Raw genomic sequence first — 50,945 nt, 5'->3', positions numbered from 1 at the left:
CAGCAGATTTACAGTCTGTCCCCATTGGCCACTCGGGAACACGCCCATATTCACTTTTTGTGTCCTTCGCCGGACGACTTGTTTATTCTATCATGCAGAAAGGCTTTTGTCAACTGTTTTTTTACCTTTTTCTTCAAATGCGTTTTCTGTGCAGAGCAAAGGCGGGAAAAGCCCTGCAGCCATGCAGGCACGGCAAAGTCGGAGAAAAAAGCCAGCCGGAAGAAATTGATAGGCAAATTGCAAGAAAAACTCGGGACAATATGTGAAAAGTGCAAGACTTTTTGTCTCTGCATTGAAAAACGCAGTAAGGCGTGATATATTAAAAACGCAACAAAGTGCAACAAAATGGATGGCGCTTTTGTCACTCTGTGGCAAATCAGGCGGGATAAGTAGAAAAAGAAAGGCATAGCGACAAACCATGACGATTCAGGAATGTTATAGACAGATGGGCGCAAATTATGAGGACGTGCTCAAGCGGCTTTACAACGAAGGCATGATCTGCAAATTTACGCTGATGTTTTTGAACGACGACAGCTATCCGAAACTGGAGCAGGCATTGAAGGAAGGAAATGTGAAGGAAGCATTCCGTGCGGCACACACGCTCAAGGGCGTGTGCCAGAACCTGGGCTTTACCAACCTGTATCAGCCCACCTACGATTTGACCGAGGTGCTGCGCACAGGCACACTGGAAGGTACCAAGGAGCTGTTTGACAGCGTGACCTGCCAGTACAAAATCACCATCAATGCGATCCGTGCGCTCCAGTAAGCTCCGCATTTGGCTCGATCTCCAAACGGCATCCTTCCTTATAAAAAGGCAGGATGCCGTTTTTTATTGCATTCTGCGCAGTTTTATGATATAATGCCGGACGAACTGAACAGAAAAACAGCAGGTGCCTTTTGCCGATGCACTGCACGGCGGAAAGGGTAAAAGGGAAGCGGGTGCAGATCCCGCACGATCTCGTCACTGTGATAAGGGAGTCCGCATCAGGGTGCTTTGCACCAGCCACTGGAGCTTTTGCTCTGGGAAGGAGATGACGGGCGGCGATCTTTCAGTCAGGAAACCTGCCTGCTGTTGGTACGGGGGTGCAAACCCCAGATCACGAGGAATTGGTTGTACCAAAAAGCCCTGAAACAACAGAGGTCTTTTTGTCATGCCATCCGCAGGACAGAAGGGCCTCTTTTTTCATCTCTCTTTCCTGTACCCTTTGTTTGGTTCAAACCGCAATTTATCCAGCAGGAAAGGACAAGAACAATGAGAAAGATCGAAACCAAAAAGCTGGCCGCAGCTGTTACGGCTCTGGCTCTGTGCGCCGGCGTGCTCACCGGCTGCGGCGGTGCTGCTTCCAGCACTGCATCCAGCACCGCTGCGTCTTCTGCTTCCAGCGAAGCGAGCAGCGAGGAGGCTGACGAAATGGCAGCAAAGAACGTGGCAGACCTGATCGATGCCATCTATGTGCAGGAGCGCAATGAGGATACCGATGCCCAGTGCGAAGCCGCCAAGGCTGCATGGGATGCCCTGACCGACACCCAGAAGGAACTGGTGGAAGGTGAGAACGCCGACCCCGACTACTTTGGCCGTGACACCGGCGATGCTTCCAAGGACGATGCCCGCAATCAGGACGACATTGGCGACAACGAGCTGCTGGTGGTCTCCTTCGGCACCTCCTTCAACGACAGCCGCGTGAAGGACATCAAGGGCATCGAGGATGCTCTGCAGGCCGCATACCCGGATTGGTCTGTGCGCCGCGCATTCACCGCACAGATCATCATCAACCATGTGCAGGCTCGTGATGGCGAAAAGATCGACAACATGCAGCAGGCCATGGACCGCGCTGTGGAAAACGGCGTGAAGAATCTGGTCGTCCAGCCCACCCACCTGATGCACGGTGCTGAGTACGACGAGATGATGGAAATGATCGACACCTACCGCGACAAGTTTGAATCTGTCGCTGTGGCTGAGCCCCTGCTGGGCGAGGTCGGTTCCGATGCCACCATCATCAATCAGGATAAGGAAGACGTTGCCAAGGCTGTCACCGCTGCTGCCGTGAAGGAAGCCGGCTACGACAGTCTGGATGCCGCTGCTGCGGACAAGGTCGCCTTTGTCTTTATGGGCCACGGCACCTCGCACACCGCAAAGGTGAGCTACAGCCAGATGCAGACCACTATGCAGACTCTGGGCTACGACAATGTGTTCATTGGCACCGTTGAGGGCAAGCCGGAAGAGACTGCCTGCGAGAACGTGATCGAGGCTGTTAAGGCTGCGGGCTACACCAAGGTCATCCTGCGCCCGCTGATGGTGGTTGCCGGCGATCACGCCAACAACGATATGGCCGGTGAGGATGCCGACTCCTGGCTGAGCCAGTTCAAGGCTTCCGGTGCTTTCGACAGCATCGACTGCCAGATCGCTGGTCTGGGTGAGATCGAGGATGTCCAGAACCTGTATGTCGCCCACACCAAGGCGGCGATCGATTCTCTGAACGGTTGATCAAACGAACCCTCTCCGTCTCGCGGCCGCTTTGCGGCATCCGGTGGAGAGGGTTCATTTTTTATCTGAACAATGGTATAATAAAAGCTGATTTTTATAATGTAGAGGTATTTCCTATGAAACGCGTTTTTTCCTGTGTTGTCGCTGCTTCTCTGGCACTGAGTCTGCTGGTGGGCTGCGGCGCTTCTTCCACGGCATCTTCTGCAGCTTCCAGTGCTGCTTCTTCCGAGGCGGCATCCTCTGTGGCTTCTTCTGCTGCTGAGATCGCCGCTTTGCCGGATGGTGTGTATACCGCCGAGTTTGACACCGACAGCAGCATGTTCCACGCCAACGAAGCCTGCGACGGCAAGGGCACCCTGACTGTGGAGAACGGCCAGATGACCTTCCATGTCAGCCTTGCTTCCACCCATATCGTCAACCTGTATCTGGGCAAGGCTTCCGATGCCGCCGACCACGAGGCCGACTGGCTGCAGCCCACCACAGATACCGTTACCTATTCCGACGGCACCTCGGAGGAGGTGTACGGCTTCGATATCCCGGTCACTGCTGTGGATACGGACTTTGACCTTGCCATTCTGGGCACCAAGGGCAAGTGGTACGACCATGTCGTCAGCGTGCGTGATGCCGTGGAAAAGGCTGCGGAAGCCGAGACCCCGGCAGACGGCACCTACACCTGTGAGGTGACGCTGGAAGGCGGCTCCGGCCGTGCCACCGTGGAGAGCCCCGCCGCCCTGACCGTGGCGGGTGGCAAAATGACCGCTACCATCGTGTGGAGCAGCCCGAACTATGATTATATGATCGTGGACGGCGAGAAGTATTTGCCCACCAACACCGAGGGCAATTCCACCTTTGAAATTCCGGTATCGGCGCTGGATACCGCACTGGATGTCACCGCCGACACCGTTGCCATGAGCACCCCCCACGAGATCGAGTATACGCTGACCTTTGATTCTGCAAGTCTGAAGTGACTCCCCCAGTCACCTTCTTTGGCAAAAAGATAAACTTTACCGTACTGCCAAAGCCTTCCTCTATGAGGGAGGTGGCACGGCGCAAGCCGTGACGGAAGGAGTTACCTATGAAGATCACCCGCAACCAATTTCTGAAACTGATCCCCGCTGCGGCGCTGACGCTGACCGGCTGCGGCAGCAAGGCTCAACCTGCCAATACGGAAAGTCTTGTTTTCTCCCATCATTACAAGCTGGACTATGCACAGCAGTTCACAGCGGACTGCTATGAGGGCGGCTATACCATGCTGACCATCGCGGAGTCGGATGCACGGTTCCTTGTTGTGCCGGAAGATGCTGCGGAGGTGGACGGTCTGCCTGCTGATGTGACTGTGCTGCGCCAGCCGGTGGAGAATATTTATCTGGTCTCCACCTCGGTGATGGATCTGCTTTTGCATCTGGACGCACTGGACAGCGTGGCCTTTTCCGGCACCAAGGCCGAGGGCTGGTATCTGCCCGCGGTGCAGCAGGCCATGGAAGAGGGAAAAATCGCGTATGCAGGCAAGTACAGCGCCCCGGATTACGAGCAGATCCTGGCAGCGGGCTGCCGCCTTGCCATTGAGAATACCATGATCCTGCACACGCCGGAGGTAAAGGAGCAGCTGGAACACTTTGGCATCCCGGTGCTGGTGGAGCGTTCCAGCTACGAGAGCGACCCGCTGGCCCGCATGGAGTGGATCAAGCTTTACGGCATCCTGCTGGGCAGGGAAGAACAGGCCGAGCAGGTGTTTTCCGCGCAGGAGACAGCCGTTCAGCCCATCCTCTCGCAGAAACCCACGGGAAAAAGCTGCGCCTTCTTCTCGCTGACCACCAACAACCTTGCCACTGTGCGCAAAGGCAGTGACTATGTGGCCCGCATGATCGAGATGGCGGGCGGCAGCTATGTCTTTGCGGACCTGACGGACAATGGCAACAGCCTTGCTACTATGAACCTGCCGCTTGAGGACTTCTATGCAGGTGCAAAGGATGCCGATGTGCTCATCTACAACAGCGCAATCGAGGGCATGATCGCATCGGTGAGCCAGCTGACCGAGCGTTTCCCACTGTTGAACGAGTTCAAAGCGGTGCAGAACGGTCAGGTGTGGTGCACCACCCAGAGCCTGTTCCAGCAGAGCATGGAGCTGGCAGACCTGATCGTGGATATGAACCGGGTGTTTACCAAGGGCACACCTGCCGCCAGTACCCTGAAATTTCTCACCCATGTGGATTAAAGAAGGGAAATTTTACAGAAAGGAAAGCCTATGACCCGTACCAGACGCCTTGCAGCCGCCTATATTGCCCTTGCGGCAGCCGTGGCTGTGCTTTTTGCACTGAACCTGTTCTGGGGCAGCGTATCCCTTGCACCGGGTGCGGTGCTGACGGCGCTGCTGGGCAAGGGCGGCGATGCGCTTGCGGGGAACATCATCCTGCAGCTGCGCCTGCCCCGCGCGGTCATGGCGGCGCTGTTGGGGGCAGCCCTCAGCGCGGCAGGCTACCTGCTGCAGACTTTTTTTGCAAACCCCATTGCCGGGCCATTTGTTATGGGCGTTTCCAGCGGCGCAAAGCTGGCGGTGGCCCTGACCATGGTGGTGTTTCTGGACCGCGGGATGCTGACCAGCTCGGCCATGATGATCGCGGCTGCCTTTGCGGGTGCCATGGCTTCCATGGCCTTTGTGCTGGCGGTGGCCCGGCGGGTGCAGCGCATGAGCATTCTGGTCATCTGCGGTGTGATGATCGGCTATATCTGCTCCGCCATCACCGATATCGTGGTGGCCTTTGCGCAGGATTCCAACATCGTCAATCTGCACAACTGGTCGCAGGGCAGCTTTTCCGGCGTGACATGGGCCAATGTGCAGGCTGCGGCACTGGTGGTGCTGCCTGCGCTGGCGGCATCCTTTCTGCTTTCCAAGCCCATGGCCGCCTACCAGATGGGCGAAGCATATGCCCGCAGCGTGGGCGTGAATGTCAAGCCTTTCTCGGCAGCGCTGGTGCTGCTATCCAGCCTGCTGGCGGCCTGCGTCACCGCCTTTGCGGGGCCGATCTCCTTTGTAGGCATCGCGGTGCCGCACCTTGTCAAGCAGCTGCTGGGCAGCGCAAAGCCGCTGTATGTGCTGCCGGGGTGCTGCTTGGGCGGTGCGGCTTTCTGCCTGTTCTGCGACCTGCTGGCCCGCAGTCTGTTCGCGCCCACGGAGCTGTCCATCAGCTCGGTCACGGCCGTGTTCGGCGCACCGGTGGTCATCTGGCTGCTGGTGCGGCGCAATTCAGAGCGGGAGGGCGCATGATGAACGAAAAAGCACTTTGCACTGCGCGGGAGCTTGCCATCGGCTACGGCAAGACACCGCTGCTCTCGGATATTTGCCTCGGGGTGCAGCCGGGCCAGATCCTGACTCTCATTGGCCCCAACGGCGCAGGCAAATCCACCTTACTGCGCACACTGGCGGGCCAGCTTGCCCCCATGGGCGGCACAGTGCTGCTGGCGGGGAAGGATCTTACTGCCTATACCGGAACGGAGCGGGCCAAAAAGCTGGCTCTCATGGCTCCCCACAGCCGCCGGATGGAGCTGACCACCTGTTTTGACTTTGTTTCGGCGGGGCGCTATCCCTACACCGGACGGCTGGGCATTTTGTCTGCCGAGGACAGGCAGCAGGTGCACAGAGCTTTGGAGCTGGTGGGCGCGGCACACCTTGCAGACCGGGATTTTAACCGCATCAGCGACGGCCAGCGCCAGCGCATCCTGCTGGCCCGGGCCCTGTGCCAGCAGCCGGAAGTGATCCTGCTGGACGAGCCGACCTCTTTTCTGGATATCAAGGGCAAGATCGAGCTGCTCACCATTTTAAAGGAGCTGGCCCATACCGGTCAGCTGGCGGTGATCCTGAGCCTGCACGAGCTGGAATTGGCCGAAAAAATAGCGGACACGGTGGTGTGCGTTTCGCCCGGCGGTGTTTCCGGCGTGCTGACCCCGGAACAGGCGTTTCAGCCGGAGAACATCCGCACCCTGTACGGCCTGACCGAACAGCAGTACACGGCTCTGTTTGGCACATCGGAGCCGGAAGCCGAAAAGGCACCCGCCGGAAAGCCGCAGTTTGAGCATTACGTCCGCAGCGGGCAGAAGCTGCTGCGCTGCGGCTATACCACCGGCACCTGTGCCGCGCTGGGGGCTGCCGGGGCGGCGCGTCTGCTGCTGACCGGCCGCGAACCGGAAACGGTGGCTCTGCGCACGCCCAAGGGCATTGTGGTGGAGGTGGCTCCCCTCTGGTGCCGCAGCACGGACACAGGTGCCGCATGTGCCATCCGCAAGGACGGCGGCGACGATGTGGATGTGACTACGGGCCTGCCGGTGGTCGCGTCAGTGGTGCTGGAACCGGATGCCCCCGGCGTGCGCATCTTTGGCGGCGAGGGGGTGGGCCGGGTGACGAAGCCCGGCCTTGACCAGCCCGTAGGGGAAGCCGCCATCAACCATGTGCCCCGCCAGATGATCGCCGAGGCGCTGGAACGGGAAGCTGAAAATGCTGCCTACACCGGCGGCTTTGCGGTGACCATCTCTGTGGAAGGCGGTGCCGAGACGGCAAAGCGCACCTTCAACCCGCACATCGGGGTGGAGGGTGGGCTTTCCATTCTGGGCACCAGCGGCATCGTGGAACCCATGAGCCAGCAGGCCATTCTGGATACCATCCAGCTGGAAATAAATCAGGCCGCACTGCGCGCAAAAAATGCCCCCGGCCCCCGGCGGCTGGTGCTGGCCCCCGGCAACTACGGGCTGGATTATCTGGCCAGCGCTCTGCCGCAGTTCGAGCGGTTCCCGGTGGTCAAAACTTCCAACTTCATCGGGGATACGCTGGATATGGCTGCCACGGCCAAATTTGAGGAAGTGCTTCTGGTAGGCCACGTGGGCAAGCTCTGCAAGCTGGCGGCAGGGGTCATGAACACCCACTCCCACACGGCGGATGGCCGCGCTGAAGTGTTTTGCGCCCATGCGGCGCTGTGCGGTGCCGCGCATGAGGTGTGCGCCGCCCTGATGGATGCCGCCACCACCGATGCCTGCCTTGACATTCTGGACGGCGCGCAGCTGCGTGCACCGGTGCTGGAAAGCATCCTTGCCGCCATCCAGATGCATCTGGACCGACGGGCAGGCGGGGCGTTCCGGGTGGGCGCGGTGCTCTTTTCCAACCAGCACGGCCCGCTGGGCGAAACAAAAACGGCAAAGGAGCTGATGCAGGAATGGCAGAACTGAAAGGTACATTTTACGGTGTCAGCGTCGGCCCCGGCGACCCGGAGCTGATGACGCTGCAGGCTGTGCGGCTCATCCGGCAGTGCCCGGTGCTGGCCGCGCCGCAGACTGCTTCCGGCCAGATGCTGGCGCTGGACATCGCCCGCAGTGCGCTGGGAGAAGCGCTGGACGGCAAGACCATCGTCCCGCTGTACTTTGCTATGAGCCGTGATCCGGCTGCGCTGGCGGCTTCGCACGAAAAAGCCGCCGCCGCGGTGCAGCAGTATCTGGATGCCGGGCAGGACGTTGCCATGCTGAACATCGGTGATGTTTCCATCTATGCCACCTTTGGTTACCTGCAGGAGATCTTGCAGGCCGGGGGTTATGCCACCGCCATGGCGGCAGGTGTGCCCAGCTTTTGTACGGCGGCGGCGCGGCTGAATGTGCCGCTGACCGGCGGCATGGATACGCCGCTTATCATTGCGCCCGGCGGCTGGACAGACCGCGTGCTGGAAATGCCCGGCACCAAGGTATTGATGAAAGCCGGCAGGCAATTGCCTGTCTTATTGGATACCCTGCAGCAGGCAGATAAGCTGAAAAAAAGCGCACTTGTGTGCAACTGCGGTCTGCCGGACGAGCGGGTCTACCCGGATCTTTCCCTTGAACGGCCGCAGGAACAGGCCGGTTATTTTGCCACCGTTTTGGTAAAGGAGTAACGTTATGGTACATTTTGTTGGTGCAGGCCCCGGCGCACCGGACCTCATCACCCGGCGGGGCGCGGCCCTGCTTCAGAAAGCCGACTGCATCATCTATGCGGGCAGTCTGGTGAACCCGGCCCTGCTGGGCCTTGCAAAGGCAGACTGCGCCATTTATAACAGCGCTGAAATGACGCTGGAGCAGGTGCTGGATGTGATGCGGCAGATGGAAGCTGCGGGTAAGATCACCGTGCGCCTGCACACCGGCGACCCCAGCCTTTACGGTGCCATCCGGGAGCAGATGGATGTGCTGGACGCCGAGGGCATTCCCTACGATGATACCCCCGGTGTGTCCAGCTTCTGCGGTGCAGCGGCGGCACTGAATGCAGAGTACACGCTGCCCACCGTGAGCCAGACCGTCATCATCACCCGCATGGAGGGCCGCACCCCGGTGCCGGAAAAAGAAAAGCTGGCAAGCCTTGCCGCCCACGGGGCAACGATGGTCATTTTCCTATCCATCGGCCTTGTGGACAAAGTACAGCAGGCGCTTCTGGCAGGCGGTGCCTATACGCCGGATACCCCGGCAGCGGTGGTATATAAGGCCACATGGCCGGAAGAAAAAACGGTGCGCTGCACCGTAGGTACGCTGGCGGAAAGCGTTCATGCAGCGGGTATCACCAAAACGGCGCTCATCGTGGCAGGCGGCTTTCTGGGCCGGAATTATGAGCGCAGCAAGCTCTACGACCCGGCCTTTACCACCGAGTTCCGCAAGGGGACAGACCGGTGACCCGCGCCTATCTGGCCTTTACGGCAAAGGGCCTTGCACTGGCCCAAAAACTGGCGGCGGCATATCCCGGCAGCGTGGCCCGCTGCGGCCATGAAGCCGGGCAGGTGCACCTTGCCGATTGGACGGCCCGCCAGTTTGCCGGGAGCGATGCCCTTGTTTTTGTAGGTGCTGTGGGCATTGCGGTGCGGGCCATTGCGCCCCACTGCCAAAGCAAGGCGCAGGACCCTGCCGTTGTGGTGCTGGACGAGTGCGGCCGCTTTGCCGTGCCCATCCTCTCAGGCCACCTGGGCGGTGCCAACGACCTTGCCCGGGCGCTTGCCGCTGTGTGCGGTGCGGTGCCGGTGATCACCACAGCCACCGACGCAAACGGTGTGTTTGCGGTGGACGAGTGGGCAAAGCACCAGAACTGCACCGTGCTGGAGCCGGAGCGCATCAAGCTTGTCAGCGGTGCACTGCTGGCGGGCAAAACGGTGCAGTTTGCATCCGACTGGCCCATTGCGGGTGCACCGCCTGATGGGATCACGGCGGGAGATGCCCCGGACTTTGCCCTCACCCTCTGCCCGGCGGGGGATGCGCTGCATCTGGTGCCGCGCATCGGCGTGCTGGGCGTGGGCTGCAAACGCGGCACCGGCACCGAAACGCTGGCCGAAGCCTTTGCAGCTTTCTGTGCCCAGAACCGCCTTGCGCCGCAATGCATCACGGCGGCGGCAAGCATCGACTTAAAACAAAACGAGGCGGGCCTGCTGACCTTCTGTAAGAGCCACAGCTGGCCGGTGCAGTTTTTCACAGCGGAACAGCTGCGTGCCGCCCCCGGCAGCTTTACGCCTTCGGCCTTTGTGCAGAGCGTTACCGGCGTGGATAATGTCTGTGAACGGTCGGCAGTGCTGGCCGCAGACGGGACACTCGTTTTTCACAAATATGCCCATACCGGCGTGACCTTTGCGCTGGCCGTGCGGCCCTATGCCCCGGACTGGAGGTGGCAGAATGTTTGACCCGATGGAATTTGAGATCGACGAACCGGAAAAGATAGTCTACGTGGTGGGCATTGGCCCCGGAGATGTTTACTACCTGACACAGGAAGCCCGGAATGTTCTGGAACACGCAGATGCCATCTGCGGCTATAAACTTTATCTTGACCTGATCGAGCAGGAGTTCCCATGTGAGGAATATTATTCCACCGGCATGACCAAGGAGATCGACCGCTGCCGCTGGGCGCTGGAAAAGGCGGATACCGGCAGGCGCGTGGTGATGGTGTGCAGCGGCGACGCAGGCGTTTACGGTATGGCCAGCCCTGTGCTGGAACTGGCGCAGGATTACCCGGACGTTGCCGTAGAAGTGGTGCCCGGCCTTACGGCCGCCCTCAGCGGTGGGGCTGTGCTGGGCGCGCCGCTGGCCCACGATTTCTGCGTGATCTCCCTTTCCGACCGGCTTACCCCGTGGGAGGTCATCGAAAAGCGGCTGGCCTGCGCAGCGCAGGGAGATTTCTGCGCTGCACTCTATAATCCTTCCTCCAAGGGCAGGCCGGACTACCTGCAAAAGGCAGTGCGCATCCTGCGCGCAAACGGCAAGGCGGATGATACCGTCTGCGGCCTTGTGCGCAACATTGGCCGCGAGGGCCAGAGCGCCCGGGTGCTGACGCTGGCCGAGCTGGAAAACACGCCGGTGGATATGTTCACCACCGTGTATATCGGCAACAGCAATACCCGCGCCCTTTCGGGCCGGATGGTCACGCCGCGGGGGTACCGTAAGTGAAGGCGGTCGTGTTCAGCGGCACCACCGAGGGCCGTCGCTTTTCCAAAAAGCTGGCAGAGCTTGGCGTTGTGGTAACGGTGTGCGTGGCAACGCCGCTGGGTGCCGAGGAGCAGGGCGAAATGGCGGGCATCACGGTGCACGCCGGGCGGCTGCAGCCGGATGCCATGGCGGCATTGCTGGCGGGAGCTGATCTCTGCGTGGATGCCACCCACCCTTATGCAGTGGATGCCACCAGGAACATCCGCGCTGCAGCGGTGCAGGCGGGTGTGGAATACCGCCGCCTGCTGCGTGCGCAAAGCCCTTTGCCGCCCGGCTGTGCGGTGTTTGAAACAGCAGCGCAGGCTGCAGAATATCTGGCCGGGACAGAGGGCAATATCCTGCTTGCCACCGGTGCCAAGGAGCTGGCTGTGTTTGCCGGGCTGGAACCGGCGCGGCTTTACCCGCGCGTCCTGCCCACGCCGGAGGGCATTGCCGCCTGTGAAGCGGCCAATGTCCCGCACCGGAACATCATTGCCATGCAGGGGCCGTTCAGTCTGGCGCTGAATAAGGCGTTAATAACACAGTTCCAGATCCGGTACCTCGTCACCAAGGACGGCGGCGCAGCGGGCGGCTTTGCCGAGAAGGTGCAGGCCGCTGCCGATACCGGCGCACAGCTGGTGGTGCTGCGCCGCCCGCCGGAAACTGGCGAGACGGAAACACAAATTTTAGCGTATTGCAAGGAGATTTTGCAATGGTCACACTGATCGGCATGGGCAGCGGAAAATGGGAAGCCCTTTCGGCGCAGGCGCAGCAGGCTGTGCGCAGCGCGGGCCTTGTGTTCGGTGCAAAGCGGCTGCTGGCGGGCCTGCCTGCAGACTGCACGGCCCGGCAGTTCGCGCTCTACCAGCCCGCTGACATTCTGGAAACACTGGCACAAAACCCCGGGCAGGATGCTGCCGTGCTTTACAGCGGCGATACCGGATTTTACTCCGGTGCGTCCGGTCTGCTCACGCCGCTGCGGGCGCTGGGCATCCCCGCGCGGGTGTATCCGGGCGTTTCCAGCATCCAGCTGCTTTCAGCGGCGCTGGGCCGACCGTGGCAGGACTGGAAGCTGGTCTCGGCCCATGGCTGTGCCTGCGACCCGGTGGCCGAGTGCATGATGAACCGTTCGGTGTTCTTCCTCACCGGCGGCACTGAAACGCCCGCCTCTCTGTGCCAGAAGCTGACCGATGCCGGTATGGGCGAAGCCCACGGCGTGGTGGGCGAAAACCTTGGCACCGAGGCGGAAGCCATCCGCTACGGCTCTGCTGCAGAGCTGGCGGGGCAGAGCTTTGCACCACTCAGCGTGCTTCTGGTGGAAAACTTTGATCTGCCGCAGCTGCGTGCGCCGGGCTTCCCGGACGAAAGCTTCATCCGGAGCGAGGTGCCCATGACCAAGCAGGAGGTGCGCGCTGCTGCGCTGGCAAAGCTGGCGGTAATGCCCACCGACACTCTGTGGGATGTGGGCGCAGGCACCGGCAGTGTGAGCGTGGAGCTTGCGCTAGCGGCACCCAAAGGCCGCGTTTACGCCGTGGAGTGTGAACCGGATGCCTGTGAACTGATCCGTAAAAACCGGGCAAAGTTCCATGCTTGCAACCTCATCCTCATCGAGGGCCGCGCACCGGATGTGCTGGCAGACCTGCCTGCGCCGGATGCCGTGTTCATCGGCGGCACCAAAGGCGGCATGGAAGCCGTGCTGGATGAAGTGCTCGGCAAGAATCCGAACGCACGCATCTGCATTTCGGCCATTGCGCTGGAAACGCTGGGCGCTGCCATTGCCGCCCTCACGGCCCGGGGCCTGACCGCAGAGGTAACGCAGATCGCCGTCAGCCGCACAAAACCGGCGGGCCGACTGCACCTGCTCATGGCCAATAACCCCATCTTCCTCATTACGGGTACACGCAAATGATGCAATTCCTCATCGCCGCGCCTTCTTCCGGCAGCGGCAAGACCACTGTTGCCTGCGCAGTGTTGGCGGCGCTGAAAAAGCGCGGGGCCGACCCCTGTGCGTTCAAAAGCGGGCCGGACTACATCGACCCCATGTTCCACCGCTCGGCTCTGCAGGTGGACAGCCACAATCTGGATCTGTTTCTTTCCAACAGGGATATGGTGCGGGCCATTTTTGCCCGCTATGCCGCCGGGCATGGTGCCGCCGTGTGCGAGGGCGCTATGGGCTTTTATGATGGTCAGGGCCTGACCACCCGTGCCAGCGCTTGGGAACTGGCGGATACGCTGGGCCTGCCGGTGCTGCTGGTGGTACAGCCCAAGGGTGCCAGCGTGACGCTGGCCGCACAAATTCAGGGCCTTGTGAGCTTCCGCAAAAACAGCCATGTTTCGGGCATCCTGCTCAATGATTGTTCCGAAAAGCTGTATAAAATGCTCAAGGCCCTGCTGGAAAGGGAGACCGGCCTGCCGGTGCTGGGCTATCTGCCCCATTTGCCGCAGGCAGCGGTAGAAAGCCGACACCTCGGCCTGAAGACTGCAGATGAAATTGCCGACCTGCAGGAAAAGATCACCCTGCTGGCCGATGCACTGGTGCTGGATTGGCAGCGCCTTGCCGTGCTGACCGAAAAGCCTGCGCCGGAAGCTTTGCCGGGAGCAGCTGCACCCACATCCGTCCGCATTGCGGTGGCAAAGGACGAGGCGTTCTGCTTTACCTATGCCGAAACGCTGGACGCACTGCGGGATGCCGGGGCGGAGCTTGTGCTTTTCAGCCCGGTGCAGGATGCGGTTTTGCCGGAAAATATAGGTGGGCTGTATCTGCCCGGCGGCTACCCGGAGCTGTACGCCAAAACGCTGAGTGAAAACAAAACCATGCTGGCTTCCATCCGGCAGGCCGTGCAGGCGGGCCTGCCCACAGCGGCCGAATGCGGCGGCTTTTTGTATCTGGGCCGGAGCCTTGAGGATGTCGACGGTAAGGCGTGGCCCATGGCAGACGTTCTGCCGGGCGATGGCATCCGGGTGGGAAGGCTGGTGCGCTTTGGCTATGCCGAAATGACTGCCAAGGCGGACAGTATGCTCTTCTGCGCCGGAGAAACGCTGCCCATCCACGAATTCCACCACTGGGATTCCACCGCAAACGGCACTGCATTTACTGCCTGCAAAAACGAAAAAATGCAGTGGGAATGCGGCTTTGCAAACGAGAATTTCTATGCGGGGTTCCCGCATTTATACTGGGCGGGCACGCCCCTGCCGGGCCGCTTTGTGCGCGCGGCAGAACGATACAGCAAAACAAAAGGATGACCAAAATGACCGAAACGGAACTGAATGCACTTTTGGCGGGTATCACCCCGGCCAACGAAGCCGCCCGTGCGGCGGCACACGCCCACTGGGCCAGCCTTGCAAAGCCTCTGGGCGGGTTGGGCCGGCTGGAGACCATGCTGGAGGATGCCGCCGCCCTTACCGGCAGTGCGGAGCTTGATCTTTCCCGCCGGGTGGTGGTGGTGCTCTGCGCGGATAACGGCGTGGTGGCGCAGGGCGTGAGCCAGACCGGGCAGGAAGTGACCCGTGCCGTGGCCGAAAACCTTGCCATGCGGCGCACCAGTGTGTGCCAGATGGCCCGCACGGCCCACTGCGATGTTCTGCCCGTGGATATGGGCATGGCAGGCGAACCGGTGCCCGGCGTGCGCAGCTGCCGCATTGCCGCAGGCACGGCGGATTTTACCCAAGGCCCTGCCATGAGCCGGGCCGAGGCCGTGCAGGCCGTTGGGGAGGGCATTGCCCTTGCCCGGGAACTGGCAGAGGATGGCTACAGGCTCATCGCCACCGGTGAAATGGGCATTGGCAATACCACCACCTCCAGCGCGGTGGCGGCAGTGCTGCTGGGCCAGCCCGTGGAGCTTATGACCGGGCGCGGTGCGGGCCTCTCGGACGAAGGGCTTGCCCGCAAGGTGGATGCCATCTGCCGCGGCATCCTTTGCAATGAGCCGGACCCGGAAGACACATTGGATGTGCTTTCCAAGCTTGGCGGCTTTGATATCGCGGGCCTGTGCGGTGTGTTTCTGGGCGGTGCACTGGCCGGCGTGCCAGTGCTGGCAGATGGCTTTATCAGCGGAGTGGCCGCGCTGTGCGCCGTGCGGCTGTGCCCGGCGGCGGCAAAGGCTGTGTTTGCAAGCCACTGCTCGGCAGAGCCTGCCGCGCGCATCGTGCTGGAAGCACTGGGCAAGGCACCCATCATTACGGCGGGGCTGCATCTGGGCGAGGGCACCGGCGCGGTGGCCAGCATCCCGCTGTGGGATATGGCGTTGGCCGTATACGGCGGGTGCTACTCCTTTGCGGAGGGCGGCATTGCGCCGTATACGCCCCAATGTTGACGCTGGTTCTGGGCGGCGCGGCCAGCGGCAAAAGTGAATATGCCGAGAGCCTTGTGCTCAGGACCACCGGCCCCCGCTACTATCTTGCCACCATGCAGGTGTGGGATGCCGAGTGTGCCGCCCGGGTAGAAAAGCACCGCAAAATGCGGGCCGCAAAGCAGTTTGAAACGGTGGAGTGTCCCTTGCATCTGGACAATGTGCGCCTGCCTGCGCGGGGCACTGCCTTGCTGGAAGACCTGGGCAACCTTGCCGCCAACGAGCTGTACGACCCGGCGGGAGCAGGGGAAAACGCGGCCAAAGCCATCCTGCACGGGCTGGAAAGCCTTGCAGCCCAGTGCGAAAACCTCATCGTTGTTTCCAACGAGGTGTTCAGCGGCGGGGCCGACTATGCCGGTGACACAGGCCGCTATCTGCTGGCACTGGCGCAGGTGAACAATGCCTTTGCCGCCCGGGCCGACAATGTGGTGCGGGTGGTATGCGGCATCCCAGTCTATCATAAAGGAGTGGAAAAATGATCGTTTTGCAGACCATTGCGGTGGCCTTTGCCATGTTTTCGGCCATCCCGGTGCCGCAGTTCGACTGGAATGAAAAGAATATGCGCTACGCCATGTGCGCCTTCCCGCTCATTGGTGTCGTTATTGGTGCAGCGTGGTGTGTGTGTGGCGCGCTGCCCCTGCCAGGCTTTGCCAAGGCGGCGGGCTTTGCGCTGATCCCGGTATGGATCACCGGCGGCATCCATCTGGACGGCTATGCCGACACCTGCGATGCCCTTTCCAGCTACGGCGACCGAGAAAAGAAGCTGGAAATATTAAAAGACCCCCATTGCGGTGCCTTTGCGGTCATCCGGCTGTGCAGCTATTTTCTGGCCTATTTTGCCCTGTGCACCTGTGTGAGTTTTACACCCCGCGTGGGTGTGCTGTGGGTTCTGGCACTGGTGCTGGAACGGGCGCTTTCGGGCCTTGCGGTGGCATCGTTCCCCATGGCAAAAAACACCGGTCTTGCACACACCTTTGCCACTGCAGCAGACAAAACTGTGGTGCGCCGGGTGCTGGCGGTGCTGGCCGCAGTGCTGTGCGTGGGTATGGCGGCGCTGGGCGGCTGGGCGCTGGTGCTGGCAGCGCTGGCGGTGCTCTGGCGCTACCATGCCGTGAGCCGGAAACAGTTCGGCGGCATCACCGGCGACCTTGCCGGATGGTTTTTGCAAAAGGCCGAGCTCTGGATGCTGGCGGCGCTGTGTGCCTGCCAGTGGGGAGGGCTGCTATGATCTTTATTACCGGGCCGCTCTACAGCGGCAAGCGCACCTTTGCGCAAACACTTCCCGGCAAGCGTCTTTCGGACGTGCAGGTATTGGCTGCCGATGCCGCCGACCTGCCTGCCTTGGCAGATAAGCTTGCCCATGAATACGATATCCTCATCGCCACCGAGGTAGGCGGCGGTGTTGTGCCGATGGATGTCAAACAGCGCGCAGACCGCGAGGCGGCGGGCAGGCTTGCCTGCCTGCTGGCCGCACGGGCCGAATGCGTTGTGCAGATGTTCTGCGGCATCCCCACGGTTTTGAAAGGAGAATTGTCTCAATGCTGATCTATCTTCTGCGTCATGGCCAGACGGAATACAACGCCCAGAAGCGTTATCAGGGCCAGCGCGACATCCCGCTCTCACCCGAAGGCGCTGCTCAGCTGCGCCGGGCAGATTTTGACCCCGATGTGGTCTATGTTTCCACCTTGCAGCGCACCAGCCAGACGGCGCGCATCCTGTTCCCGGAGGCGAAGCTTGTGCCGGTGGACGGCCTGAAAGAGATGTGCTTTGGCAGCTTTGAGGGCCGCAATTTCATCGAGATGGAAAAGGACCCCGAGTATCAGGCATGGGTGAAGGCCAACTGCGAAAGCCCCTGCCCGGATGGAGAGCGCAAGACGGATTTTTCAGATCGCATCTGCCGCACCGTGGCAGAGCTGATCGATAAAGCTCTTGCCGCAGGCGAAGAACGGCTGGTCATTCTGGCCCACGGCGGCACCCAGATGGCCGCCATGGAGCGGTTTGCCGTCCCCCACAGGGACTATTACGCATGGTGCGGACCCAACGCGGGCGGCTTTGTGCTGGATGCAAAGGACTGGACGGAAAAGCATCTGCTGTATCTCGTGAAGACCGTCCAGTACACAAAGGAGAGCAGGGCATGATCCTTCAGGCAGTTGTCGGCGGTTTTGTGCTGGACGCGCTCTTCGGCGACCCGGCGTGGCTGCCGCACCCGGTGGTGCTTATGGGCAGATGCATCTCCCGGCTGGAAAAGTTCCTGCGCGCCCGCCTGCCCGGCACCCCGCAGGGCGAGCTGCTGGGCGGTGCCGTGACGGCGTTCTGCCTGCCGGTGGGCACCTTTCTGGTCACGAGCCTTGTGTGTCTGGCGGCGGCAAAGCTCAGCCCGTGGCTGGGCCTTGCGGTGCAGATGTTCTGGTGCGGGCAGGCGCTGGCGGCAAGGGGCCTTGCGCAGGAGAGCACAAATGTGTATAACGAGCTGGTTCGGAACGACCTGCCCGCCGCTCGCAAAGCCGTGAGCCGCATCGTGGGCCGCGACACCCAGAACCTGACCGCAGAGGGTGTGACCAAAGCTGCGGTGGAAACGGTGGCCGAAAATGCCAGCGACGGCGTCATTGCGCCGCTGCTGTATATGCTCATCGGCGGGGCACCGCTGGCGCTGACCTACAAGGCTATCAATACCATGGACAGCATGCTGGGCTACAAAAACGAGAAGTATCTTTACTTTGGCCGCGCAGCCGCGAAGCTGGACGATGTGGCCAACTACATCCCCAGCCGCATTGCCGCCCTTTTGTGGGTGGCCGCTGCGGCCTTTACCGGCAACGATGCCAAGGGCGCATGGCGCATCTGGCGGCGGGACCGGCGCAACCACGCCAGCCCCAACAGCGCCCAGACCGAAAGCGCCTGCGCCGGTGCACTGGGCGTGCAGCTGGCCGGCCCGGCCTACTATTTTGGCGAATATTACCCCAAGCCTACCATCGGCGATGCCCTGCGCCCCATTGAACCGCAGGACATCCTGCGCGCCAACCGCATGATGTATGTGGCAAGCGGCTTTGCGCTGGCATGGGGTGCAGCAATACGGGGGTTCCTTGCATGAAACAATTGACCCATGGCGGCGACTGGGCGGGCTATCGCGCCGAGTTTGGCCGCGACCCGCTGGATTTTTCGGCCAATGTCAGTCCGCTGGGGCTGCCGGAAGGGGTGGCAAAGGCCATTACGGCAGCGCTTGCCACGGCCGACCGCTACCCCGACCCGCTGTGCCGGGCCCTGCGTGAAAAACTGGCGGTGGCTGAGGGAGTGCCCGCCGAATGGCTGCTGTGCGGCAACGGCGCGGCAGACCTCATCTTCCGGCTGGCGCTGGCTGCAAAGCCCCGCACTGCACTGGTAACGGCCCCCACTTTTGCCGAGTATGCCACCGCCCTTGAAACGGCAGGCTGCACGGTGGAACGGCATTTTTTGCGGGAAGAAAACGATTTTACGGTGACGAAAGATCTCCTGAACGCGGTGCACCTGGGTACAAATATGGTGTTCCTCTGTCAGCCCAACAACCCCACCGGTCAGCTGGCAGAGCCTGCCCTTGTGGAAGCGCTGCTGCGCAGATGCGAAGCCGTGGGTGCGGTGCTGGCCGTGGACGAATGCTTTCTGGATTTTCTGCCGGAGGGCGAAGGCCTTTCGGCAAAGCATCTGCTGAAAAACAGCAAAAAACTGATTATTTTAAAAGCCTTCACCAAGCTTTACGGCATGGCAGGCGTGCGTCTGGGCTATTGCCTGTGCTCTGATACAGAGCTGCTTGCCCGGATGCGGGCAGCGGGCCAGCCGTGGGCGGTTTCCAGTCTGGCACAGGCGGCGGGCATTGCTGCGCTGGATGAGACGGAATATGTGGCGAAGGTGCGTGCATTGATCGAAGCACAGCGGCCTGTGCTGGCAGACGGCCTGCGGGCGCTGGGCCTGCGGGTGATCGAGGGCCGGGTTAACTATCTGCTGTTCCGCGCGCCGGAAGCGCTGGGCGAAGCGCTGCGCCGCAAGGGTGCGGTACTGCGCAGCTGCGGCAATTATCCGGGCCTTGATGCCAGCTGGTACCGCACCGCCGTGCGCACAGAAAACGAGAACCGGCAGCTGCTTGCACTGCTGGCCGAGACCCTGCCGGAGGTGGCACAATGAGCAAGGCAAAATGCATTATGGTGCAGGGCACCATGAGCGGTGCGGGCAAAAGCCTGCTGTGCGCGGCGCTGTGCCGCATCTTTGCGCAGGATGGCTACCGCGTGGCCCCTTTCAAAAGCCAGAACATGGCCCTGAACAGCTTCGTCACCCGCAACGGTGCAGAGATGGGCCGTGCTCAGGTGGTGCAGGCACAGGCTGCAGGCGTGGAGCCGGATGTGCGCATGAACCCCATCCTGCTCAAGCCCAGCAGCGATGTGGGCAGTCAGGTGATCGTGAACGGCAAGGCCCGGGGCCAGATGCCTGCCGCCGCCTACTTTAAAATGAAGCGCAGCCTTATCCCGGACATTCTGGAAGCCTACAACAGCCTTGCCGCCGAGAACGACATTATCGTGATCGAAGGCGCGGGCAGCCCGGCGGAGATCAACCTGAAAGCCGACGATATCGTCAACATGGGCCTTGCAAAGCTGGTGGATGCGCCGGTGCTTCTGGCGGGCGATATCGACCGGGGCGGCGTATTCGCGCAGCTGTACGGCACTGTGGAGCTGCTGGAAGCCGACGAGCGTGCCCGCATCAGGGGCCTCATCATCAACAAGTTCCGGGGCGATGTGGAGATCCTGCGGCCCGGCCTTGCCATGCTGGAAGAAAAAACGCAGCTGCCCGTGCTGGGCGTAGTGCCGTACCTGCGGGTGGAGATCGAGGACGAGGACTCCCTCTCCGACCGGCTGGATACAAAAGCTGCGGTCAAGCCGCTGGATATCGCCATCCTGCGCCTGCCGCATGTATCCAACTTCACCGATTTTATCCCGCTGGAACAGCACCCGCTGCTGGGCGTGCGGTATGTGCAGCGCACCCGCCAGCTGGGTGCACCGGATCTCGTCATCCTGCCCGGCACCAAGAACACCATGGACGACCTGCGCTGGCTGCGGGAAAGCGGACTGGAAGCGGCGGTGCTCAGGCTTTCGGCAGCCGGTACGCCGGTGCTGGGCGTGTGCGGCGGCTATCAGATGCTGGGCGAACAGCTCTGCGACCCGGCAGGGGAGGAGAGCGGCACCCCCTGCACCCTGCGGGGCCTTGGCCTGCTGCCCACCACGACGGTGTTCGGCACCGAAAAGCACCTGACCCAGACCACAGCCTGTGTGACCACAGAACCCTTTGCAGGCGCAAAGCTGACGGGCTACGAGATCCACGCAGGCCGCACCGAGGTGCGGGGCAGTGCGTTCTGCATCCTTGCAGACGGCACGCCGGAGGGCTGTGTGCAGGACGGTGTATTCGGTACCTATCTGCACGGCCTGTTCGACACCGGCGAACTGACCGAAAAACTGACCGCATTTTTGTGCAAACGGAAGGGCATCGATCCGGCCGGGGCCGAGCTTATCCCCATGGAGCAGTACCGTCAGCAGCAGTTTGATCTGCTTGCCGATGGTGTGCGCGCGGCACTGGATATGCCCGCCATCTATGCCGCCATGGGAATGCAAAAAGGAGACAACACATGACACCGCAGCATCATCTGCCCGCCGACATTGAACGGACGAGCATCTCCATTATCACAAGGGAATTGGACGAGCTGGGCCTGACCCCGCCGCCGGAGATGGCTGCGGTGGTCAAGCGGGTCATCCACACCACCGCGGATTTCGACTATGCCAAAAATCTGCGCTTTACACCCGGCGCGGTGGAAGCCGCAGTCAAGGCCCTGCACGCGGGTGCTTTCATCGTTACCGACACCAATATGGCGCTGGCGGGCATCACAAAGCCGGGCCTGAAAAAACTGAACGGTGAAGCCATCTGCTACATGGCAGACCCCGCTGTGGCCGAAGCCGCAAAGCAGGCGGGCACCACCCGTGCCGTTGCCGCCATGCACCGCGCTGCCCGGGAGCACCCGGGGGCCATTCTGGCCATTGGCAATGCGCCCACGGCCCTTTTGACCATTGCGGAGGAAATGGAAGCCGGTCTGCGGCCTGCGCTGGTCATTGGCGTGCCGGTGGGGTTTGTGAATGTGGTGGAAAGCAAGGAAGTACTGTTTGCCGCCTGCGAGCGATACGGCGTGCCTGCCATCGCCGCCATGGGCCGCAAGGGCGGCAGCAATGTGGCTGCAGCCATCTGCAACGCCCTCATTTACTCTGCCGCCGAAATGCTGGACCCCTCTGCCAGAGGGTGGAACGGATAAGGCGGAAACAGTATAACATCAAAAACCCGGAACCCTTTTTGAGCCGTTTTGGCCGAGAAAAGGTTCCGGGTTTTGTTCATGATTTTTTCAGAGAGCTATTTTGCAACAGCCCCATTTTCACGGAAAAGGTCCGAACCGAGCACGGCATCCACACTGCCGGCATCAGGCTGCGGGGAACGCCTTGTTCCACACTTCGATCACCTTGAACTTCGGGGTCCAGCCTTCGGGCTCGAAGCGGTCGCCCTTGGCACCCATGGTGCCCTGCTCGGTGCACCACTGTGCGGCCTTGGCCATATCAGGGTCGGTCACATCCGCAAAGGCGGGTGCGCACACGCTCAGCACCATGCACAGCGCCACGATGGCCGAAAGCAGCCTTTGGGTCAGGGTCGTCTGCTTCATATGGAATTCCTCCTTTTTGCTTACGGGGGGGTATGCGTCCGCCTTGAAAATACCATATTTCACCTTCTTTTTCAATAAAACCTGCGTGAAACGCCCCAAAACCTGCGTGAAAAACGTTTTGAACCGCTGTGCGCGCCTTTGCCCCCTCTTGCAATTTGTGCGCAAAGGGTGTAAAATACAGTCACAATCAAATACAGGGGAGCTTGTAAAGCAGGCTGAGAGGAAGTACCCAAACTTCGACCCTTTTACCTGATGCGGATAATGCCGCCGTAGGAAGTCAGAATGGATGATTTTTTGCAGGAGGCACCGCGGAAGGTGTCTCCTGTTTTTTGTTGTGTACCTATTACCATTAAGGAGGATACCTTGTACTTTTCTGCGGAAGTGCCGCAGCGGGCTGAGGGGGAGCGCCCTGAGCTTTGTAACCGTCAGCGATGGGAAGCCGTGTTCCGGCGTGAGAGGAGACCAGCAAGTCTCGACCGCTTCTTATAGTTCCTGCGCCGGGTCTGGCACCGGGTGCGGGCTGTTTGCGGAGGCGCTGTATGGTTTTTGCTGCTTCCGCAGGTTTGGAAAGGAGCCTTGCCTTATGAAAAAACTCTCTGTGAAAAAGCTGGCGCTGGCCGGCATGCTGTGCGCTCTGTGCGTGGTGGGCAGCGTATTCAGCTTCCCCATGTTCGGCAGCAAATGTGCACCCATCCAGCACATGGTCAATGTGACCTGCGCGGTGCTGCTTGGCCCGTGGTGGGGCGTGGGCGTGGCCTTTGTGGCCTCGCTGCTGCGCAATCTGCTGGGTCTGGGCAGCCTGATGGCCTTCCCCGGCAGCATGTTCGGCGCACTGCTGTGCGGCCTTGTGTACCATAAGACCAAAAACATCCTTGCCACCATGGTGGGCGAGGTGTTCGGCACCAGCATTCTGGGCGGCCTGTGCGCTTACCCGGTGGCCATCTTCCTCATGGGCAAGAGCGCCGGCGACATCGCGTTCTATGCCTACATCGTGCCGTTCCTCATCTCCACTGCAGTGGGTTCCATCATTGCGGGCGTGCTGGTGTACAGCCTGCAGCGCTCCGGCGCACTGCGCTCCATGCAGAACAGTCTTTCCTGACGGAGGGGCACCCGAATGTTCAAAACAGAATTCGAGAACCTGCGCCGCACCTGCCCGCTCATCCATAACATTACCAACTACGTCACCGTGAACGACTGCGCCAACATGGTGCTGGCCTGCGGTGCTTCGCCCATCATGGCCGACGATGCCGCCGAGGTGGAGGACATCACCACCATCTGCGGCGGTCTGAACATCAACATCGGCACCCTGAACAGCCGCACCATCACCAGCATGCTGCTGGCGGGCAAAAAGGCAAACCAGCTGGGCCATCCTGTGGTGCTGGACCCGGTGGGTGCGGGTGCATCCCGCCTGCGCACCGACACGGCTTTCCGCCTGCTCAGGGACGTAAAGTTCACCGTGATCCGCGGTAACATCTCCGAGATCAAAACGCTGGCCTCCGGCGCGGGAACCACCAAGGGCGTGGATGCCGATGTGGCCGATAAAGTTACTGAGGCCAATCTGGACAGTGCCGTGGCCTTTGCCAAGGCCTTTGCAGCCCAGACGAGTGCCGTTATTGCCATTACCGGTGCCATCGACATCGTGGCCGATGCCGAAAAAGCCTACTGCATCCGCAACGGCAATGCTATGATGAGCAGCATCACCGGCACCGGATGCCAGCTTTCGGCCCTGACGGCGGCGTTCGTCACCGCCAACCCCGGACATCCGCTGGAAGCCGCTGCAGCTGCAGTGTGCGCCATGGGCCTTGCGGGCGAGACCGCCCACAAGCGCCTGACCCCGCTGGACGGCAACTCCACCTACCGCAATTATATCATCGATGCCATTTACAATATGACCCCGGATCAGCTGGAAGAAGGAGCAAACTATGAAGTGCGATAAGCAGAACATGCTTCTGTATGCCGTCACCGACCGCGCATGGGTGGGAAAGCAGACCCTCTATGAACAGGTGGAGAGCGCCCTGAAGGGCGGTGTCACCTGTGTGCAGCTGCGTGAAAAAGAGCTGGACGACGAAGCCTTTCTGAAAGAGGCTGTGGAGATCCATGCTCTGTGCCAGCGCTACGGCGTGCCGTTCTTTGTGAACGACAATGTGGACATTGCCATCCGCTGCCACGCCGAGGGCGTGCATGTGGGGCAGGAGGATATGGCCGCAGCGCAGGTGCGCGCCCGTGTGGGCGACGGTATGATGATCGGCGTTTCCGTCCACAGTGTGGAGGAAGCACTGGAAGCCGTCAAGCACGGCGCAGACTGCCTTGGCGTGGGCGCAGCCTTTGCCACCCATACCAAGACCGATGTGGACGTTCTGCCCCACGAGACCCTGAAGGCCATCTGTGATGCCGTGGACATCCCGGTGGTGGCCATTGGCGGCATCCACAAGGAGAACATCCTGCAGCTCAAGGGCACCGGTGTGGATGGCGTGGCCCTTGTGAGCGCCATCTTTGCAGCAGACGACATCGAGACCGAGTGCAAAGAGTTGAAAGCCCTGTCGGAGCAGATCATCTGACCGATCCCGCGGCAAACCGGGGACACCACCTTGGGCCGCGTTATAAAATTCATGGAGAAAACCAACATGAAAAGCGTATTTTGCGCAGGTGCCGGCATCCAGAACGTTCTGTTTTTTCTGAATGACGGCTGCCTTTCCCTACCCTTGTATGACCAGCACCCTGCTGTTCAGAGATAAACTGTCATTTGGAGGAACAGAGCGTATGCAGACTTATACTACCCAGATGGATGCTGCCCGCAAGGGCATCATCACGCCGCAGATGGAGATCGTGGCAAAGAAGGAATACCGCACCACCGAGGAGATCCGCCAGTGGGTGGCCGAGGGCAAGGTAGCCATCCCGGCCAACAAGCACCACGAGTGTTTGAACCCCGAGGGTGTCGGCTCCATGCTGCGCACCAAGATCAACGTGAACCTTGGTGTCTCCCGCGACTGCAAGGACTACAACGTGGAGATGCAGAAGGTGATGAGCGCCGTCAACATGGGTGCCGAAGCCATTATGGATCTTTCCAGCCACGGCAACACCCAGCCCTTCCGCCAGAAGCTGACCCACGAGTGCCCGGTGATGATCGGCACCGTGCCGGTGTACGATTCGGTCATCCACTACCAGCGCGATCTGGCTGAGCTGACCGCACAGGACTTCATCGATGTGGTGCGCCTGCATGCAGAGGACGGTGTGGACTTTGTCACCCTGCACTGCGGCATCACCCGCAAGACCATCGAGCAGATCCGCAAGCACAAGCGCAAGATGAACATTGTCAGCCGCGGCGGCTCTCTGGTGTTTGCATGGATGAGCATGACCGGCAACGAGAACCCCTTCTACGAGCACTTTGACGAGATCTGCGAGATCTGCGCCGAGCACGATGTGACCATCTCGCTGGGCGATGCCTGCCGTCCCGGCTGTCTGGCTGACGCCACCGATGTGTGCCAGATCGAGGAGCTGGTGCGTCTGGGCGAGTTGACCAAGCGCGCATGGGCACACAACGTGCAGGTGATGGTGGAAGGCCCCGGCCATGTGCCCCTGAATCAGGTGGCTGCCAACATGGAGGTGCAGAAGAGCATCTGCATGGGCGCACCCTTCTATGTGCTGGGACCCCTCGTCACCGATATCGCCCCCGGTTACGACCACATCACCGCTGCCATCGGCGGCGCTGTGGCTGCAGCCAGCGGTGCAGCTTTCCTGTGCTATGTGACCCCCGCCGAGCATCTGGCTCTGCCCAATGTGGACGATGTGAAGCAGGGCATCGTGGCCTCCAAGATCGCTGCCCACGCCGCCGATATCGCCAAGGGCATCCCCCACGCCCGGGACATCGACGATAAGATGGGCGATGCCCGCCGTGTGCTGGACTGGGATGCACAGTTCGCCTGCGCACTGGACCCGGAGACCGCAAAGGCCATCCGCGATGCCCGCCTGCCGGAGGACGACCACAGCGACACCTGCAGCATGTGCGGCAAGTTCTGTGCCGTGCGCAGCATGAACAAGGCGCTGGCCGGTGAGTACATCGACATTCTGTAAAAATCTTCTGTTTTGCGCGCAGCAGCGCGCATCTTCCTCCGCCGCCCGGTATGACCGCCGGGCGGCTTTTGTGTTGTAATTCCAAAAAGATTGTGTTAAAATAACAATAAGGCGCTGATTGCAAAATTGGTGGTCATGCTTTCTATCCCGTATCGCTGGTTTTTCTATTTCTACATAGAACAAGCAGAGGTCCGGGAGGAAACTTTTTTGAAAGTACCCTGCCCGGAGCCTTGAAGGCGAAGGGAGGGGGATATCGAATGAATCTGCTGGAGACTCTCGCATTGCTCACGTTCATTCTCGCGTTGTTGAGCTTGGTCGTGGATGTGATCCGTCTGACCGTTGAGGTCATGGCAAAGTTTTCCCAGATGAAAAGCGATGATAACAAAAAAGATTGACCGCCTCACAGTTCCCCAACTCGAGCGGTCAATCTTTTTGACTAACGGGATGGAAAGCTGACCTTTGCAGTCAGCGCCCCTTCTGTTTGTAGTATAATCGAAGCTATGTGATTTGTCAAGTTATCCTGTTCCATCGATTATTTCTATCGATTTTTTAGAATTTACAATTCTTCTGTACTGTACTATAATGAAGTTATCGTCTTCATTCCATTGATCTACAGGAGGAATCTGCCTTGCTGGTAAATCTTATCGAATCCGTCTATCGCCTTTTGTGGGGCGACCTGTTCACCATCCCGCTGGGCGGCGGCATCGGCATTTCCTTCATGGTGGTGCTGCTGTTCACGGCGGGCATCTGGTTCACCTGCCGCACCCGTCTTTTGCCGGTGCGGCTGTTCCGGGATATGATCGCCGCCGTGTGCGAGAAAAAGCAGGGCAGGGACGGCCTTTCCTCCTTCCAGACGCTGGTCATTTCCACCGCTACCCGCGTGGGCATGGGCAATCTGGTGGGCGTGGTGGCCGCTGTTTCTGCAGGCGGTGCCGGTGCGGTGTTCTGGATGTGGGTCACTGCCATTCTGGGTGCGTCCACCTCCTTTATCGAATCCACCCTTGCCCAGAAATACCGCCAGCCCGACCCGCTGTACGGCGGCTGGCGCGGCGGACCGGCCTACTATCTGCATGTGCTGGCGGAGCGCAGGCGCGGCAAAAAGCTCAAACGCTCTGTGGTAGCGGCACTGTTTGCGGTGTCTGGTCTCATCTGCTGGTGCGGCATCAGTCAGGTAATCTCCAACTCGGTCAGTTCCGCGTTTGAAAATGCGTTCCATATTCCGCCGCTTACTACCACACTGGTGCTCACGGCCATTGCGGCGGTGATCGTGCTGCGCAAGAATGCCACCGTGAAAAGTCTGGACGTGATGGTGCCCATCATGGCGGTGTGCTATTTTGTCATCACCGTGGGCATCGTGCTGTTCAACCTGCCCAAGCTCCCGGCGGTGTTCGGGCGCATCTTTGCGGAAGCGTTCGGTCTGCGGCAGGCCGTGGCTGGCGGCTTTGGTGCTGTGCTGATGAACGGTGTCAAGCGCGGCCTGTTCTCCAACGAAGCGGGCAGCGGTTCGGCACCCTGTGCAGCCGCCGCCGCAGAGTGCGACGATCCGGTCAAGATGGGCTTTGTGCAGGCACTGGGCGTGCTGATCGATACGGTGGTGATCTGCAGCTGCACGGCTTTTTTGATGCTGCTGGTGCCGCAGGAGATCACGGAAGGACTTGCGGGCATGGACCTTTTGCAGACTGCCCTGCAGTACCATCTGGGCGGCTTTGGTGTCGTGTTCATTGCGGCCACGCTGGCGCTGTTCAGCTTTTCCACCTTTCTGGGCGTTTTGTACTATGCCCGCGGCAATGTGGCCTATCTGTGCGGCGACAACTGGTGGAGCCAGACCGTGTATAAGCTGATCGCGCTGGCCATGCTGGTGATCGGCGGTATGCAGGCCTACACGGTGGTGTGGGATCTGGGCGACGTGGGCATTGGCCTGATGACCATTTTCAACATGATAGCTTTGGTGCCCATGGCAAAGGAAGCACTTGCCGCCCTGAACGACTACGAAAAACGCAAAAAACTGCAGTAAATAGCAAAGGCCCGGCTCCCTGTAACATGGGAACCGGGCCTTTCAGGTTATTTTATTGCAGATCAGATTTGTTTAAAAGCAGCCCGCCTGCAAGCCCGGCCAGCGCAGGCAGCACCCAGCCAAAGCCCATGCTGCCCAGCGGCAGAGCGTTGGCGGCGGCAGATACTGCCCCCAGCGGCAGCGCAGCGGCGATGCTCTGCAGGGCGGTCAGGCCCATGCACAGCGGATACACCGCCCGGTGCTTTTCAAGGCCCGGCATAAAGGAAAGCAGGATCAGCACGATGGCTGCGGGATAAATGGCGTTCAGCACCGGAGTGGACAGCCGGATGATGGCAGCAAGGCCGAGGTTCGATACCAGCATACTGGCCACAGCAAAAAAAGCGGCAAGGGCAGGGTAGGGGATGCGGGGCAGAAGCTGATGAAAATACTGCCCCACACAGGCGATCAGGCCCACGCAGGTGTTGAAGCATGCGATCACAAAAATGGCCGCAATGAGCACAAGGCCCGCCCGGCCGAACAGCTGCTGTGCCAGAGCGGTGAGCACCTCGGCACCGGTGGCAAGGCCCGGATACACCGTGCCGGTCTCGGCCCCGGCGTGGCCCAGCATGGCGTAGACCACCAGCATCAGCCCGCCTGCAATAAAACCGGCCCGGATGGTGCCGCCTTCCACGGCACGGCTTTCTGTGACACCCCGGGCGCGGATGTTCAGGGCGATGACCGCGCCAAAGTTCAGCCCGGCCAGCGTGTCCATGGTCTGGTAGCCGTACAGGATGCCCTGCACAGCGGGCAGGGCTGCGTACTCTGCGCTGGGTGTGCCGTAGTGTGCCGCCAGCGGATGGATGAGACACCCGGCAAACAGCACCACGATGAGCACGATCAGGCAGGGGCAGAGGATGCGGCCCAGCCAGTCGGTAAGCTTTTCCGGCCGCAGCGCCACCAGAAAGGCCGCTGCAAAAAACAGCACCGAGTAGGCCAGCTGCAGCCCGATACCGCCGCCTATCAGCGGCACCAGCATCTGGAACGAGGTGCTTGCCGTGCGGGGAATGGCAAGGCAGGGGCCGATGGAAAGATACACCAGAATGGTGAACACCATGGCGAACACCGGATGCACCCGGCCGGCAAGCTTATCCAGACCACCTGCCCGTGCCACAGCCACCACGCCCGCAATGGGCAGGCCGACGGCGCTGACGGCAAGGCCCGCAAAGGCAGGCCAGAGGCTGGTACCGGCCTGTGCGCCCAGATGCGGCGGGAAGATTAGGTTCCCGGCTCCGAAAAACATGGAAAATAGCGTAAAACTGACCAAAAGCAGGCTTTTGCCGGAGAGCTTCTGCATAGGACAGACACCTCATTTCTTTCCTGCATCAAAGATGACAGAGATTTATACAGTTCAGTTTATCGTTTTATTGATTTCATGTCAAGAAAGAAAAACATGAAGAAAAGTAATCACAGGCATGATAAGCTCTTATGCATCATGATGCATGGGTCATTGGCGTTTGGAAAGAGATATGGTATTATAATGTAGAACTGAGCAGGCCATCAGGGCGCTTTCTCCGCGAAATTCGGGACTTCCAGCTCCCGCCCTGTTGCCTTATGGCAACAGGGTCCTATCCTCGGATCATTCGCTGAAGAAACACCCTGCCGTCCTGCATTTATTTGTAATCAGGAGCAGGTAAGTTTATGAAGCAACATAAACAACTTTTTCAGCGGCTGGGCGCTGCAGCCTTCTGGCTGGCGGTGTGGCAGTGCGCCGCCATGGCGGTGGGACAGGAGGTGTTCCTTGTTTCGCCGGTGCAGGCGGTGCGCACTCTTTTGCGGCTTTTGCCGCAGGCAGAGTTCTGGCAGCGGGTGGGTTTCAGCTCCGGGCGCATTCTGCTGGGTTTTGGGCTGGGCGTGGCCGTAAGCATCGTGCTGGCTGTGGCCGCACAGGCGTGGCACACGGCAGATGTGCTGCTTGCTCCGGTGCTGCAGCTGGTCAAAGCCACGCCGGTGGCAAGCTTTATCATTCTGGCGCTGGTGTGGGTGCGGGGGGCATCGCTTTCGGTGCTCATCAGCTTTTTAATGGTGCTGCCCGTGCTGTACGGTGCGGTGCGCACCGGCATCCAGAGCGCAGACCCACAGCTGTTGGAGATGACGAAGGTGTTTCGCCTTCCGCTGGGCCGACGGCTGCGGGCGGTGTGGCTGCCTGCGGTGCTGCCGGCCTTCCGGCAGGGATGCAGCGTGGCCCTTGGCATCTGCTGGAAGAGCGGCGTTGCCGCTGAGGTGATCGGCCTGCCCAATGGCAGCATCGGCGATGCACTCTACCGGGCCAAGATCACCCTTTCCACCGGGGAGCTGTTCGCATGGACGTTTGTGATCATCCTGCTCAGCGCCGGGTTTGAAAAGCTGTTCCTGCTGCTTCTGGACTGCGTGACCCGCGCCGTGACCGGGGAGGTGCCGCAATGCTGACCATCAAGCATCTGACAAAACAGTTCGGGAAGAAAACGCTTTTCCGGGATCTCTGCCTCACGGTGGAAGGCCCGGCGGTGCTGTGGGCACCCAGTGGCTGGGGCAAGACCACATTGCTGCGCATCCTCATGGGGCTGGAAGAACCCACTTCTGGCATAGTACAGGGCGTTGGCCGGGTGGCAGCAGTGTTTCAGGAAGACCGGCTCTGCCCGCAGCTGACAGCTGTGCAGAACGTGACGCTGGTATTGCCTGGCAGTGCAGAACAATACAAGGAGCAAATCATAAAAGATTTTCAACAGTTTGGCATGGATGCTGCCGCACTGGCCCTGCCTGCAACACGGCTTTCCGGCGGACAGAAGCGCCGCACGGCTCTGCTGCGGGCTTTGTGGGCCGCCAGCGATACGCTGCTGTTAGACGAACCCTTTACCGGCATGGACCCGGACACCCTTGCCGCTGCTGCGGCTCTGCTGCGGGAGCGCTGCGGAGAAAAGCCTGTCTTGCTGGCTACCCACGACCGCGAAGCCATCCGCCTTCTGGGCTGGCCGGTGGTTGAGCTGGAAAATGCCTGAGTCTGCATCGATCCTATAGAATGAAAAATCGGAAAGACCAGAACGGCCTTTCCGATTTTTTGCTGCTTGGAATATTTTACTGAAAAATACGCAGGGGATACGGCGAACTGCATCAGTTCAGCAGCTTTGCCGGGTCAAGGTACTGCTCACCCTGCAGTACTTCCAGATGGATATGCGTCTCCTCGGCGCATTCGTTGGGAATGCTGCCTGCACGGCCAAGTATCTGGCCCACACTCACTTCATCGCCGGTCTGCACCGTGGGGTCGGCAGTGCCGCACACCCGCCACAGGTGCCCGGCGTTGTCCTCGATGCACACCACACTGCCCCAGCGGCTATCGGTGTCCACAGCGGTCACCTTACCGGCGGCGGGAGCACACACCTGTGCATCCTGCGCACAGGCGTAGTCCACACCGTTGTGGGTGCGCCAGTCGCCAAGGGTGCTGCTGTACACCAGCTCATCGCCGCTGTAGGCGTTCAAGACCCTGCCCGAGACGGGCTGCGTGGAGGCAGGCGCAGCTGAACTGCTGGCAGGCGAGGATGCGCCCTGCAGTGCGGAGGGTTCGTGCACCAAACCAGAGCCAGACTGCGCCCCAGAAGAGGACGCAGAGGATGCGGGCTTGGGTACATTTGCCGCAGATTCTGCGGCGTCGGTCACGGGCTGCTGCCATACATCGTCCTCCTGTGGGTCAAGGGTGAGCTGCGGCTCCGGTGCAGGTTCTTCCTGCGGGGTCGTCAGGTCGTCGTAGCTCTTTTTCAGTTCATCCCGCACGGTGCGCACTGCCCACACGCCCGCCGCTGCGGCTGCGACGAGACAGGCCAGCAGTGCCAGTGTAAAGCCCCTGCTGCGCAAAAACTTTTTGATCTGCTCCATTGTCGTTACTCCCATCTGCTGCATTGTGTACGCATTGCTTCTGGGCTTAGTGTGGGACAGCAGGGCAGGTTTTATGCATTCTTTTATTTAAATGCCCTCCGCGTTGCTCTGGGCATATTTAGAGGAAATGATATTTTGTAATATAGCAGCCCAGCCAGACCTGCGGGTCTGGCTGGGCTGCACTTTCACAGGAGGGGCCGCAGCCGGAAAATGCATCTTCCCTCTGTGGCCTTCTGTGTTGATACCCAGAGCGAAGCGGAGGATATTCTAAATGATATTACCAAACAAAAAGGCCCTCCCTTTTCGGGAGAGCCTTTGCGGATCAAAAATCAGTTGCGGCGGCGGCTGTTTATGCCCAGCAGGCGCACAACATACAGGAAGATGTTGATGAAGTCCAGATACAACGTCAGTGCGCCGTAGATAGAAGCCTTCTCGGCCAGCTCGCCGTCATAGGCGTAGTAGGAGAACATCTGGCTCAGCTTCTGGGTGTCGTAGGCGGTCAGCAGCATGAACACCACCAGACCGACAGCGCTGTACAGCACCGTGGTAAGGAAGCTCATGCCGAACAGCATGCCCACAAAGCCGGTGATGATGAGCGCGAACAGGCCCATCATCAGCTTGGGACCCCAGCCGGACAGATCCTTGTGGGTAGTAGTGCCGTAGACCGCCATCAAGCCGAAGTACAGCGAGGTGGCAAGGAAGGCCAGCACCAGAGTGCCCAGATCAAATACCAGGAAGTAGTAGCTCAGCACCATGCCGTTGAGCAGTGCATAGGCAAAGAAGGTGGCTCTTGCACCGCCCACCGACATGTTCTGCACGCGGGAGCTGAGCACATACACCAGCACCAGCTCTGCGATGGTGAACACCAGATACAGCGAGTTGACAACGTACAGCAGCGGGGTAGCGGCTGTAACGAACGCCGCGGCAAAGGTGATGAGCAGGCCTACCGCCATCCAGCGATAGGTGCGGTTCATATAGTCAGCCGAGGTCATGGCAGGCTCCGTGTAGCCTCGATCGTAACCATTGTAATTGTAATCCATATGGGACTCCTCCAGTCTCTTTCTGCCGGAACACTTTTTTCTTGCTCCGGTCTACGGAATATAGTATACTGCATAGAAATGAACGTTTCATGAAAAAGGCTGTGATATTGTATGTCTCTTGGGCTTTATTTACACATTCCGTACTGTTTTTCCAAATGCAGATACTGCGATTTCTATTCCCATCCCGGTGAGCGCGGCGTACCGGAAGCTTATGTGGATGCTCTTTTGCGGGAGCTTGACCGCTTTGCGCCGGAAGCACCTCTGCAGCCGGACACCCTTTATTTTGGCGGCGGCACGCCCAGCCTGCTGCGCCCGGAGCAGGCAAAACGGCTGATCGATGCGGCCCGGCCGATGCCGGGGGCCGAGATCACACTGGAAGCAAACCCGGAGACGGTGACGGAAGAAAGCCTTGCAGGCTTCCGGGAGGCGGGTGTGAACCGCATCTCTTTCGGGGTGCAGTCTGCCCGGGATACCCAGCTGCGCACGCTGGGCAGGCCGCATACGGCAAAACAGGCGCGGGCTGCATTTGCCGCCGCCCGGCGCGCAGGGTTTACGAACATCAGCGGCGACATCATGCTGGCACTGCCGCACTACACCGAAGCCGAGTTTGACGAAACGCTGGAACTGATCGAGGGTGGTGGGGCTACCCATATTTCGGCATATCTGCTGAAGATCGAGCCGGATTCGGCCTTTGGTAAACATCCGCCCGAAGGCCTGCCCACCGGCGATGAAGCCGCCGATTTTTACCTTTATGCAGTGGAACAGCTGGAACACCACGGCTACAAACAGTACGAGATCTCCAACTTTGCAAAGCCCGGCTATGAGGGCAGACACAACCTCATCTACTGGGACTGCGGCGACTATCTGGGCCTTGGCCCGGCGGCGCACTCCTGCATGGGCGGCAGACGGTTCTACTACCCGCCGGACACCGCCGCTTTCCTGAACGATGCCGCCGCCCCGGTGATGGACGGCAGCTGCGGCGCAGAGGACTACCTTATTTTACAGCTGCGTCTGCGCAAAGGCCTTTCGCTGGATGCGTACAAAAAACTTTACGGGAAAGAATTTTCCACCGCACAGCTGGCCTTTGTGCAAAACTGCGTCCGGGCGGGCTATGCAAGCTTTGACGGCCGCACCCTTGCCCTGACCCCGGCGGGTCTCATCGTGCAGAACAGCATCCTTGCCCAGCTGTTGTAATTGGCAGAAATACGGCAACACATTGCTTTTGTGTGTCGATTCTGGTATGATATACTCGTATTATTAGGCGATGGGAGAGAAAACGGATGGCGAAAGTATTGATCGTCGGCGCAGGCGCGGCAGGGCTGATGGCGGCGGGTGCCGCCGTGCGGCAGGGGCATCAGGTGACGGTGCTGGAACACATGGACAAGCCCGGCCAGAAGATCCTTGTCACCGGCAAGGGCCGCTGCAATGTGACCAACGACTGCCCGGCAGAGGAATTTCTGCGCCATGTGCGCACGAACCCGCGCTTTCTGTATTCGTCGCTGGGAGCCTTTCCACCGGCAAAGACCATGGAACTGTTCGAGGGCCTTGGCGTGGAGCTGAAGGTGGAGCGCGGACGCCGGGTGTTTCCGGTGTCGGACAAGGCCGAAGAGATCCGGCAGGCTCTTTTGCGCTATGCGCAGGACGCCGACATCGTCCATGACGGCGCAAAAAAGCTGCTGCTGGAAGAGGTAACACCGGAGCCGGAAGCAGCTCCCGCCGCACCGGAAAACCCGCGCCACCCCAAAAAGAAAAAGGCAGGCCCGGCACTGCGGTGCATCGGTGTGCGGGGCACCTCCGGCCGGGAGTACCGGGCGGATGCCGTGCTGGTGGCCACCGGCGGCGTGAGCTACCCCACCACCGGCTCTACCGGCGACGGCTACAAACTGGCCCAGCAGGCCGGGCACACCCTCATCGAGCCGGTGCCCAGTCTGGTCAGTCTTGTGAGCCATGACGCGGACTGCAAAAAGATGATGGGCTTGGCGCTGAAAAACGTCACCCTGACCCTGTTCGAGGACAGCAAGGCCATTTTTGACGAGCAGGGCGAAATGCTGTTCACTCATTTTGGCATCAGCGGCCCGCTGACTTTGAGCGCATCCAGCCATCTGGGCGACATGAAAAAACACAAGTATCATGCGGAGATCGACCTGAAGCCAGCCCTCAGCGAGGAGCAGCTTTACGACCGCATCACCCGGGACTTTGCCCTGCTGGCAAACCACGCGGCGCAGGGCGCACTGGTCAAGCTTTTGCCCTCCAGCATGCAGCCGGTGATGGTGGCACGCTGGGGCATCGACCCGGCTACCAAGGCAAACCAGATCACCCGGGAGCAGAAGAGGGAGCTGGTGCAGCTGATGAAGCACTGGCGGGTGTCCATTGATGCCCGGGGCGATCTGGCCCACGCGGTGATCACCAGCGGCGGCGTGTCCGTGCGGGAGGTGGACCCCAAAACCATGCAGAGCAAAAAGGCGCTGGGCCTTTACTTTGCAGGCGAAGTGCTGGATGTGGATGCCTATACCGGCGGCTACAACCTGCAGATCGCCTTCTGCACTGCACAGGCATTTGCAAATCATCTGTAATTACAGATAAAACAATTTTAAATGCCCTCCGCGCTGCTCTGGGCATATTTATAGGAATAGATTTTTTTGATTTGTATTTTGAAAACGACTGCGGTCGTTTTCAAAATACGTTTTCACAAAAAGAGTTGTTGCCGGGATAGTCTCACAGACCGCTGCGCAACTGTTCCCAAAGGGAACGAGCAGCAATGCAGTTCTCCGTTACGACCCCATCCGGTGAAAATGTGTTTGGAGCGCTCCGCAGAGCGCAAAAATATTAAAATGATTTTCCGCTGAAGATGGCCACAGCGTGAGCAGAGGCCATTTTAAATCGTTCAGTTTAAAAAGGAGAGATACAACATGGTATCTGTTGCGATCGACGGGCCTGCAGGTGCAGGCAAATCTACGCTGGCACGCCGTCTGGCGGCTGAAATGGGCTATATTTATGTGGATACCGGTGCCATGTACCGCGCCATCGGCCTGTATGCCCTGCGCGCAGGCAAGGACCCCAAGGACAACGCAGCGGTCAACGCGCTGCTTCCCCAGATCGAGCTGCGGCTGGCCTCCATTGAGGGCGAGCAGCACATTTATTTAAAGGAAGAGGATGTGAGCACCGCCATCCGCACCGAGGCCGCAGGTATGGCTGCCTCTGCCGTGGGCGCAAACCCGGCTGTGCGCGCCTTTCTGCTGGAGCTGCAGCGGGATATGGCAAAGAAACAGGACGTGCTGATGGACGGCCGCGATATCGGCACGGTGGTGCTGCCGGATGCCACGGTGAAGATCTTCCTTACCGCCACGCCGGAAGCCCGCGCCACACGCAGGTGGAAAGAGTATCAGGCCAAGGGCATCGATACTCCCTATGAAGAGGTGCTGGCCGACGTGAAGCAGCGGGACTATCAGGACACCCACCGTGCCGCTGCACCCCTGAAGCAGGCGGACGATGCCGTGCTGCTGGACACTTCGGAGCTGGATTTTGAACAGAGCCTTGCTGCAATGAAGAAGATCATTGCGGAGAAAGTGAATAAAACGATAAAATGATATTATATTACATCTTAGTGCCCTTTGCGTGGCTTTTGTGGCATATCGGCTTCCGCATCCATGTAGAGGGCCGCGAAAACCTGAAAAAGGTGCAGACAAAGGGCTGCATCCTTGCGCCCACCCATGTCTCCGCCATCGACCCGGTGTTCATCGTGGTCACCCGGTGGGGCAGGCGGATGATCGTGTTCGCCAAGAAGGAACTGTTCGAGATCAACGCCCTGCTCACATGGTTCTTCCGCTGCTGCGGCGCGGTATGCGTGCGCGGCACAAAGGATGAAATGGCTGCCATTGAGCAGACCGTAGAAAAGTGCAGAAACGGCGAAACACTGCTCATCTTCCCGGAGGGCACCCGCGAAAAGGACGGGAAGCTTCTGCCGCCCAAGAGCGGACTGTTTGTCATTGCGGCGGGGGCCGGGGTGGACGTAGTGCCCTGCCGCATCCTGTACGATACGCCGGATGGAAAAATGCACCTGTTCTGCAAAGTACGGGTGATCTACGGCGAACCGATGCCTGCAGAGCAGTTTGCCATGGAGAGCCGCCGCGACACCAAAAAGCTGCGTGCCAATAAGCAGGCCCTGCTGGATGCGTGGGAAAAGATGGGGGCGTAAAAGATGGAGATCCGAGTTGCCAAAACGGCGGGGTTCTGCTTTGGTGTCAAGCGGGCGGTGGACCTGACCTATGGCCTGCTGAACGAAGGCTGCAAGGTGGCCACCCTCGGCCCGCTGATCCATAACCCGCAGGCTGTGGAGGATATGCAGAAAAAGGGTGCCCTTGTGGCGGATGCCATCGCCGATGTGCCCGCCGGGTACGAGGTGGTCATCCGCAGTCACGGCGTGCCGCGCACCGTGTACGACGAGCTGGATGCGCGCGGCATCACCTACCATGATGCCACCTGTCCCTTCGTGCAGAAGATCCAGCGCATTGCCGCCGAGGCCGAAAAGGCGGGAGCAGTGCTGCTGGTGGCAGGCGACAAGACCCATCCGGAGGTGCAGGGGATCGTGGGCCACACCCGCGGAGAGGTGCTCGTTTTTGCCGATCTGGCCGAGTTGAAGGCATGGAAAGGCCCCTCTGACCCGCAAAAACCCCTGTTTGCAGTTGCACAGACCACATTTCAGGTTACAAAATGGCAAGAAAGTTCGGAGTTTCTCAAAAAAGCCTATACAAACGCCCGAATTTTTGATACAATATGTAATGCGACGTGGGCGAGGCAACAGGAAGCGGAAGACCTCAGCCAAAAATGCGACATCATTGTTGTCATTGGCGGTCATCATTCTTCCAATACCCAAAAGCTGGTACAGGTCGCCGCAAAACACACGCGTGCCGTAACGGTCGAGACAGCGAGCGAACTTCGGCCGGAATGGTTTGCAGATGTTAAAGTGGCGGGCGTGACAGCCGGGGCTTCAACGCCATCGTCTATTATTGAGGAGGTACTTAACAGTATGAGCGCAGAAATCAATGACAGCATGAGCTTTGAGGAGATGCTGAATGCATCCGAGGAAAAGCGTGTTCATGCAGGCAGTATTGTGAAAGGAATCGTGACCAGCATCTCTGCCAACGAGATCCAGGTGGATATCGGAGCGAAGCAGACCGGCTTTGTCAAGCTGAGCGAGCTGACCGATGATTCCTCCGCCAAGGTCGAAGACCTGGTGAAGGTTGGCGATGAGCTGGACCTCATCGTCGAGAAGGTTATGGATCAGGATGGCGTCATCCAGCTCTCCCGCAAGAAGCTCGCATCTCGCAAGGGCATGGAAGAGATCGCTAAGGCCGCTGAGTCCGGCGAGGTCGTCGAAGGCGATGTCACCGAGTTCAACAAGGGCGGCGTTGTGGTCAACGTCAAGGGCGTCAAGGTGTTCGTTCCTCGTTCTCAGGCTACTATGCGCCGTGATGAGGACTACACCGCTCTGGTTGGCCAGCACGTTCAGCTGGTTGTCACCGAGTGCTCCGGCCGCAAGATCGTCGGCAGCATCAACAAGGTGACCGCTGAGCAGAACAAGGCAAAGCGTGAAGAGTTCTGGGCAAACGTTGAGGTGGGCAAGACCTACACCGGCGTTGTCAAGAGCCTGACTTCTTACGGTGCATTCGTCGATATCGGCGGTGTGGACGGTCTGTGCCACATCAGCGAGCTGAGCTGGAACCGCATCAAGCATCCCTCCGAGGTCGTCTCCGTTGGTGACACCATCGAAGTGTATGTGAAGGACATCGACACCGAGAACCACAAGGTCTCTCTGGGCTACAAGAAGGCCGAGGACAACCCCTGGGAGCAGCTGAAGAACAACTACCCCATCGGCAGCACCTTCCATGCTCCGGTCGTCTCCCTGACCAAGTTCGGTGCATTCGTCCGCATCCTGCCGGGTGTTGATGGTCTGGTCCACATCAGCGAGATCAGCAATGACCGCGTTGAGAAGGTCTCTGACGTACTGAAGGTCGGCGATATGGTCGATGTGAAGCTGCTGGATGTCGACTTCGACAAGAAGCGCATCAGCCTGTCTATGAAGGCCCTGCTGAACGACGACGCTGAGTAATCAGCCTTTCGTTCGGAAGAAAAGCTTCTGACACAATGCGATCAACAGCCCCGTTGCCGGGAAAACGGCGGCGGGGCTGTTTTTGTTAAGGAGAGAACCCTCTCAGTCACCTGCGGTGACAGCTCCCCCGAAGGGGAGAGCTTTTGGCAAAAGAGGGCAGGCTCGCCGCGCCCGCAATAAAACCTCGCCCTTCGGGAGAGGTGGACGCGAGCAGCGCGAGCGGACGGAGAGGGTTTGACGAACTATGATAAATTTTTTCAAGAAACACTGGGAAGTGCTGAGCTATCTGGTTTTCGGCGTGCTGTGCACCCTGCTGAACATTGTGCTGTATGCGCTGTTCAACAAGCTGTTTGGCTATACAGCCGCCAACAGCTGGGGCAATGTGCTGGATAACATCATCTGCATCCTGTTTGCCTACTGCACCAACCGCGCCTTTGTGTTCCGCAGCAAAACGCAAGGCAAGGCCATGGCGAGGGAATTTGGTGCATTCGTCACCTGTCGTCTGGGTACAATGCTGCTGGACACTGCAATTATGCTGGTGCTGGGCAATCTGCTGGCTGCGCAGGGTGCAGCGCTGATGGACGAGCTGATGCAGGGGGTGCTGAGCGTGGTGGCCCACTGGCTTGGCCCGGATACGGCCATCCAGATGGCAGCCTCCTATGCAGGCACACCGGCGGGGGTCACGGATGGCTCTGCCGCTATTGCCGTCATCGGCGGTGCAGACGGTCCCACGGCGATCTTCGTTACCAGCTGCTACAATGCGCAGGCACTGTGGGGCCTTGCCGTGAAGGTCTTTTCCAATGTACTGGTGATCGTGCTGAACTATGTGTTCAGCAAGCTGATCATTTTTAAGAAAAAGTAAGCAGAACCCTCTCAGTCGCCTGACGGCGACAGCTCTCCCGAAGGGCGAGCTTTTTTGCAGGAGAAGAAAAACTTCTCCTCCGAGCATAAAGCTCCCCCATTCGGGGGAGCTGGCATCGAGCGTATGCGAGATGACTGAGAGGGTTTTACAAATCATCAACACTTTAGGAGGTACGGTTTTATGAAGCGTGGTCTGAAAGGTTTTGCATTTCTGGTTTCCGGTCTGGTGCTGGGCATCATTGGTGCAACGGTCTCAGCAACTGCAATTGCCCTGAGTGCTGTCGGCATGGCAAAGGTGCGCCGTGCCAGCAAGTAAAAAGGAGAAACAAACATGACTCGTGAAGAAATTCTCTCCCATGTCGATCACACCCTGCTGAAGCCGGAGGCCACCTGGCCCCAGATCCAGACCCTGTGTGACGAAGCCATTGCAAACCACACCGCATCCATCTGCATCAACACCTGCTACGTCAAGCAGGCGGTGGAGTATATGGCGGGCCGCATCCCGGTATGCTGCGTGGTAGGCTTCCCTCTGGGTGCCATGGATACCGCCAGCAAGGCGTTTGAAGCCAAGACTGCCATTGAGAATGGTGCCGCCGAGGTGGATATGGTTATCAACATCGGCCGCCTGAAGAACAAGGAGTACGATGCCGTGCGCGAGGACATCCGCGCCGTGAAGCAGGCGGTGGGCGACAAGGTCCTGAAGGTCATCATCGAGACCTGCCTGCTGACCGACGAGGAAAAGGAAAAGATGTGCGATATCGTCTGCGAGGCAGGCGCGGACTACATCAAGACCAGCACCGGCTTCTCCACCGCAGGCGCAAACTTCCACGATGTGGAGCTGATGGTCAAGGGCGTGCATGGCCGCTGCAAGGTCAAGGCTGCCGGCGGCATTTCTACCGTGGAGGACATGGAAACCTTCCTTGCGCTGGGTGCTGACCGTCTGGGCACCTCCCGCGCTGTCAAAATTCTGAACGGCGAGCAGGCAAAGGGCTATTGATCTTTCTGCGAAAAAAGCAATTATAAATAATATTTCCGCAGAACAGAACCAGAGCGCACGCGGAGGCTGTTCTGGATCGTCTGGTTTTCCCAAGGGCCGCTGCACAAATTGCTGTGCAGCGGCCCTTTTTGATGCCAAGCCTTGCAAGCAGAGCGCGGCAGGGTATATAATACAGATAGATACTGTATAAAACAGGGGCTGTCTGCCTTGTGGGATAAGGCGGGCAGGGGAGGAAATGCAATGAATATACCCGAGATCCTTGTGGCCAATGGCACAGGGGCGGTGCTGGTATGCTTTCTGTTTCTGCTGCGGGTGCGCGGCGAGAGTAAAAACAGTGTTGGAAGTGAGCTGTTCTGCCGGATGCTGGTGGTGACTCTGCTGGCACAGGCAACAGAGACGATCAGCTTTCTGCTGGACGGCGTGCCCGGCGCGGCAAGCCGGTTCTGGCTGTACCTCATGAACACCGTCTGCACCGGCGCTGCCGTGAGCGTGGGCTTTGCGTGGTGTTTGTATGTGGACTTCCGGGTCTACCGCAGCACCGGACGCCTGTGCAGAAGGCATCTGTTTCTGGGCGCGCCGCTGCTGGCTGTTCTGGCGCTGCTGGCGGCGAACCTTTTCGGCACAGGATGGATCTTTACCATCTCCGCGGACAACGTTTACCATCGCGGTCCGCTGAACAGTTTGCTTTACCTGCTGCTGTTCGGCTATTATGCCGAGAGCGTGTGGCAGGTGCATAAGGCCAAGCGCGATGGCGTTACGGTGGAGTTTTTCTCGGTGTACTACTTTGTGATCACCTGTGCGGTGGGCACGGTGCTGCAGGGTGCGTTCTACGGTATGGCCTTCGGCTGGCTGTCGGTGGCCATCGCCTTTGTGTTTGTGGACAGTCAGCTCCGCAGTCTGCGCAGCTATATCGACGAGCTGTCCGGCCTGTTTGGCCGCAAGTACATGAACTACTGTCTGGAGCGCATCCACGCCACGCAGGAAAAGGATATTTACGGCATCATGATGGACGTGAACTGCTTCAAGGAGATCAACGACACCTACGGTCATGGTGCGGGCGACCGCGCCATTCAGGAGATCGGTCACATCCTGTCCGGGGCCCTGGTGGCAAACTCGGTAGCTATCCGCATAAGCGGCGATGAGTTCATGGTGCTGATCCGGCACGGCTCGGAGGAGATCCTGAATAAGATCTGTGCCGCCATCGAGCAGCGGGTGCAGCGCTATAACGCCGCCGCCCCGGCGGGCAGCTTTCAGCTGTCTTTCTCCACCGGTGTGGCAAAGTATGAGGGCGGCAGCGTGGAGAAATTTCTGGTGGAACTGGACGAGCGGATGTATGCGGAAAAGCGCGCCTTCCACGCCGCCCGGAACGGCCATGCCGTACCGGAGCAGGGGAACGCTCCATCAATTTCAGAATAATGTCTAAAAAGAGTGATACTCTTCTTGACAATCTGACGAAGCAATGATAGAATACTGAACGTACCAACTGAATACCGACTTATCAAGAGCGGCTGAGGGGACAGGCCCTGTGAAGCCCGACAACCTGCGCGTGAGCGCAAGGTGCCAAATCCTGCGGGAAACCGAGAGATAAGAGTGCAACGCTCAGAGCTTTCGGGCTCTGGGCGCTTTTATTTTTCGCGCAAAAAAGCTTGAACGGAATGTTGGAGCAAGAAATACACACCCTGCTGTAAAAACTTTAGGAGGCAAAACAAATGGCAAGACACCTGTTTACTTCTGAGTCCGTCACCGAAGGACATCCCGACAAGATCTGCGACCAGATCTCGGATGCCATTCTGGACGAAATTCTGACCCACGACCCCGATGCCCGTGTGGCCTGCGAGACCTGTGCATCCACCGGCCTTGTGCACATCATGGGCGAGATCACCACCAACTGCTACGTGGATTTCCAGAAGGTCGTCCGCGAGGTGGTGGCAGATATCGGCTACACCCGCGCAAAGTTCGGCTTTGATGCCGACACCTGTGCCGTCATCTCCAACATCGACGGCCAGAGCCCCGACATCGCACTGGGCACCAACGATCAGGTGGGCGGCGCAGGCGATCAGGGCATGATGTTCGGCTATGCCTGCGATGAGACCCCGGAGCTGATGCCTATGCCCATCAGTCTGGCTCACAAGCTGGCAAAGCGCCTGACCGAGGTGCGCAAGAACGGCGAGATGGACTATCTGCGTCCGGATGGCAAGAGCCAGGTCACTGTGGAATACGATGAGAACAACAAGCCCGTGCGTGTGGATGCTGTGGTCATCTCCAGCCAGCACAGCGAGAGCGTGAGCATGGAACAGCTGCGCGCTGATGTGATGGAAAAGGTCATCAAGGCCACCATCCCTGCCGAGCTGCTGGACGAGAACACCAAGTACTACATCAACCCCACCGGCCGCTTCGTTGTGGGCGGCCCGCAGGGTGACACCGGCCTGACCGGCCGCAAGATCATCGTGGACACCTACGGCGGCTATGCCCGTCACGGCGGCGGTGCCTTCTCCGGCAAGGACCCCAGCAAGGTGGACCGCAGCGCTGCCTATGCGACCCGCTGGGTGGCAAAGAACATCGTGGCTGCAGGTCTTGCCAAGCAGTGCGAAGTGCAGGTGGCCTACGCCATCGGCGTGGCAAAGCCTGTGTCCATCATGGTGGACACCTTCGGCACCGGCACCGTCTCGGATGAGAAGATCGAGCAGGCTGTGGAGAAGGTGTTCGACCTGACCCCCGCCGCCATCATCCGCGAACTCGACCTGCGCAAGCCCATCTACCGCAAGCTGGCCGCATACGGCCACATGGGCCGCGAGGATCTGGGCGTGAAGTGGGAGAACACCGACCGCGTGGATGCCCTGAAGGCTGCGGTCGCTGCCCTGTAAGCGGAACACAAAGCACCTATCGCAATCATATAAAATAAGAAGGCATCTGCAACGATCGCTGCTGAGCTTCTGAAGCTCAGCAAATTTGCTGCAGATGCCTTTGTTTTTGCGGCTCTGCCGGGGAGGGCGAACGAGCGAAAACAGCAGAATCTCCGCTGCCGGCACACTGCATTTTTATCTCCCGGAAGAGCGATCCCGGCAGACTGCTCAGACAAAGAAAAGTCTTACTTTTCCACGGAAATCAGCCGAAATTTGCGAAATGGCAAAGAATCGGCTGTCTTTTTGTCGAAAACACACATTCTCTTTGAGAAAAAAGAAAAACAGCTGTGCAAGGCGCAGAAAATCCTGACATGAAACAAATTGATATGGCAGAATCGACGAAATGTGATAAAATAAAACTAGATATGCGCTCTTGTGTGCATGATACGGATCGTAAACAGCAATAAGGAGTTATGACTATGTCTATTGAAATTTCCCCGAAGTCGTTCTTTGAGCAGCCCAGCGTGGCAGATATGCGGCTGATCTCCTGCCCCGGTGCAGAGGAACTGACCGGCCTGATCGACAAGCATCTGGTCCGCTGGGCCAAGGCTGCCGGAATTGACAAAGAGACCTTCATTATTCCTTGCGACTGCCCCCGCTTCCAGAGTGGCGATGCCAAGGGTCTGGTGAAGGAGTCGGTGCGCGGCGACGATATCTTCATCGTGGTCGATCCCGGCAACTACAGTGTGACCTACAAGCTGTTCAACTACGAGAACCACATGTCTCCGGACGATCACTTCGCCAACCTGAAGCGCCTGATCCAGGCAGTGGCCGGCAAGGCACACCGTGTGTCGGTTATTATGCCCAGCCTGTACGGCGGCCGTCAGCATCGCCGTGTGGTGCGCGAAAGTCTGGACTGCGCTGTGGCCTTGCAGGAGCTGCAGACCATGGGTGTGCGCAACATCATCACCTTTGATGCTCATGACCCCCGCGTGCAGAACGCTGTGCCGCTGATGAGCTTTGATAATGCAATGCCCACCTATCAGGTGCTGAAGAGCCTGCTGAAGAAGGACCCGGACCTCTCCTTTGATAAGAGCAAGTTTACCGTGGTCAGCCCGGACGAGGGCGCCATGAACCGCAACATGTACTTCTCCAGCGTGCTGGGCTGCAATCTGGGCATGTTCTACAAGCGCCGCGACTACACCCGCGTGGTGAATGGCCGCAACCCCATCGTTGCCCACGAGTATCTGGGCGAGAGCGTGGAAGGCAAGACCGTCTTTATCGCAGACGACATCATTGCTTCCGGCGAGAGCATGCTGGAGGTCGCCAGCAACCTGAAGGAGCGCGGCGCTGCCAACATCATCGCCAACGCCACCTTCCCCCTGTTCACCAGCGGTCTGGAGAAGTTCGACAAGGCTGTGGCCGAGGGCAAGCTGACCTATGTTGTGGGCACCAACCTGACCTACCGGATGCCTGAGCTGCTCACCCGCGACTGGTATGTGGATGTGGATGTTTCCAAGTACGCTGCATACTTTGTGGTGGCTCTGAACCACGACATGTCTGTTTCCAGCATCATCGATCCGCTGAAGAAGATCGAGAATCTGCTGGCAAGCCGCAAGTAAGTTTAATACGAAAAAGGCTCTGCATCCTTGCGATGCAGAGCCTTTTTCGCATCACAAATCAAATAAAACGATTATAATTCGTCTCCATGGCTGCGCAGATACCGAACCAGCATGGGCAGCTCGTAGAGCAGCATGACGACCCAGCCCACCGCATAGCTGTAAGGCAGAGCTTCGATCTCCATTTTCCACACCAGCACGAACACCGCAGCAGCCGCCACACGGAACACCATGTTGAAGGTGCTGGACACCAGCGTGACCTTCAGATCGCCAATGCCGCGGAAGAAGCCCTGAATGCCGTTGGTGAAAGCGGGCATCAGGTAGAACAGGGAAACCGTGCGCAGGAAGCGCACGCCCAGATGGACGACCTCCGGGTCGGTGACGAACAGCTTCATGATAAAGGGAGCACCGGCAAAGCATACAACGGCGATCAGCACGCCGTAAGCGGCTTCAATGCGCATACCGCAGTGGAAGCCCTGCTTCACACGGTCGTGCTTGCCGGCACCCCGGTTCTGCGCCATGAGGGTGGTCATGGCGTGGCCGATGTTCTGCTGCGGGGTATAGGCAAAGTCGTCAATGCGGGAAGCAGCGGTAAAGGCAGCCATAGCGTTGACACCCATGGTGTTCACGATGGCCTGCACCGCGATCTTGCCCAGCTGCACGGTGGCTTGCTGCATGGCGCTGGCCCAGCCGTAGCTGACCGTTTTGCGCAGCAGCTTGCCATCAAACACCAGCCAGCGCCTGCCCAGCTGCAGGATGGGCACCTTCCAGCGGATGTACAGTACGCACAGCACGCAGCACAGTGCTTCGCTGACCACGGTGGAAAGGGCGCAGCCGTTGCTGCCCCAGTTCAGCACCTGCACAAAGAACAGGTCGCCGCCGATGTTCAGCACAGAGCTGATCATCAGGAAATACAGGGCACTCTTGCTGTCGCCCAGTGCACGCATGGTGGCGGCAAGGAAGTTATAGAAGAAGGTGAAGATCAGGCCTGCAAACACGATGCGCAGGTAGCTGACCGCAATGGGCAGGATATCGGCGGGCACCTGCATCAGCTGCAGCAGGGGCGTGGCCAGAATGACGCACAGCGCCGAGAATGCCAGCGAGAACACGGTGCCTGCAATGGCGGTGGTGGACACCTGACGCTCCATCAGCTGGGTATTACCGGCACCGAATGCGGTACTGACCAGAATGCCGGCACCCAGACACATGCCGTTGATAAACAGGATGGCCAGAGTCATGAGCGGGTTGGAGGTGCCGACGGCGGCAAGGGCTTCCTCGCCCACGAACTTGCCCACGATGATGCTGTCGGCGGCGTTGTAGGTGAGCTGGAACAGGTTGCCAAGTACCAGCGGAATGGTAAAACGAATCAGGAGCGGTGTAATGGCTCCCTTTGTCATGTCGTTTGTCATGGGAACTCTATGATTTCTCCTTATTCCTTATAATGTATTTACGATCTGCCGTCCGGGCAGGATGGCAAGGGCAGAGCGGCTGGCTCCTACATGGATGAGCTGTGCGGCCGCCTGCAAAACGGCACCGGATGCCACCGAAACCGGGATGGCATCGGTGCGCAGCACCTTTTGCGCGGCCCGCTGCGCATCGGTGGTGTTCACCGCAACCACGTTGTCCACCACATAGGCGTTGAAGTTTTCCGGCACAAAGCCGTAGCCCAGATCACTGATGCCGTGGGGGCCAGTCAGGCCGCCGCCCAGCGCCTGCGATTCGTAAGGCTCCACGGCGGCGATGCGCACATCGTTCGTCCATGCCTTGATGGTCTCGCCCACGCCGGTCACGGTGCCGCCACTGCCCACGCCGATCACGATAGCGTCCACGGCACTTTTGCCCTCCCGCGCGATGCTCTGCACAATGGCAGGGCCGGTAACGCGGCGGTGGTACTCCGGGTTATCATCGTTGGCAAGCCAGTCCATGTAGTACCAGCCGTTGGCGGCGGCGGTCTGTGCCGCCAGACGGCGGGCACCGTTCACACCGCTGCGGGCCGGGCTGTGGCGGATCTGCGCACCCAGCCGCAGCAGGGTCTCCTGCCGCAGGGCGGGGGCATCCTCCGGCATCACCAGAACCACCGGGTGACCGGCGGTCAGGCCCGCCAGCGTGAGCGCGGCGGCAAACGGGCCGGAGGCCGCTTCAATGATGGGCTGACCAGAGATCAGCTTCTTTTTTTCAATGGCAAGGGCCAGCATCCCTTCGGCAAGGCCGTCCCGGGCCGTGCCGGTGGGGCCTGCAAAGTCCAGATAGGCATACAGCCGTCCCTTCAGCCCGCAGGCGGCAGCATAGCCGCGCAGCTCCACGATGGGGCAGGCGCTGAGCGTCTGGTAAAAATTGGGGTAGATCGGCACGAAGACCCTCCTTTCATGGGATACAACAATATTATCCTAACGCAAAAGGACTGCGCGCGTCAAGATGCCTTTTAGCAAAAACAGCGAATTTTTGGCGGATTTTCTGGAAAAATCTCCGAAAGGCTCTTGACAGGATGCGGTGCATCTGCTATACTTCATCCGTAAAGCAAATGAACTTTACATCACTTCTCGAAAGTACAGGCACAAAACCGGGGGATCAGAGGATGGCAAAAGATCTGGAAATGGGCTATCTGCTGGACTTCTACGGTGAGGTGCTCACCGAGAAACAGCGCGAAATGCTGCGCCAGTATTACAACGATGACCTTTCGCTGAGCGAGATCGGCGAGAACTTCGGCATCACCCGTCAGGGTGCGCGGGATGCCATCAAGCATGGCGAGAACGCGCTGAAGGAGCTGGAGGAAAAGGTCGGCTTTGCGGCGCGTTACCGCCGCGTGCAGCAGAAGCTGGAAGAGCTGGAGCAAATGGTGATCGATGCACGGTTCGAGTGCACCGGCCCGCAGGGCCTGACCACCACCGAGTACGAACACCAGCTGACCAAAATGTTAAAGCTCATCCGCTCCATCGACGAAGCAAACGAGAGCTGAAACCTGTGAAAGGAGCACCGTACAATGGCATTTGAATCCCTTACCGACCGCCTTGCCGGTGTGTTCAAAAAGCTGCGCGGTCACGGCAAGCTGACCGAGGCAGATATCAAGGCCGCGATGCGTGAGGTGCGCATGGCCCTGCTGGAAGCCGATGTCAACTATAAGGTTGCCAAGGACTTCTGTGCAAAGGTGTCCGAGCGCGCCATGGGTCAGGAGGTCATGGAAAGCCTGACCCCGGCACAGCAGGTGGTCAAGATCGTCAACGAAGAGCTGGTTGCCCTGATGGGCGGCAGCGAAGCGGCCCGCCTGAACATCAAGAACAAGGGCCAGACGATCATCATGCTCTGCGGCCTGCAGGGCAACGGTAAAACCACCCACGCCGCAAAGCTGGCAAAGTACTTTATCAAACAGGGCCGCCGCCCTATGCTGGTGGCCTGCGATATTTACCGCCCTGCGGCCATCGATCAGCTGCAGGTGGTGGGCAAACAGGCGGGCGCACCGGTGTTCACGCTGCCGGGCGCAAAGCCGCCGGAAATTGCAAAAAAGGCGCTGGCACACGCCAAGGATTACGGCAATGACATCGTGATCCTGGATACCGCCGGTCGTCTGCAGATCGACGATGTGCTCATGCAGGAGCTGGTGGACATCAAGGAAGCCGTTCCTGTGGACGAGACCCTGCTGGTGGTGGATGCCATGGCCGGTCAGGATGCCGTGAACGTTGCCAAGACCTTCAACGAGAAGGTGAGCATCGACGGCATCATCCTTACCAAGACCGACGGCGATACCCGCGGCGGTGCGGCACTTTCAGTGCTGGCCGTCACCGGCAAGCCCATCAAGTTCCAGGGCACCGGCGAAAAGCTGGACGATCTGGATGTGTTCCACCCGGACCGCATGGCAAGCCGCATTCTGGGCATGGGCGATGTGCTGAGCCTGATCGAGCGTGCGCAGGAGACGGCCGACGAAAAGGCTGCCGAAGAGACCGCCAAGCGGATGATGGAGAATAAGTTCGACATGAACGACATGCTGGACCAGTTCGCACAGATCCGCAAGATGGGCGGTGCAGGCGCGATGCTGAGCATGCTGCCTGGCGGCAGCGGCATCGATCCCAGTCAGGTCGATGAAAAGGCGTTCGACCGCATCGAGGCCATGATCTATTCCATGACCAAGGAAGAACGCGAGAAGCCCTCCATCATCAACCCAAAGCGCAAGCGCCGCATCGCGGCCGGCAGCGGTACCACCGTGGCGGATGTGAACAAGCTGCTCAAGCAGTTTGAAATGATGCAGAAGATGATGAAGCAGTTCAAGAAAAGCCCCAAGGGCTTTGCCCGCCGCCTGGGCGGCATGATGGGCAACCCCAATGCCTTCCGCGGACTGAAATAATTTTTGTGATACAACCCCCTTGCGGGTTTGTACAATATAATCAACATGCGCCCGCAAGGGCCGCACAAAACAATTTTTGGAGGATATTTACCATGGCAGTTAAGATTCGTCTGCGCCGCGTTGGCGCCAAGAAGGCTCCCTTCTATCGTGTTGTTGTTGCTGACAGCCGCTTCCCCCGTGACGGCCGTTTCATCGAAGAGATCGGCACCTACGATCCCAACAAGGAGCCTTCCGAGATTAAGATCGACGCTGAGAAGGCAAAGCAGTGGATCGCCAACGGCGCACAGCCCACTGATACCGTTCGCGTCCTGCTGAAGAAGTCCAACGTTCTGTAAGTAGGGAGGGCTGACTCATGCAGGAGCTGTTGCTGGCAGTTGCCCGCGGTCTCGTGGAGGATAAGGAAGCCGTTAAGGTCACGGTGGACGAGCCTCGCGAGGACGGCACCATCGTCTACCACCTGAGCGTGGCAGAGGGAGATATGGGCCGTGTCATCGGCAAGCAGGGCCGGATCGCAAAAGCCATTCGTGTGGTGATGCGCGCGGCTGCTGTGCGGGTCGATGAAAAGGTCCTTGTTGAGATCGACTGAGCACCCTACAGGCCCTTTGCCCTTGCGGCAAGGGGCCTTTTTGATTATAGGAGCAAGATTATGCAGCAATATCTGGAAGCGGGCAAGGTCGTGACCACCCACGGCGTGCGCGGCGAAATGAAGCTGGAGCTTTGGTGCGACGGCGTCAACTTTCTGAAAAAGGTGGGCAGGCTGTACCCCTCGGCACAGGGCGGCAGGGCCTATAAGATCGTGTCCATCCGCGCACAGGGCCAGATGGCTCTGCTGCAGCTGGAAGGCGTGGACGATATGGATGCTGCCCGTGCGCTGCGGGGGCAGGTATTCTACTTTGACCGTAATGATGCCACCCTGCCCGCAGGCCGCTGGTATGTGGCCGACCTGATCGGGTGCGAAGTGCGGGATGCCGACAACGGCAGGGTGTACGGCGTTGTGACCAGCGTGGATCACCCCGGTGCACAGGATATCTACACCGTCAAAGCACCGAACGGCAAGGAATACATGTTCCCGGGCGTGGATGCTTTTCTGAAAGAGCGCAACCCGCCGGAGGGCTATCTCCTCGTCACCCCCATTCCGGGCCTGCTGGACGATGACTTTGACAGCGAACGGGAGGAAGA

At 59.5% G+C, this 50,945-nt stretch carries 53 protein-coding genes and 3 riboswitches (1 of these 56 cut by a window edge); of the genes, 47 read left to right on the top strand and 6 right to left on the bottom strand.

Annotation, left to right across the window (positions count from 1 at the left end; all coding sequences use genetic code 11):
• The 23 genes from DWY76_RS14225 to DWY76_RS08655 all read left to right on the top strand — a co-directional run.
• The coding region (locus tag DWY76_RS14225; RefSeq protein ID WP_207665843.1) for a hypothetical protein at positions 1–266 on the top strand (266 nt) is incomplete at its 5' end.
• Positions 267–418: 152 nt separating this feature from the next.
• Positions 419–766 carry an Hpt domain-containing protein gene (locus DWY76_RS08760; protein WP_005943288.1) on the top strand — a complete coding sequence of 116 codons (348 nt, stop codon included), beginning with the start codon at positions 419–421 and terminating at the stop codon, positions 764–766.
• A gap of 105 nt (positions 767–871) precedes the next feature.
• A riboswitch (cobalamin riboswitch) is annotated at positions 872–1,085 on the top strand.
• 167 nt (positions 1,086–1,252) lie between these two features.
• A complete protein-coding gene (locus tag DWY76_RS08755; RefSeq protein ID WP_120020473.1) occupies positions 1,253–2,485 on the top strand; it encodes a sirohydrochlorin cobaltochelatase in 1,233 nt (410 codons plus the stop codon).
• Positions 2,486–2,601: 116 nt separating this feature from the next.
• On the top strand, positions 2,602–3,453 hold the full coding sequence (locus DWY76_RS08750) for an iron transporter (RefSeq protein WP_120080994.1): 852 nt from the start codon (positions 2,602–2,604) through the stop codon (positions 3,451–3,453).
• 107 nt (positions 3,454–3,560) lie between these two features.
• Positions 3,561–4,700 (top strand): ABC transporter substrate-binding protein, encoded by a 1,140-nt coding sequence (locus tag DWY76_RS08745; RefSeq protein WP_097781484.1) that lies wholly within the window; start codon positions 3,561–3,563, stop codon positions 4,698–4,700.
• Positions 4,701–4,730: 30 nt separating this feature from the next.
• Complete coding sequence (locus DWY76_RS08740; RefSeq protein WP_097781485.1) at positions 4,731–5,750, top strand: iron ABC transporter permease; 1,020 nt, start codon at positions 4,731–4,733, stop codon at positions 5,748–5,750.
• Positions 5,747–7,699, top strand: coding sequence for a cobalt-precorrin-5B (C(1))-methyltransferase CbiD (cbiD, locus tag DWY76_RS08735; RefSeq protein ID WP_120080992.1), 1,953 nt, complete (start codon positions 5,747–5,749; stop codon positions 7,697–7,699). Before DWY76_RS08740 ends, cbiD begins: the two co-directional genes overlap by 4 nt.
• On the top strand, positions 7,687–8,391 hold the full coding sequence (cobI, locus tag DWY76_RS08730) for a precorrin-2 C(20)-methyltransferase (RefSeq protein WP_120080990.1): 705 nt from the start codon (positions 7,687–7,689) through the stop codon (positions 8,389–8,391). The genes cbiD and cobI overlap by 13 nt, the downstream gene beginning before the upstream one ends.
• Positions 8,392–8,395: 4 nt before the next feature.
• On the top strand, positions 8,396–9,157 hold the full coding sequence (gene cobM, locus DWY76_RS08725; RefSeq protein WP_120080988.1) for a precorrin-4 C(11)-methyltransferase: 762 nt from the start codon (positions 8,396–8,398) through the stop codon (positions 9,155–9,157).
• Positions 9,154–10,149: a cobalamin biosynthesis protein gene (locus tag DWY76_RS08720; protein ID WP_120080986.1), complete on the top strand. Its 996-nt coding sequence runs from the start codon at positions 9,154–9,156 to the stop codon at positions 10,147–10,149. Before cobM ends, DWY76_RS08720 begins: the two co-directional genes overlap by 4 nt.
• The gene (gene cobJ, locus DWY76_RS08715; RefSeq protein WP_120080984.1) at positions 10,142–10,909 is read left to right on the top strand and encodes a precorrin-3B C(17)-methyltransferase; all 768 of its coding nucleotides are present in this window, start codon (positions 10,142–10,144) and stop codon (positions 10,907–10,909) included. The genes DWY76_RS08720 and cobJ overlap by 8 nt, the downstream gene beginning before the upstream one ends.
• Positions 10,906–11,652 carry a precorrin-6A reductase gene (cobK, locus tag DWY76_RS08710; RefSeq protein ID WP_120080982.1) on the top strand — a complete coding sequence of 249 codons (747 nt, stop codon included), beginning with the start codon at positions 10,906–10,908 and terminating at the stop codon, positions 11,650–11,652. The genes cobJ and cobK overlap by 4 nt, the downstream gene beginning before the upstream one ends.
• Positions 11,640–12,836, top strand: coding sequence for a precorrin-6y C5,15-methyltransferase (decarboxylating) subunit CbiE (cbiE, locus tag DWY76_RS08705; RefSeq protein ID WP_118528961.1), 1,197 nt, complete (start codon positions 11,640–11,642; stop codon positions 12,834–12,836). Before cobK ends, cbiE begins: the two co-directional genes overlap by 13 nt.
• Entirely contained in the window at positions 12,833–14,170 is a 1,338-nt protein-coding gene (locus DWY76_RS08700) for a cobyrinate a,c-diamide synthase (RefSeq protein WP_120080980.1), read from the top strand. The genes cbiE and DWY76_RS08700 overlap by 4 nt, the downstream gene beginning before the upstream one ends.
• A 5-nt stretch (positions 14,171–14,175) precedes the next feature.
• A complete protein-coding gene (cobT, locus tag DWY76_RS08695; RefSeq protein ID WP_165852597.1) occupies positions 14,176–15,240 on the top strand; it encodes a nicotinate-nucleotide--dimethylbenzimidazole phosphoribosyltransferase in 1,065 nt (354 codons plus the stop codon).
• Positions 15,234–15,755, top strand: coding sequence for a bifunctional adenosylcobinamide kinase/adenosylcobinamide-phosphate guanylyltransferase (locus DWY76_RS08690; RefSeq protein WP_120080976.1), 522 nt, complete (start codon positions 15,234–15,236; stop codon positions 15,753–15,755). Before cobT ends, DWY76_RS08690 begins: the two co-directional genes overlap by 7 nt.
• The gene (locus DWY76_RS08685) at positions 15,752–16,504 is read left to right on the top strand and encodes an adenosylcobinamide-GDP ribazoletransferase (RefSeq protein ID WP_120080974.1); all 753 of its coding nucleotides are present in this window, start codon (positions 15,752–15,754) and stop codon (positions 16,502–16,504) included. The genes DWY76_RS08690 and DWY76_RS08685 overlap by 4 nt, the downstream gene beginning before the upstream one ends.
• Positions 16,501–16,821 carry a bifunctional adenosylcobinamide kinase/adenosylcobinamide-phosphate guanylyltransferase gene (locus DWY76_RS08680; protein WP_005943245.1) on the top strand — a complete coding sequence of 107 codons (321 nt, stop codon included), beginning with the start codon at positions 16,501–16,503 and terminating at the stop codon, positions 16,819–16,821. The genes DWY76_RS08685 and DWY76_RS08680 overlap by 4 nt, the downstream gene beginning before the upstream one ends.
• The gene (locus DWY76_RS08675; protein ID WP_005943240.1) at positions 16,815–17,414 is read left to right on the top strand and encodes a histidine phosphatase family protein; all 600 of its coding nucleotides are present in this window, start codon (positions 16,815–16,817) and stop codon (positions 17,412–17,414) included. The genes DWY76_RS08680 and DWY76_RS08675 overlap by 7 nt, the downstream gene beginning before the upstream one ends.
• A complete protein-coding gene (gene cbiB / locus DWY76_RS08670) occupies positions 17,411–18,364 on the top strand; it encodes an adenosylcobinamide-phosphate synthase CbiB (protein WP_120080972.1) in 954 nt (317 codons plus the stop codon). The genes DWY76_RS08675 and cbiB overlap by 4 nt, the downstream gene beginning before the upstream one ends.
• Complete coding sequence (locus tag DWY76_RS08665) at positions 18,361–19,428, top strand: threonine-phosphate decarboxylase (RefSeq protein WP_120080970.1); 1,068 nt, start codon at positions 18,361–18,363, stop codon at positions 19,426–19,428. Before cbiB ends, DWY76_RS08665 begins: the two co-directional genes overlap by 4 nt.
• Entirely contained in the window at positions 19,425–20,921 is a 1,497-nt protein-coding gene (locus tag DWY76_RS08660; protein WP_120080968.1) for a cobyric acid synthase, read from the top strand. Before DWY76_RS08665 ends, DWY76_RS08660 begins: the two co-directional genes overlap by 4 nt.
• Positions 20,918–21,592 carry a precorrin-8X methylmutase gene (locus tag DWY76_RS08655; RefSeq protein WP_120080966.1) on the top strand — a complete coding sequence of 225 codons (675 nt, stop codon included), beginning with the start codon at positions 20,918–20,920 and terminating at the stop codon, positions 21,590–21,592. The genes DWY76_RS08660 and DWY76_RS08655 overlap by 4 nt, the downstream gene beginning before the upstream one ends.
• A gap of 162 nt (positions 21,593–21,754) precedes the next feature.
• Here DWY76_RS08655 and DWY76_RS08650 read toward each other — a convergent pair whose 3' ends face one another.
• Positions 21,755–21,991, bottom strand: coding sequence for a hypothetical protein (locus tag DWY76_RS08650; RefSeq protein ID WP_120080964.1), 237 nt, complete (start codon positions 21,989–21,991; stop codon positions 21,755–21,757).
• Positions 21,992–22,176: 185 nt separating this feature from the next.
• A riboswitch (TPP riboswitch) is annotated at positions 22,177–22,284 on the top strand.
• 290 nt (positions 22,285–22,574) lie between these two features.
• On the opposite strand from DWY76_RS08650, the gene thiW reads away from it, so the two are divergent.
• From thiW to DWY76_RS08625, 6 genes are all read left to right on the top strand, one after another.
• Positions 22,575–23,090, top strand: a complete 516-nt coding sequence (gene thiW, locus DWY76_RS08645) for an energy coupling factor transporter S component ThiW (RefSeq protein ID WP_118528981.1) — start codon at positions 22,575–22,577, stop codon at positions 23,088–23,090.
• A gap of 15 nt (positions 23,091–23,105) precedes the next feature.
• Entirely contained in the window at positions 23,106–23,927 is an 822-nt protein-coding gene (gene thiM / locus DWY76_RS08640) for a hydroxyethylthiazole kinase (protein ID WP_120080962.1), read from the top strand.
• Positions 23,914–24,549, top strand: a complete 636-nt coding sequence (gene thiE, locus DWY76_RS08635; protein ID WP_120080960.1) for a thiamine phosphate synthase — start codon at positions 23,914–23,916, stop codon at positions 24,547–24,549. Before thiM ends, thiE begins: the two co-directional genes overlap by 14 nt.
• Positions 24,550–24,751: 202 nt before the next feature.
• Positions 24,752–26,062, top strand: a complete 1,311-nt coding sequence (gene thiC / locus DWY76_RS08630; RefSeq protein ID WP_044953845.1) for a phosphomethylpyrimidine synthase ThiC — start codon at positions 24,752–24,754, stop codon at positions 26,060–26,062.
• A 257-nt stretch (positions 26,063–26,319) separates the two neighbouring features.
• On the top strand, positions 26,320–26,457 hold the full coding sequence (locus DWY76_RS14015; RefSeq protein ID WP_165852596.1) for a hypothetical protein: 138 nt from the start codon (positions 26,320–26,322) through the stop codon (positions 26,455–26,457).
• Positions 26,458–26,690: 233 nt separating this feature from the next.
• On the top strand, positions 26,691–28,076 hold the full coding sequence (locus tag DWY76_RS08625; protein WP_005943194.1) for an alanine/glycine:cation symporter family protein: 1,386 nt from the start codon (positions 26,691–26,693) through the stop codon (positions 28,074–28,076).
• Between the two features lie 52 nt (positions 28,077–28,128).
• On the opposite strand, the gene brnQ is transcribed toward DWY76_RS08625, so the two are convergent.
• Positions 28,129–29,409, bottom strand: coding sequence for a branched-chain amino acid transport system II carrier protein (gene brnQ, locus DWY76_RS08620; protein ID WP_120080958.1), 1,281 nt, complete (start codon positions 29,407–29,409; stop codon positions 28,129–28,131).
• Positions 29,410–29,753: 344 nt separating this feature from the next.
• On the opposite strand from brnQ, the gene DWY76_RS08615 reads away from it, so the two are divergent.
• Both DWY76_RS08615 and DWY76_RS08610 read left to right on the top strand, forming a co-directional pair.
• Positions 29,754–30,521 (top strand): ABC transporter permease subunit, encoded by a 768-nt coding sequence (locus DWY76_RS08615; protein ID WP_120080956.1) that lies wholly within the window; start codon positions 29,754–29,756, stop codon positions 30,519–30,521.
• Positions 30,515–31,090, top strand: a complete 576-nt coding sequence (locus DWY76_RS08610; RefSeq protein WP_120080954.1) for an ATP-binding cassette domain-containing protein — start codon at positions 30,515–30,517, stop codon at positions 31,088–31,090. The genes DWY76_RS08615 and DWY76_RS08610 overlap by 7 nt, the downstream gene beginning before the upstream one ends.
• Before the next feature lie 112 nt (positions 31,091–31,202).
• Here DWY76_RS08610 and DWY76_RS08605 read toward each other — a convergent pair whose 3' ends face one another.
• Together DWY76_RS08605 and DWY76_RS08600 are read right to left on the bottom strand one after the other, a co-directional pair.
• A complete protein-coding gene (locus DWY76_RS08605) occupies positions 31,203–31,961 on the bottom strand; it encodes a M23 family metallopeptidase (RefSeq protein ID WP_165852595.1) in 759 nt (252 codons plus the stop codon).
• Positions 31,962–32,290: 329 nt separating this feature from the next.
• Positions 32,291–33,001 (bottom strand): Bax inhibitor-1/YccA family protein, encoded by a 711-nt coding sequence (locus DWY76_RS08600; protein WP_120080950.1) that lies wholly within the window; start codon positions 32,999–33,001, stop codon positions 32,291–32,293.
• A gap of 111 nt (positions 33,002–33,112) precedes the next feature.
• On the opposite strand from DWY76_RS08600, the gene hemW reads away from it, so the two are divergent.
• The 11 genes from hemW to DWY76_RS08550 all read left to right on the top strand — a co-directional run bounded on the left by hemW (position 33,113) and on the right by DWY76_RS08550 (position 45,433).
• Entirely contained in the window at positions 33,113–34,195 is a 1,083-nt protein-coding gene (hemW, locus tag DWY76_RS08595; protein WP_120080948.1) for a radical SAM family heme chaperone HemW, read from the top strand.
• An 86-nt stretch (positions 34,196–34,281) separates the two neighbouring features.
• Positions 34,282–35,574: an NAD(P)/FAD-dependent oxidoreductase gene (locus DWY76_RS08590; protein WP_120080946.1), complete on the top strand. Its 1,293-nt coding sequence runs from the start codon at positions 34,282–34,284 to the stop codon at positions 35,572–35,574.
• 336 nt (positions 35,575–35,910) lie between these two features.
• Positions 35,911–36,588, top strand: a complete 678-nt coding sequence (gene cmk / locus DWY76_RS08585; protein WP_097781510.1) for a (d)CMP kinase — start codon at positions 35,911–35,913, stop codon at positions 36,586–36,588.
• Entirely contained in the window at positions 36,585–37,196 is a 612-nt protein-coding gene (locus DWY76_RS08580) for a lysophospholipid acyltransferase family protein (protein ID WP_005944723.1), read from the top strand. Before cmk ends, DWY76_RS08580 begins: the two co-directional genes overlap by 4 nt.
• Positions 37,197–37,199: 3 nt before the next feature.
• Complete coding sequence (locus DWY76_RS08575) at positions 37,200–39,110, top strand: bifunctional 4-hydroxy-3-methylbut-2-enyl diphosphate reductase/30S ribosomal protein S1 (RefSeq protein WP_120080944.1); 1,911 nt, start codon at positions 37,200–37,202, stop codon at positions 39,108–39,110.
• 244 nt (positions 39,111–39,354) lie between these two features.
• The gene (locus DWY76_RS08570) at positions 39,355–39,972 is read left to right on the top strand and encodes a GtrA family protein (RefSeq protein WP_120080942.1); all 618 of its coding nucleotides are present in this window, start codon (positions 39,355–39,357) and stop codon (positions 39,970–39,972) included.
• Positions 39,973–40,152: 180 nt separating this feature from the next.
• Positions 40,153–40,287 (top strand): hypothetical protein, encoded by a 135-nt coding sequence (locus DWY76_RS14515; protein ID WP_005944717.1) that lies wholly within the window; start codon positions 40,153–40,155, stop codon positions 40,285–40,287.
• A 15-nt stretch (positions 40,288–40,302) separates the two neighbouring features.
• Positions 40,303–40,968, top strand: a complete 666-nt coding sequence (deoC, locus tag DWY76_RS08565) for a deoxyribose-phosphate aldolase (protein ID WP_120080940.1) — start codon at positions 40,303–40,305, stop codon at positions 40,966–40,968.
• A 240-nt stretch (positions 40,969–41,208) separates the two neighbouring features.
• The gene (locus DWY76_RS08560) at positions 41,209–42,384 is read left to right on the top strand and encodes a GGDEF domain-containing protein (protein WP_120080938.1); all 1,176 of its coding nucleotides are present in this window, start codon (positions 41,209–41,211) and stop codon (positions 42,382–42,384) included.
• Positions 42,385–42,460: 76 nt separating this feature from the next.
• A riboswitch (SAM riboswitch) is annotated at positions 42,461–42,559 on the top strand.
• Positions 42,560–42,677: 118 nt separating this feature from the next.
• Positions 42,678–43,832, top strand: a complete 1,155-nt coding sequence (gene metK / locus DWY76_RS08555) for a methionine adenosyltransferase (RefSeq protein ID WP_120020500.1) — start codon at positions 42,678–42,680, stop codon at positions 43,830–43,832.
• A 458-nt stretch (positions 43,833–44,290) separates the two neighbouring features.
• On the top strand, positions 44,291–45,433 hold the full coding sequence (locus DWY76_RS08550; RefSeq protein ID WP_044954082.1) for a ribose-phosphate pyrophosphokinase: 1,143 nt from the start codon (positions 44,291–44,293) through the stop codon (positions 45,431–45,433).
• A 71-nt stretch (positions 45,434–45,504) separates the two neighbouring features.
• Here DWY76_RS08550 and DWY76_RS08545 read toward each other — a convergent pair whose 3' ends face one another.
• Together DWY76_RS08545 and DWY76_RS08540 are read right to left on the bottom strand one after the other, a co-directional pair.
• On the bottom strand, positions 45,505–46,839 hold the full coding sequence (locus tag DWY76_RS08545) for an MATE family efflux transporter (RefSeq protein ID WP_097781516.1): 1,335 nt from the start codon (positions 46,837–46,839) through the stop codon (positions 45,505–45,507).
• Positions 46,840–46,866: 27 nt separating this feature from the next.
• On the bottom strand, positions 46,867–47,781 hold the full coding sequence (locus tag DWY76_RS08540) for a pyridoxal-phosphate dependent enzyme (protein WP_120080936.1): 915 nt from the start codon (positions 47,779–47,781) through the stop codon (positions 46,867–46,869).
• A gap of 224 nt (positions 47,782–48,005) precedes the next feature.
• Between DWY76_RS08540 and DWY76_RS08535 the strand changes: the two genes are divergently transcribed.
• The 5 genes from DWY76_RS08535 to rimM form a co-directional block, all read left to right on the top strand.
• Positions 48,006–48,386, top strand: coding sequence for a sigma factor-like helix-turn-helix DNA-binding protein (locus DWY76_RS08535; protein ID WP_097775061.1), 381 nt, complete (start codon positions 48,006–48,008; stop codon positions 48,384–48,386).
• Positions 48,387–48,410: 24 nt separating this feature from the next.
• A complete protein-coding gene (gene ffh / locus DWY76_RS08530; RefSeq protein ID WP_120080934.1) occupies positions 48,411–49,766 on the top strand; it encodes a signal recognition particle protein in 1,356 nt (451 codons plus the stop codon).
• Between the two features lie 92 nt (positions 49,767–49,858).
• A complete protein-coding gene (rpsP, locus tag DWY76_RS08525; RefSeq protein WP_005944692.1) occupies positions 49,859–50,101 on the top strand; it encodes a 30S ribosomal protein S16 in 243 nt (80 codons plus the stop codon).
• 17 nt (positions 50,102–50,118) lie between these two features.
• The gene (locus DWY76_RS08520) at positions 50,119–50,352 is read left to right on the top strand and encodes a KH domain-containing protein (protein WP_005934928.1); all 234 of its coding nucleotides are present in this window, start codon (positions 50,119–50,121) and stop codon (positions 50,350–50,352) included.
• Positions 50,353–50,412: 60 nt separating this feature from the next.
• On the top strand, positions 50,413–50,945 hold the 5' portion of the coding sequence (gene rimM / locus DWY76_RS08515; RefSeq protein ID WP_120080932.1) for a ribosome maturation factor RimM. Its footprint extends 4 nt past the window's final position; only the first 533 of its 537 coding nucleotides appear in the window; its start codon is at positions 50,413–50,415; its stop codon lies beyond the right edge, outside the window.

The organism is Faecalibacterium sp. AF27-11BH (genome assembly GCF_003603005.1).
Taxonomy (GTDB): domain Bacteria; phylum Bacillota; class Clostridia; order Oscillospirales; family Ruminococcaceae; genus Faecalibacterium; species Faecalibacterium taiwanense.
Note: the sequence above shows the minus strand (reverse complement) of the source record. Positions and strands in the feature narration are given on the sequence as shown.

Excerpts from the sequence above, each read along its gene's own strand:
- DWY76_RS08760 (WP_005943288.1), top strand. The coding sequence starts at position 419 with ATGACGATTCAGGAATGTTATAGACAGATGGGCGCAAATTATGAGGAC.
- DWY76_RS08755 (WP_120020473.1), top strand. The coding sequence starts at position 1,253 with ATGAGAAAGATCGAAACCAAAAAGCTGGCCGCAGCTGTTACGGCTCTG.
- DWY76_RS08750 (WP_120080994.1), top strand. The coding sequence starts at position 2,602 with ATGAAACGCGTTTTTTCCTGTGTTGTCGCTGCTTCTCTGGCACTGAGT.
- DWY76_RS08745 (WP_097781484.1), top strand. The coding sequence starts at position 3,561 with ATGAAGATCACCCGCAACCAATTTCTGAAACTGATCCCCGCTGCGGCG.
- DWY76_RS08740 (WP_097781485.1), top strand. The coding sequence starts at position 4,731 with ATGACCCGTACCAGACGCCTTGCAGCCGCCTATATTGCCCTTGCGGCA.
- cbiD (WP_120080992.1), top strand. The coding sequence starts at position 5,747 with ATGATGAACGAAAAAGCACTTTGCACTGCGCGGGAGCTTGCCATCGGC.
- cobI (WP_120080990.1), top strand. The coding sequence starts at position 7,687 with ATGGCAGAACTGAAAGGTACATTTTACGGTGTCAGCGTCGGCCCCGGC.
- cobM (WP_120080988.1), top strand. The coding sequence starts at position 8,396 with ATGGTACATTTTGTTGGTGCAGGCCCCGGCGCACCGGACCTCATCACC.
- cobJ (WP_120080984.1), top strand. The coding sequence starts at position 10,142 with ATGTTTGACCCGATGGAATTTGAGATCGACGAACCGGAAAAGATAGTC.
- cbiE (WP_118528961.1), top strand. The coding sequence starts at position 11,640 with ATGGTCACACTGATCGGCATGGGCAGCGGAAAATGGGAAGCCCTTTCG.
- DWY76_RS08700 (WP_120080980.1), top strand. The coding sequence starts at position 12,833 with ATGATGCAATTCCTCATCGCCGCGCCTTCTTCCGGCAGCGGCAAGACC.
- cobT (WP_165852597.1), top strand. The coding sequence starts at position 14,176 with ATGACCGAAACGGAACTGAATGCACTTTTGGCGGGTATCACCCCGGCC.
- DWY76_RS08690 (WP_120080976.1), top strand. The coding sequence starts at position 15,234 with ATGTTGACGCTGGTTCTGGGCGGCGCGGCCAGCGGCAAAAGTGAATAT.
- DWY76_RS08685 (WP_120080974.1), top strand. The coding sequence starts at position 15,752 with ATGATCGTTTTGCAGACCATTGCGGTGGCCTTTGCCATGTTTTCGGCC.
- DWY76_RS08680 (WP_005943245.1), top strand. The coding sequence starts at position 16,501 with ATGATCTTTATTACCGGGCCGCTCTACAGCGGCAAGCGCACCTTTGCG.
- DWY76_RS08675 (WP_005943240.1), top strand. The coding sequence starts at position 16,815 with ATGCTGATCTATCTTCTGCGTCATGGCCAGACGGAATACAACGCCCAG.
- cbiB (WP_120080972.1), top strand. The coding sequence starts at position 17,411 with ATGATCCTTCAGGCAGTTGTCGGCGGTTTTGTGCTGGACGCGCTCTTC.
- DWY76_RS08665 (WP_120080970.1), top strand. The coding sequence starts at position 18,361 with ATGAAACAATTGACCCATGGCGGCGACTGGGCGGGCTATCGCGCCGAG.
- DWY76_RS08660 (WP_120080968.1), top strand. The coding sequence starts at position 19,425 with ATGAGCAAGGCAAAATGCATTATGGTGCAGGGCACCATGAGCGGTGCG.
- DWY76_RS08655 (WP_120080966.1), top strand. The coding sequence starts at position 20,918 with ATGACACCGCAGCATCATCTGCCCGCCGACATTGAACGGACGAGCATC.
- DWY76_RS08650 (WP_120080964.1), bottom strand. The coding sequence starts at position 21,991 with ATGAAGCAGACGACCCTGACCCAAAGGCTGCTTTCGGCCATCGTGGCG.
- thiW (WP_118528981.1), top strand. The coding sequence starts at position 22,575 with ATGAAAAAACTCTCTGTGAAAAAGCTGGCGCTGGCCGGCATGCTGTGC.
- thiM (WP_120080962.1), top strand. The coding sequence starts at position 23,106 with ATGTTCAAAACAGAATTCGAGAACCTGCGCCGCACCTGCCCGCTCATC.
- thiE (WP_120080960.1), top strand. The coding sequence starts at position 23,914 with ATGAAGTGCGATAAGCAGAACATGCTTCTGTATGCCGTCACCGACCGC.
- thiC (WP_044953845.1), top strand. The coding sequence starts at position 24,752 with ATGCAGACTTATACTACCCAGATGGATGCTGCCCGCAAGGGCATCATC.
- DWY76_RS14015 (WP_165852596.1), top strand. The coding sequence starts at position 26,320 with ATGAATCTGCTGGAGACTCTCGCATTGCTCACGTTCATTCTCGCGTTG.
- brnQ (WP_120080958.1), bottom strand. The coding sequence starts at position 29,409 with ATGCAGAAGCTCTCCGGCAAAAGCCTGCTTTTGGTCAGTTTTACGCTA.
- DWY76_RS08615 (WP_120080956.1), top strand. The coding sequence starts at position 29,754 with ATGAAGCAACATAAACAACTTTTTCAGCGGCTGGGCGCTGCAGCCTTC.
- DWY76_RS08610 (WP_120080954.1), top strand. The coding sequence starts at position 30,515 with ATGCTGACCATCAAGCATCTGACAAAACAGTTCGGGAAGAAAACGCTT.
- DWY76_RS08605 (WP_165852595.1), bottom strand. The coding sequence starts at position 31,961 with ATGGAGCAGATCAAAAAGTTTTTGCGCAGCAGGGGCTTTACACTGGCA.
- DWY76_RS08600 (WP_120080950.1), bottom strand. The coding sequence starts at position 33,001 with ATGGATTACAATTACAATGGTTACGATCGAGGCTACACGGAGCCTGCC.
- hemW (WP_120080948.1), top strand. The coding sequence starts at position 33,113 with ATGTCTCTTGGGCTTTATTTACACATTCCGTACTGTTTTTCCAAATGC.
- DWY76_RS08590 (WP_120080946.1), top strand. The coding sequence starts at position 34,282 with ATGGCGAAAGTATTGATCGTCGGCGCAGGCGCGGCAGGGCTGATGGCG.
- cmk (WP_097781510.1), top strand. The coding sequence starts at position 35,911 with ATGGTATCTGTTGCGATCGACGGGCCTGCAGGTGCAGGCAAATCTACG.
- DWY76_RS08580 (WP_005944723.1), top strand. The coding sequence starts at position 36,585 with ATGATATTATATTACATCTTAGTGCCCTTTGCGTGGCTTTTGTGGCAT.
- DWY76_RS08575 (WP_120080944.1), top strand. The coding sequence starts at position 37,200 with ATGGAGATCCGAGTTGCCAAAACGGCGGGGTTCTGCTTTGGTGTCAAG.
- DWY76_RS08570 (WP_120080942.1), top strand. The coding sequence starts at position 39,355 with ATGATAAATTTTTTCAAGAAACACTGGGAAGTGCTGAGCTATCTGGTT.
- DWY76_RS14515 (WP_005944717.1), top strand. The coding sequence starts at position 40,153 with ATGAAGCGTGGTCTGAAAGGTTTTGCATTTCTGGTTTCCGGTCTGGTG.
- deoC (WP_120080940.1), top strand. The coding sequence starts at position 40,303 with ATGACTCGTGAAGAAATTCTCTCCCATGTCGATCACACCCTGCTGAAG.
- DWY76_RS08560 (WP_120080938.1), top strand. The coding sequence starts at position 41,209 with ATGAATATACCCGAGATCCTTGTGGCCAATGGCACAGGGGCGGTGCTG.
- metK (WP_120020500.1), top strand. The coding sequence starts at position 42,678 with ATGGCAAGACACCTGTTTACTTCTGAGTCCGTCACCGAAGGACATCCC.
- DWY76_RS08550 (WP_044954082.1), top strand. The coding sequence starts at position 44,291 with ATGTCTATTGAAATTTCCCCGAAGTCGTTCTTTGAGCAGCCCAGCGTG.
- DWY76_RS08545 (WP_097781516.1), bottom strand. The coding sequence starts at position 46,839 with ATGACAAACGACATGACAAAGGGAGCCATTACACCGCTCCTGATTCGT.
- DWY76_RS08535 (WP_097775061.1), top strand. The coding sequence starts at position 48,006 with ATGGCAAAAGATCTGGAAATGGGCTATCTGCTGGACTTCTACGGTGAG.
- ffh (WP_120080934.1), top strand. The coding sequence starts at position 48,411 with ATGGCATTTGAATCCCTTACCGACCGCCTTGCCGGTGTGTTCAAAAAG.
- rpsP (WP_005944692.1), top strand. The coding sequence starts at position 49,859 with ATGGCAGTTAAGATTCGTCTGCGCCGCGTTGGCGCCAAGAAGGCTCCC.
- DWY76_RS08520 (WP_005934928.1), top strand. The coding sequence starts at position 50,119 with ATGCAGGAGCTGTTGCTGGCAGTTGCCCGCGGTCTCGTGGAGGATAAG.